62 protein-coding genes (1 of these 62 only partly in view) are annotated in these 56580 nt (G+C 43.7%); 50 read left to right on the top strand and 12 right to left on the bottom strand.

The window, feature by feature from the left end:
• Positions 1-181: 181 nt before the first annotated feature.
• Both A3C46_06640 and A3C46_06645 read right to left on the bottom strand, forming a co-directional pair.
• Positions 182-859 carry a hypothetical protein gene (locus A3C46_06640; protein OGQ22230.1) on the bottom strand — a complete coding sequence of 226 codons (678 nt, stop codon included), beginning with the start codon at positions 857-859 and terminating at the stop codon, positions 182-184.
• Positions 831-1157 (bottom strand): hypothetical protein, encoded by a 327-nt coding sequence (locus tag A3C46_06645; GenBank protein ID OGQ22231.1) that lies wholly within the window; start codon positions 1155-1157, stop codon positions 831-833. The genes A3C46_06640 and A3C46_06645 overlap by 29 nt, the downstream gene beginning before the upstream one ends.
• A 178-nt stretch (positions 1158-1335) precedes the next feature.
• On the opposite strand from A3C46_06645, the gene A3C46_06650 reads away from it, so the two are divergent.
• The 3 genes from A3C46_06650 to A3C46_06660 all read left to right on the top strand — a co-directional run bounded on the left by A3C46_06650 (position 1336) and on the right by A3C46_06660 (position 3499).
• Positions 1336-2835, top strand: a complete 1500-nt coding sequence (locus A3C46_06650; protein ID OGQ22232.1) for a hypothetical protein — start codon at positions 1336-1338, stop codon at positions 2833-2835.
• 72 nt (positions 2836-2907) lie between these two features.
• Entirely contained in the window at positions 2908-3108 is a 201-nt protein-coding gene (locus A3C46_06655) for a hypothetical protein (GenBank protein OGQ22233.1), read from the top strand.
• Positions 3101-3499, top strand: coding sequence for a hypothetical protein (locus A3C46_06660; GenBank protein ID OGQ22234.1), 399 nt, complete (start codon positions 3101-3103; stop codon positions 3497-3499). The genes A3C46_06655 and A3C46_06660 overlap by 8 nt, the downstream gene beginning before the upstream one ends.
• A 205-nt stretch (positions 3500-3704) precedes the next feature.
• Here A3C46_06660 and A3C46_06665 read toward each other — a convergent pair whose 3' ends face one another.
• A complete protein-coding gene (locus A3C46_06665) occupies positions 3705-4280 on the bottom strand; it encodes a 16S rRNA (guanine(966)-N(2))-methyltransferase RsmD (GenBank protein OGQ22300.1) in 576 nt (191 codons plus the stop codon).
• A 247-nt stretch (positions 4281-4527) separates the two neighbouring features.
• Here A3C46_06665 and A3C46_06670 point away from each other — a divergent pair, with 247 nt between their 5' ends.
• The 10 genes from A3C46_06670 (at position 4528) to A3C46_06715 (ending at position 14640) form a co-directional block, all read left to right on the top strand.
• Positions 4528-5334, top strand: coding sequence for a hypothetical protein (locus A3C46_06670; protein ID OGQ22235.1), 807 nt, complete (start codon positions 4528-4530; stop codon positions 5332-5334).
• Positions 5335-5336: 2 nt separating this feature from the next.
• Positions 5337-6092, top strand: coding sequence for a hypothetical protein (locus A3C46_06675; GenBank protein OGQ22236.1), 756 nt, complete (start codon positions 5337-5339; stop codon positions 6090-6092).
• Between the two features lies 1 nt (position 6093).
• The gene (locus tag A3C46_06680) at positions 6094-7776 is read left to right on the top strand and encodes a hypothetical protein (protein OGQ22237.1); all 1683 of its coding nucleotides are present in this window, start codon (positions 6094-6096) and stop codon (positions 7774-7776) included.
• Entirely contained in the window at positions 7773-8495 is a 723-nt protein-coding gene (locus tag A3C46_06685; protein ID OGQ22238.1) for a hypothetical protein, read from the top strand. The genes A3C46_06680 and A3C46_06685 overlap by 4 nt, the downstream gene beginning before the upstream one ends.
• Before the next feature lie 109 nt (positions 8496-8604).
• Positions 8605-10188 (top strand): hypothetical protein, encoded by a 1584-nt coding sequence (locus tag A3C46_06690; GenBank protein ID OGQ22239.1) that lies wholly within the window; start codon positions 8605-8607, stop codon positions 10186-10188.
• Positions 10189-10190: 2 nt separating this feature from the next.
• Positions 10191-11201 carry a diguanylate cyclase gene (locus A3C46_06695; protein ID OGQ22302.1) on the top strand — a complete coding sequence of 337 codons (1011 nt, stop codon included), beginning with the start codon at positions 10191-10193 and terminating at the stop codon, positions 11199-11201.
• A 26-nt stretch (positions 11202-11227) separates the two neighbouring features.
• Positions 11228-12007, top strand: a complete 780-nt coding sequence (locus A3C46_06700) for a peptide ABC transporter permease (protein OGQ22301.1) — start codon at positions 11228-11230, stop codon at positions 12005-12007.
• Between the two features lie 6 nt (positions 12008-12013).
• Positions 12014-12991 (top strand): peptide ABC transporter ATP-binding protein, encoded by a 978-nt coding sequence (locus tag A3C46_06705; protein OGQ22240.1) that lies wholly within the window; start codon positions 12014-12016, stop codon positions 12989-12991.
• A gap of 150 nt (positions 12992-13141) precedes the next feature.
• Complete coding sequence (locus A3C46_06710; GenBank protein OGQ22241.1) at positions 13142-14140, top strand: hypothetical protein; 999 nt, start codon at positions 13142-13144, stop codon at positions 14138-14140.
• Positions 14137-14640, top strand: coding sequence for a hypothetical protein (locus A3C46_06715; GenBank protein ID OGQ22242.1), 504 nt, complete (start codon positions 14137-14139; stop codon positions 14638-14640). Before A3C46_06710 ends, A3C46_06715 begins: the two co-directional genes overlap by 4 nt.
• On the opposite strand, the gene A3C46_06720 is transcribed toward A3C46_06715, so the two are convergent.
• Positions 14637-14894, bottom strand: a complete 258-nt coding sequence (locus A3C46_06720; GenBank protein OGQ22243.1) for a hypothetical protein — start codon at positions 14892-14894, stop codon at positions 14637-14639. The two genes, A3C46_06715 and A3C46_06720, sit on opposite strands and share 4 nt — an antisense overlap.
• Positions 14895-14896: 2 nt before the next feature.
• Between A3C46_06720 and A3C46_06725 the strand changes: the two genes are divergently transcribed.
• From A3C46_06725 to A3C46_06735, 3 genes are all read left to right on the top strand, one after another.
• Positions 14897-16543 carry a hypothetical protein gene (locus A3C46_06725; protein ID OGQ22244.1) on the top strand — a complete coding sequence of 549 codons (1647 nt, stop codon included), beginning with the start codon at positions 14897-14899 and terminating at the stop codon, positions 16541-16543.
• An 87-nt stretch (positions 16544-16630) separates the two neighbouring features.
• The gene (locus A3C46_06730; protein ID OGQ22245.1) at positions 16631-17419 is read left to right on the top strand and encodes a prolipoprotein diacylglyceryl transferase; all 789 of its coding nucleotides are present in this window, start codon (positions 16631-16633) and stop codon (positions 17417-17419) included.
• Positions 17416-17952 (top strand): hypothetical protein, encoded by a 537-nt coding sequence (locus A3C46_06735; protein ID OGQ22246.1) that lies wholly within the window; start codon positions 17416-17418, stop codon positions 17950-17952. Before A3C46_06730 ends, A3C46_06735 begins: the two co-directional genes overlap by 4 nt.
• On the opposite strand, the gene A3C46_06740 is transcribed toward A3C46_06735, so the two are convergent.
• On the bottom strand, positions 17949-21083 hold the full coding sequence (locus A3C46_06740; GenBank protein ID OGQ22247.1) for an isoleucine--tRNA ligase: 3135 nt from the start codon (positions 21081-21083) through the stop codon (positions 17949-17951). The genes A3C46_06735 and A3C46_06740 overlap by 4 nt on opposite strands.
• Positions 21084-21298: 215 nt before the next feature.
• Between A3C46_06740 and A3C46_06745 the strand changes: the two genes are divergently transcribed.
• From A3C46_06745 to A3C46_06760, 4 genes are all read left to right on the top strand, one after another.
• Entirely contained in the window at positions 21299-21823 is a 525-nt protein-coding gene (locus A3C46_06745) for a signal peptidase II (protein OGQ22303.1), read from the top strand.
• A 186-nt stretch (positions 21824-22009) separates the two neighbouring features.
• Positions 22010-22789 carry a hypothetical protein gene (locus A3C46_06750; protein ID OGQ22248.1) on the top strand — a complete coding sequence of 260 codons (780 nt, stop codon included), beginning with the start codon at positions 22010-22012 and terminating at the stop codon, positions 22787-22789.
• Positions 22786-23442 carry a hypothetical protein gene (locus tag A3C46_06755; GenBank protein ID OGQ22249.1) on the top strand — a complete coding sequence of 219 codons (657 nt, stop codon included), beginning with the start codon at positions 22786-22788 and terminating at the stop codon, positions 23440-23442. Before A3C46_06750 ends, A3C46_06755 begins: the two co-directional genes overlap by 4 nt.
• A gap of 262 nt (positions 23443-23704) precedes the next feature.
• The gene (locus tag A3C46_06760) at positions 23705-24043 is read left to right on the top strand and encodes a hypothetical protein (protein OGQ22250.1); all 339 of its coding nucleotides are present in this window, start codon (positions 23705-23707) and stop codon (positions 24041-24043) included.
• A 56-nt stretch (positions 24044-24099) separates the two neighbouring features.
• On the opposite strand, the gene A3C46_06765 is transcribed toward A3C46_06760, so the two are convergent.
• Together A3C46_06765 and A3C46_06770 are read right to left on the bottom strand one after the other, a co-directional pair.
• Positions 24100-25386 (bottom strand): hypothetical protein, encoded by a 1287-nt coding sequence (locus A3C46_06765; protein OGQ22251.1) that lies wholly within the window; start codon positions 25384-25386, stop codon positions 24100-24102.
• A gap of 137 nt (positions 25387-25523) precedes the next feature.
• Complete coding sequence (locus A3C46_06770) at positions 25524-26111, bottom strand: repressor LexA (GenBank protein ID OGQ22252.1); 588 nt, start codon at positions 26109-26111, stop codon at positions 25524-25526.
• Between the two features lie 48 nt (positions 26112-26159).
• Here A3C46_06770 and A3C46_06775 point away from each other — a divergent pair, with 48 nt between their 5' ends.
• Positions 26160-27335 carry a hypothetical protein gene (locus tag A3C46_06775; protein ID OGQ22253.1) on the top strand — a complete coding sequence of 392 codons (1176 nt, stop codon included), beginning with the start codon at positions 26160-26162 and terminating at the stop codon, positions 27333-27335.
• 28 nt (positions 27336-27363) lie between these two features.
• On the opposite strand, the gene A3C46_06780 is transcribed toward A3C46_06775, so the two are convergent.
• From A3C46_06780 to A3C46_06790, 3 genes are all read right to left on the bottom strand, one after another.
• The gene (locus tag A3C46_06780) at positions 27364-28509 is read right to left on the bottom strand and encodes a hypothetical protein (protein ID OGQ22254.1); all 1146 of its coding nucleotides are present in this window, start codon (positions 28507-28509) and stop codon (positions 27364-27366) included.
• 77 nt (positions 28510-28586) lie between these two features.
• On the bottom strand, positions 28587-29681 hold the full coding sequence (locus A3C46_06785; GenBank protein ID OGQ22255.1) for a redox-regulated ATPase YchF: 1095 nt from the start codon (positions 29679-29681) through the stop codon (positions 28587-28589).
• Between the two features lies 1 nt (position 29682).
• Positions 29683-30390 carry a hypothetical protein gene (locus A3C46_06790; GenBank protein ID OGQ22304.1) on the bottom strand — a complete coding sequence of 236 codons (708 nt, stop codon included), beginning with the start codon at positions 30388-30390 and terminating at the stop codon, positions 29683-29685.
• A gap of 277 nt (positions 30391-30667) precedes the next feature.
• On the opposite strand from A3C46_06790, the gene A3C46_06795 reads away from it, so the two are divergent.
• From A3C46_06795 to A3C46_06885, 19 genes are all read left to right on the top strand, one after another.
• Positions 30668-30880 carry a hypothetical protein gene (locus A3C46_06795; GenBank protein ID OGQ22256.1) on the top strand — a complete coding sequence of 71 codons (213 nt, stop codon included), beginning with the start codon at positions 30668-30670 and terminating at the stop codon, positions 30878-30880.
• A gap of 19 nt (positions 30881-30899) precedes the next feature.
• Positions 30900-31121, top strand: coding sequence for a hypothetical protein (locus tag A3C46_06800; protein OGQ22257.1), 222 nt, complete (start codon positions 30900-30902; stop codon positions 31119-31121).
• A 10-nt stretch (positions 31122-31131) separates the two neighbouring features.
• The gene (locus A3C46_06805; GenBank protein OGQ22258.1) at positions 31132-31389 is read left to right on the top strand and encodes a hypothetical protein; all 258 of its coding nucleotides are present in this window, start codon (positions 31132-31134) and stop codon (positions 31387-31389) included.
• Positions 31390-31402: 13 nt separating this feature from the next.
• Positions 31403-31612: a hypothetical protein gene (locus A3C46_06810; protein OGQ22259.1), complete on the top strand. Its 210-nt coding sequence runs from the start codon at positions 31403-31405 to the stop codon at positions 31610-31612.
• An 8-nt stretch (positions 31613-31620) separates the two neighbouring features.
• A complete protein-coding gene (locus A3C46_06815) occupies positions 31621-31818 on the top strand; it encodes a hypothetical protein (GenBank protein ID OGQ22260.1) in 198 nt (65 codons plus the stop codon).
• Positions 31819-31863: 45 nt separating this feature from the next.
• Positions 31864-33363, top strand: coding sequence for a ribonuclease G (locus A3C46_06820; GenBank protein OGQ22261.1), 1500 nt, complete (start codon positions 31864-31866; stop codon positions 33361-33363).
• 150 nt (positions 33364-33513) lie between these two features.
• Entirely contained in the window at positions 33514-33825 is a 312-nt protein-coding gene (locus A3C46_06825; protein OGQ22262.1) for a 50S ribosomal protein L21, read from the top strand.
• A 3-nt stretch (positions 33826-33828) separates the two neighbouring features.
• Positions 33829-34089: a 50S ribosomal protein L27 gene (locus tag A3C46_06830; GenBank protein OGQ22263.1), complete on the top strand. Its 261-nt coding sequence runs from the start codon at positions 33829-33831 to the stop codon at positions 34087-34089.
• 72 nt (positions 34090-34161) lie between these two features.
• The gene (locus A3C46_06835) at positions 34162-35190 is read left to right on the top strand and encodes a GTPase ObgE (protein OGQ22264.1); all 1029 of its coding nucleotides are present in this window, start codon (positions 34162-34164) and stop codon (positions 35188-35190) included.
• A 29-nt stretch (positions 35191-35219) separates the two neighbouring features.
• Positions 35220-35588, top strand: coding sequence for a ribosome silencing factor (locus A3C46_06840; GenBank protein ID OGQ22265.1), 369 nt, complete (start codon positions 35220-35222; stop codon positions 35586-35588).
• Positions 35585-37120, top strand: a complete 1536-nt coding sequence (locus tag A3C46_06845) for a phosphoglycerate mutase (2,3-diphosphoglycerate-independent) (GenBank protein OGQ22266.1) — start codon at positions 35585-35587, stop codon at positions 37118-37120. The genes A3C46_06840 and A3C46_06845 overlap by 4 nt, the downstream gene beginning before the upstream one ends.
• Entirely contained in the window at positions 37117-37785 is a 669-nt protein-coding gene (locus tag A3C46_06850) for a hypothetical protein (protein OGQ22267.1), read from the top strand. Before A3C46_06845 ends, A3C46_06850 begins: the two co-directional genes overlap by 4 nt.
• 168 nt (positions 37786-37953) lie before the next feature.
• Positions 37954-38751, top strand: a complete 798-nt coding sequence (locus tag A3C46_06855; GenBank protein OGQ22268.1) for an inositol monophosphatase — start codon at positions 37954-37956, stop codon at positions 38749-38751.
• The gene (locus A3C46_06860; protein OGQ22269.1) at positions 38735-39409 is read left to right on the top strand and encodes a hypothetical protein; all 675 of its coding nucleotides are present in this window, start codon (positions 38735-38737) and stop codon (positions 39407-39409) included. Before A3C46_06855 ends, A3C46_06860 begins: the two co-directional genes overlap by 17 nt.
• Positions 39381-40169 carry a hypothetical protein gene (locus A3C46_06865; GenBank protein OGQ22270.1) on the top strand — a complete coding sequence of 263 codons (789 nt, stop codon included), beginning with the start codon at positions 39381-39383 and terminating at the stop codon, positions 40167-40169. The genes A3C46_06860 and A3C46_06865 overlap by 29 nt, the downstream gene beginning before the upstream one ends.
• A complete protein-coding gene (locus tag A3C46_06870; protein ID OGQ22271.1) occupies positions 40166-41644 on the top strand; it encodes a hypothetical protein in 1479 nt (492 codons plus the stop codon). The genes A3C46_06865 and A3C46_06870 overlap by 4 nt, the downstream gene beginning before the upstream one ends.
• Before the next feature lie 57 nt (positions 41645-41701).
• Entirely contained in the window at positions 41702-42088 is a 387-nt protein-coding gene (locus A3C46_06875) for a hypothetical protein (protein ID OGQ22272.1), read from the top strand.
• On the top strand, positions 42064-42402 hold the full coding sequence (locus A3C46_06880; GenBank protein OGQ22273.1) for a hypothetical protein: 339 nt from the start codon (positions 42064-42066) through the stop codon (positions 42400-42402). Before A3C46_06875 ends, A3C46_06880 begins: the two co-directional genes overlap by 25 nt.
• Before the next feature lie 41 nt (positions 42403-42443).
• Complete coding sequence (locus A3C46_06885; protein ID OGQ22274.1) at positions 42444-43004, top strand: hypothetical protein; 561 nt, start codon at positions 42444-42446, stop codon at positions 43002-43004.
• A 2-nt stretch (positions 43005-43006) separates the two neighbouring features.
• Here A3C46_06885 and A3C46_06890 read toward each other — a convergent pair whose 3' ends face one another.
• A complete protein-coding gene (locus A3C46_06890) occupies positions 43007-44269 on the bottom strand; it encodes a hypothetical protein (GenBank protein ID OGQ22275.1) in 1263 nt (420 codons plus the stop codon).
• A 72-nt stretch (positions 44270-44341) separates the two neighbouring features.
• On the bottom strand, positions 44342-44989 hold the full coding sequence (locus tag A3C46_06895) for a hypothetical protein (protein OGQ22276.1): 648 nt from the start codon (positions 44987-44989) through the stop codon (positions 44342-44344).
• Between the two features lie 297 nt (positions 44990-45286).
• On the opposite strand from A3C46_06895, the gene A3C46_06900 reads away from it, so the two are divergent.
• From A3C46_06900 to A3C46_06945, 10 genes are all read left to right on the top strand, one after another.
• Positions 45287-46099 (top strand): hypothetical protein, encoded by an 813-nt coding sequence (locus tag A3C46_06900; protein OGQ22277.1) that lies wholly within the window; start codon positions 45287-45289, stop codon positions 46097-46099.
• 135 nt (positions 46100-46234) lie between these two features.
• Positions 46235-46471 (top strand): hypothetical protein, encoded by a 237-nt coding sequence (locus A3C46_06905; protein OGQ22278.1) that lies wholly within the window; start codon positions 46235-46237, stop codon positions 46469-46471.
• Complete coding sequence (locus A3C46_06910) at positions 46461-46694, top strand: hypothetical protein (protein OGQ22279.1); 234 nt, start codon at positions 46461-46463, stop codon at positions 46692-46694. The genes A3C46_06905 and A3C46_06910 overlap by 11 nt, the downstream gene beginning before the upstream one ends.
• A gap of 176 nt (positions 46695-46870) precedes the next feature.
• Positions 46871-50773, top strand: a complete 3903-nt coding sequence (locus A3C46_06915; protein OGQ22280.1) for a hypothetical protein — start codon at positions 46871-46873, stop codon at positions 50771-50773.
• A 3-nt stretch (positions 50774-50776) separates the two neighbouring features.
• Positions 50777-51556, top strand: coding sequence for a hypothetical protein (locus tag A3C46_06920; protein OGQ22281.1), 780 nt, complete (start codon positions 50777-50779; stop codon positions 51554-51556).
• A 62-nt stretch (positions 51557-51618) separates the two neighbouring features.
• Positions 51619-52053: a nucleoside-diphosphate kinase gene (locus A3C46_06925; protein ID OGQ22282.1), complete on the top strand. Its 435-nt coding sequence runs from the start codon at positions 51619-51621 to the stop codon at positions 52051-52053.
• Positions 52054-52064: 11 nt separating this feature from the next.
• Positions 52065-53738 carry a hypothetical protein gene (locus tag A3C46_06930; GenBank protein OGQ22283.1) on the top strand — a complete coding sequence of 558 codons (1674 nt, stop codon included), beginning with the start codon at positions 52065-52067 and terminating at the stop codon, positions 53736-53738.
• Entirely contained in the window at positions 53735-54631 is an 897-nt protein-coding gene (locus tag A3C46_06935) for a hypothetical protein (protein ID OGQ22284.1), read from the top strand. The genes A3C46_06930 and A3C46_06935 overlap by 4 nt, the downstream gene beginning before the upstream one ends.
• The gene (locus tag A3C46_06940) at positions 54631-55416 is read left to right on the top strand and encodes a hypothetical protein (protein ID OGQ22285.1); all 786 of its coding nucleotides are present in this window, start codon (positions 54631-54633) and stop codon (positions 55414-55416) included. Before A3C46_06935 ends, A3C46_06940 begins: the two co-directional genes overlap by 1 nt.
• 106 nt (positions 55417-55522) lie before the next feature.
• On the top strand, positions 55523-56580 hold the 5' portion of the coding sequence (locus tag A3C46_06945) for a hypothetical protein (GenBank protein ID OGQ22286.1). Its footprint extends 562 nt past the window's final position; the window shows 1058 of its 1620 coding nt (coding positions 1-1058); its start codon is at positions 55523-55525; its stop codon lies beyond the right edge, outside the window.

Here is a 56580-nt window from a genome sequence, read left to right on the forward strand (position 1 = left end):
AGTGGCTCATGTCTTCCTTCTACATCACCACCACATTTTATCCAAGATAATCAATGCCACTCAAGGAAGTTTTTAGAGGTGCCCATAAGAAGAAGGGCTCCTAAAATATCCAAAATAAGTCCGAGTGAATTTATCCCTTCTGCCGTAATACATGTGTACATTTTTGTTTCTCCATTCTTTATTATTTCTCATATTTTAAATTTATATTTTCTCTTCCCAATTTTTTTAATGCATTCATGACACTTTGTTTTTCTTTTTTTGTAAGATTTCTAAAAGCTTCTTGCAGAGTTGTTTCTATCTTTTGTTCAACAAGTGCATCTAAAACCATAAGCGCCGATGTTTGATCCTTTTCTTTTTTCTCTTTTGTTTTTCGTTGTTCGAAAATGATCAATTTATGTAAACAATAGTCTGCAGGATGGGGAAGTTTGAGCGGAATGCCTGCAAGTTCAATGGTGATCGGTTGTCGCCAAAGCATCGCCAAATGACGAAGAGGTTGCGCGCTAAATTTGAGTTGGGGCAGAGGATAGGCTTTTGTCTTTGGCGGACCTATTTCTGGAATGAGAAATTCGAGGATAAGTTCATCGCTTTCGAGTTTCATCGAACCATCGCGATGAAATGAAATTTCAAAACCGAGATCAGCAAGAAGAGCTTCAAGATCGACGTCATGAGAAAAGCGGACTCTATTGGGGACTAAAAAATCAATATCACGTGTTTTGATCACAGCAAGGTATTCCGCATTTTTGAAAAAATCTTTATAGAATGCTGCGGCCCAACTTCCAATAATAAGGGTTTGATCGAGAATGCCAATTTTTGAAAGACATCGAAGGATTTCAATGACGAGCTTGTGTTGTTTTTCCACGTAATGCTTTCCTTAAAATCGAGAGTTGTTGCCGTATACTTTTCAATTTCTTTTGATAATTTTTACGCTGCATCATGAGTTGTTGGTAGTGTTCAATTTTTTTATCATCCATTTTTCCGAGATATTCTTGAACAATTTTTTCTCCATTGCGACGCGTGATATAACCATAACGATTGTCATTCTTTTTTCTGACAATAAAACAGCCTTTAGGAAGCTTTTGTAGGTCCTTCAGATATCTCTTCTCAAGCCGCAAAGCAGTTTTAAGCTCTTCTTTTAGGGTTGATATAAGAATGTTCATAAGTTTTACACTACAATCAGTTGTTTTTACAAAATGTAGTGTAACAATTGGTGTGATGTTGTCAAGAGTTTACACTACAAAATCGTTTTTTTGAATTTTGAGTGTAAAACTTCAAGATTTTTTCTTCAGAAGATTGACACAAGTAACTTTTCTCTCTTTTAGACGATAATCAACCTATATGGCACCTCGCATACCTGAATCGGGCATTCATATCGAATATCGTGGAGCAACGTATTACTCGAGCGCTCATTTTGATCTCGAATGGTTCGCTGAAATTGTAGAGCAGAAACCTGATGACAATCACTTCATCCTCGATGAAGGAGATATCGATCGCCTGCTCGATGTGAATTTTGGGAGGGTACTTTTAAGAGGGAGTAAAGCTTACGACGAAATAGGGATCGAAAAGGTAATGGATGTGGAAGACCTCTATCGGTCTCGAGTTTTCATACCCTCTCTCCCTGACGGGGAAAGGTTCTCTTCCTCGCTCGAAGCTTGGGGGGCAATGGTCTCGAGACTTCTTCCCAAAGTGATTGCTGAGATGGTGGAAGAACTTGGTCTCACCGATTTTGATCAGCGCGATATGGCGAGAAGTTTAGAAAGAGTGGAAATAGGAAGTGAAGAATGCCCGCCCGCGGCCGCGGCATGTGTTGTTTATTGGGGCAAAAGCAAAGAGGAAGGAGAGGGACGATCGAAGTCCACAAAAAGATATCTCCTGAACACAATCTACTTGGTCCCAGAAATACTGTTATGGAACACAGAAAACGAAATAAGGGGATATCTGAAACATGAAGTTACTCATCATCTTCTGAGATATGCACAATACTCTCGAGGAAACATTCATGCTTTAAAAGGTTCAACTTGGTACGATGAGGGATTGCCGAGTTTTTTTGAAAAAAAGTCGTATCCCTCATTTTATGACCCCCGTCTTTTCTTCTATAGTGGAGCTTTTGATGATTTAGATCCCGAAAGTCTTTTTATAGACAACAGTGTTTTTAAATATGAGCAAGCCGAATACGTTTTCCGTTTTATTGAGAAGAAGTGGGGGAAAGAGGGGTTGGAACGAGTTATCGCAGGGATCATCGAAAAAGATAATATTCATACAATTATCAGAGAAGCGCTTGGAATGCCGTGGGAGGAATTTCATGGACAGTGCAAAGAATATGTTGATGCGCGTATGCATGAACGCCTCAATACGAATCCTGAATTGGACCTCGGTATTCATATGCGCCTTAGGGATCTTCATGTTCCGGGGATTTCGATCAGCACCAGGCTCTCCACACCACTTGAAAAAACTTTAGGGATGAGCACTGCTCTTTTTCTCCGCTACGAAAAAAAGAAAGAAGAGGATCAAGTTGCGTCGAGCCACATCATCTTCGGCGGTGTGTCTCTAAACTCTCCCTATCTTTTCTGGTGGATAAACAGGGAATTTTCATTTGCTTCTCCGTTCACGTATCGAGGTTTTGACGTTTCAATTCTCTCCGCAAAGCTCTCTTTCAGTCCAACCATACTTTTGAGAAGAGAGGATCCGTCAGTTGATCTTACTCTCGGTGGAGGTTTGGATCTGTTTGAGATTTTTAAAGATTCGTGGCGAGGGAAGTTCGGCGTCGAATATAGGCGACAACTTCTGAGTGGCGAAGATGATTGGTACATCACAACCTCAGCCGGTTGGCAGTTTTGAAATCCACACACAATTTTTCTTTGACAGTGTACATAAAAAATAATATCTTTGTACATTATAAAGGGGGCTATTATGGCCAAAGCAAATTATGATCTTCCTGAAGAGAAACTGATGCAGGTAGTGGAGTATTCAGGCGCGCGCTCAAAACGAGAAGCCATTATTCTTGCGCTTGATGAATATCTGAAGAACAAACAACTTCAGAAGCTTGTGCAGCAATATGGGAAGCGCCCGCTCAGATGGACGAAGAAGACACTTCGAGCCTATCGTGGATAAAGTACTCATCGATACTTCAGTCTGGATCGATTTCTTTCGCGGTTCCTTGAGTACAACATTTCTTGCTCATTTCACCGAGACACTCACAGCTCAAAAAGGAGTCATTACCGATCTGATTCGTCATGAAATTTTGGTCGGAGCTCAAGATAAAAAACGTTTTCAGGATCTTCAAGAGCTTCTCTCCCCACTTACCTGTTACAGGATTCAAAGCGATGAACTTTTTCAGTTTGATGTCTTTGCTTGGGAGCTCCGAAAAAAAGGATTTAAAGGAAAGTATACAGATGCTTCTATCGCTTTTATCGCACACCGATATCATGTTCCTCTCATTACATTTGATCGCTATTTTCAGCTTGTCGAAAAATTTGGCCTGATTGAGCTAGTGAAATATTAGATTATGGAAAGTCTTTTAGGACTCATTAGACCTCTTGCGTAACCCTGGGTGACACTCGTTGTCATTGCGAGCCCGAAGGGCGTGGCAATCTCCTCTGTTTACTCGGGAGATCGCCACGCTTCGCTCGCGATGACATCCAAGTGTATCTCTTTGAAAACAAAAACTTTATAGGCTTGATTCTATTGAGGTTATGCAAGAAGTCTATTTAAGATTTTCTCTTTAAAAAACTGACATGCGTTTGACCATAGCGACGTTCATCCGTCAAGACGAGCGCTGCGAGTTCTTTGAGAGGTTCTTTTGGATGATGCTCTACAATCATCAGCGTTTTGTCATGAAGAAGCGATGTGGTGCCAAGAAGTTCAAGTGTTGGATTCACAAGGTTTTGCTCATACGGAGGATCGACAAAAATAAGATCAAATTCGTTTTTGTGAAAAAGTTTTCCTAAAAAACCTTTATTGTGTTCAAGCTTTTTCACGGCAGCATTGACCTTCATGGCAAGGACGGTTGCTTTTTCAGTCAAATGACAACGATGAAGATTTTTATGAATCGAAGCAACCGCAAGTTTTCCGTGTTCCACAAAAACACAATGCACAGAACCACGAGAAAGAGCTTCAATGCCAATTGACCCGGAACCCGCAAAAAGATCGAGCACTTTTGAGTCGGTGACATCAAAAAGAATATCGAAAATCGATTCTTTCACACGATCAAGCGCGGGCCGAGTCGCATCTGTTTTTGGAGCGACGAGCTTATGGCCTTTCGCTGTTCCGGCAATGACACGCATGTTCGTTTTATACATGATTTGACCTGAAAGATCGAGCCTGCTAAAGCAACATCACAAAATGAGAAAGAATGTTTGTGTTATTTTTACGAAAAAGGCCGTAGGAGGCGACCCTCGAGCGGCGTCTTCAGACGCTGGCAACGAAGCCTCAATACCCAGCAGGCTGAAGCGCATGGCAAAAATCCGGCGTGTGAGGATTTTTGCCGTAGTGAGAGGGCGCCTCCGAGAGACTTTTTCGAAGGAGATAATGATGAAAAAAAATAATATTTTTGCTCTTAGTACTCTCTTTTTTTTATTGAGCACACCTGCATTTGCCAAAAAGACGACATACATTGTGACCAATCAGAGATTTGATTACGTAAAACTAGGTGAAATCTCGTTGCGGGAAGCAGAAACTCGCGGTGTGAGTCATCCTGTGGAAGTTGATGAAGAAAAAATTCGAAAAGCGCTCGCCTCGTTAAAATTTTCTCGAGAAAGTTTCTGGAAAAAAAGTAATACTTTTGATCGAAAACTCTTTAGCGATGAAGCAGTCAATTTTCTTAGCCTTCATCTTCCCAAAGCATTTCGACAAGCGAAGACAACAGAAGAGGTTGTCTTCTCTTATCTCGATAAAGATCCCATTGTGATTCTTCGCAATGATCGTTTAACGATCGCTTCGGTGTGGGTTCATGGAAATGAACTCCATCTTCAGTTTAAGAAGTTATTTGCGAAAGTTTCAGGGGATACGGATAAACGAGGGAATGAAGTGCGTGCAGCCGCAAAAGCAAAGGGCCTTCGTATCGCTCTTCAGATTCAACCTGGACAGCGTCTCTCCCAAAACGACGAGAAAGAAGTTATTTTGGACTTAAACCACGACTTCTCCTCCAATGCATCCTTTGCTGAAGAAGACAACGCAGATGAAAAGACAACCAAAACACCAAGAGCTGAAAAAGCAAGCACTGATAAGACGTTCAATACCAAACAACGCTTGGAGCAAATAGAGCAACTTCGAAAAGATAAATTCATTTCTCAAAAAGAATATGACGAGAAACGAAAAGAAATTTTAAAAGATCTGTGATCATGAGCAAAGAACGGTTGGATCAGCTTTTAGTAAAACTCGGTTTTGCCTCAAACGAAAAAGAAGCGTCCGCTCTTTTAATGACAGGCGATGTGCTTGTGGATGATGTCCCTGTCACCTCGCCTGGGAAGTACGTCTTATCGCACGCAGTCATTCGTCTCCGACATGAAAAAATTCCTTACGTCAGTCGTGGCGGAATCAAATTGGCGCATGCTCTCAATCATTTTCACATTGAGGTAGAAGGAAAAATAGCTCTCGATGTGGGAGCTTCCACAGGAGGATTTACCGATTGTTTACTGCAGCATGGTGCAAAAAAAGTTTATGCTCTTGATGTCGGATATGGCCAGCTCGATATGAAGCTGCGCCGAGATGAGCGTGTGGTGGTGTTCGACCGAACCCATATTCGCGATCTGAAAAAAGAGCAGCTCCGTGAAGCCATTGATCTGATGGTGGTCGATCTTTCATTTACCTCAACAGCAGCGCTTCTCAAGCTCATGCATCGATGGGCGAATACGAAAACCTTGCTTCTGGTGTTAGTGAAACCTCAGTTTGAAGGAGCGGCTGAGACCATAGAAGAGGGGGGAATTGTGCTCGATCCCAAGGCTCATGAGAAAGCAATACAAAAAGTTATCAACGCTGGTGAAAAGGTTGGATGGGAAACGGTGGGAATGACGCCTTCTCCCATTACCGGAACGCACGGCAACCGAGAATTTTTAGTTCTTTTCCGATCATCAGTTGCTGTTTTTTCCTTCAAATGATATGCCTCCCTCAGTTAAATTCCTCACCTTTTCATTTTTTGGAGGTTTTTTGAATCGTCGTTTTTTCTTTCTCTCTTTCTTTTCTCTTCTTTTTATTTTGCCGAGCTGTGCATCAAAGAAAAAAGTGGATGTTGCCATCACTGCTCCCCAAAAAAAGATAAAACATGACGATCTTTTATTCCGATTTATGGAAGCGAGTCTCGAAGGACTTGAAGGTCGTTCGGCGGAAGCGCTGAAAACACTCACTCAACTCGTGGAAGAGCATCCGGAAAGTTCTTTTTTCCATTTTCAAAAAGCACGCGTTCAAGTTTTGCTCGGCGAACTCGATCAAGCTGTGGTGTCATGTCAAAAAGCATTCGAACTCAGTCCAAAAGATATTGAAATACAGATTTTTTTGGCTCGCCTTCTCGCGGAACAGGAAAAATATCAAGAAGCAGCCGCGCTTTTTGAAAAAGTATTACGCGTTGATCCGGAACGAGAACCGGTTTATACGCTTTTAGCCAAACAATATCTCCAGTTGAAAGAATTTACGAATGCTGTTTCCGTGATGGGACGCCTTCTTGAAGTGAATCCCGATGCTGTTGCTGCCTATCTTTTTTTAGGTTCGCTGTATCAGAATTATCTTCATCATGTTCCCAAAGCAATTCAGATGTATGAAGCAACTCTCGACATCGATCCGGAAAATCTTTCTGCGCTGGGTGCGCTTGCGCAAATCTCTATCGATCAGAAGAAACTTCAAAAGGCTCTCCCTTATTTTTTAGAAATTGAACGAAAAGTTCCCGATGACGTGTCGATCGCTCTCCGTATTGCTTTGATTTATTATGAACTCGGACAATATCCCAAAGCGATTGAACGTTTTCAGAAAATCACGGAACAAAATCCAGAAGCAGAAAAAGTTCGTTATTATTTAGGTGTTCTTTATGAGAGCATTGAAGAATTTGAAAAAGCGATCGAAGAATTTGAAAAAATACCTCCACATGTTGCTTCTTATCGAGATGCGATTCTTCATGTGGCCTCTATCTTGCGTTCTCGTGACGAAATGGCGCGTGCGATAAAAACGCTTGAAGAGGCGTTAAAGAAAAATAAGAATATTCTCGAATTTTATGAATTCCTGGCATCACTGTATGAAGAACAAGGTGAGATTGGAACTGCCATTGAAATTTTAAATCAAGGGATCAAAGTTTTTCCACGCGAAGAGCGTTTTTTAATGATGCAAGGTTTGCTGTATGAAAAGAAACAAGATCGCAAGCGCGCGTTACAGGCAATGGAGAAAGTTCTCAAAATAGATCCTCAAAACGCTACGGCTTTAAATTATATCGGCTATTCCTATGCTGAAGAAGGGGTTCGCCTGGATGAAGCCAAGGAAATGATTGAACGTGCCCTGACCTCTCGTCCCGGAGACGCCTATATAATAGATAGTCTCGGTTGGGTGCATTTTCGACGTCGAGAATATGACAAGGCCTTGAAACTCCTCAAGAAAGCCGAAAAAATGGCCTCTTCTGAGCCGACTATTTTTTATCATCTCGGAGAGGTCTATTCAGCGCTCAACGAACGTGCTCTTGCCAAGCGTTATTTCAAACGAGCTCTCGAAGCGTGGAATAAAAAAACACAACCAGATAAAAAAGAAATTGAGGAGATCCAACGTCGTCTTCAAGAGATTGAGGGGAAAAAGAATCCATCGTGAAAACGAAGTTTTGTTTTGCCATAACGATTGTTTCTTTCTTGTTCGCTTGTCAGGGAAAACAACCTCCTTCGGCATCGCTTCGTCTTTTCTCTGCACATGAGACCGTTTTTTCTCGCATGCTTCATCAAAGATTTCTGGCGGAACAATCAACTCGAAGTGTCGTTCGAGGTTTGGCTGAAATGACATGGCGCGATTCACATGGTACTCGCACTTCTGATGTCGCTCTTCATCTTCAACTTCCTCACGATCTTACAGCAGAAGCTTTTGATGCTCTTGCGGATGTGTGGGCGAAAATCCGAACCGACGGGAAGAAATTTTTTTTTGAGGTGCTGACAGATCGTGGGAAAAGACGCGGAAAAACAACAGAGCGACATCTGGCGAAATTTTTTTCTTTTGAATGGGAAACCGAAGAGTTCGTGGCAGCGCTTGCGGGAACGCTCCCTTTTTTAACTTCAGATATTTTTCTTGAAGAAAATCGTTCTCTCTTTCATTTTCAGCAGAGACCTTTCACGTTTCGAATTGATCAAAAGGGGAGAGTGCTTTCGTATCGTCGTGGAGATGAATCAGGCACAAAGACTCTTTATGAAGTTCATTTTTCTGACTATCGATTGCATGGGAAAACTTTTTTCCCTTATCGTGTTGTGATCAAACTCCAAGAGAGAGAGTTGTCTCTTCGTTATCGTGAGGTGAAGTTCAATGAAGATGAGAAGTCATTTTAAAACATTTCGTTGTTGCGGGTCCTGTCACCTCCGCCGTTCCACCTCCCCGCTGGCGCGGGGCGCCCCTGGGATCCAGCGTCGGCGACACCCGGACTATGTGGATTTTAAAATGACTTCTAAAATTTTTTTCACGCTGCTGTTTCTGTTATTAACAAGTTGCACCTATCGACTGGAGCGGGATGCTCGTGAATTGGTGATGCATCTTGCCGCAGAGCCTGCAACGCTCAATCTTCTCACGTATTCGGATCATTATGGTGCTCAAGTTTTAGGCAATATCTATGAACGTTTGATCGACGTGGATGCAAAAACGCTTACGTTTACTCCAAAACTTGCGACGCATTGGGAAATTTCAGCAGACGGCAAAACGATTACCTTTTTTCTCCGTGAGAATATTCGTTGGCACGACGGATTTCCTTTTACGGCAGACGATGTGATATTTACATTTGAGCGTATTCTCGATCCCGCAGTGGATGCTCCACGCCTTCGTCAGCAATATCTCGATGTCGAAAAGTTGGAGAAGATTAACGACTATACTATTCAGTTTCATTATAAACGTCCCTATTTTGGCGCTTTTTTTACGGCAGGAGCACTTCCTGTTCTTCCGAAGCATGTTTTTAAAGCTGGCGAAAATTTTAATGCACATGAAATTGGGCGTAGTCCCATAGGAACAGGGCCTTATCGTTTTGTGTCGTGGGAGAAAGGACGATCACTGCGTCTTGTGCGTCACGAGGAATATTGGGATCATAAACCACAAATCAAAGGAATCGTTTTTAATATTATTCCCAATGGCACCGTTGCATTTCAATTCTTGAAAAAGGGAGGACTCGATCTTTTTGAACTCTCTCCGATGCAATGGGAAAAGCAGAGCTCGAGTCATTCTTTTCAAGAGCGTTTTCGTAAGTATCACTATTTCCCTCCTAATTTTTCTTTTATTGCATGGAATATGAGGCGGCCTCTTTTTGCGGATAAACGTGTGAGGCAAGCGATGACCATGCTTCTCGATCGTTCTTCCATTATCGAGAAACAACTTGGTGGCTTAGGGAAGATAGTGACCGGAAGTGCCTATCCTCTCAGCAAAGATTACGATACTTCGATTGAACCTCTTCCATATAACCCTGAAAGGGCAATAGCTCTTTTGCGCGAAGCGGGATTTGATGATCACGATGGAGATGGACTGCTCGATCGAGAGGGAGTTGTTTTTGAATTTACCTATCTCTATCCAAATAACTCGAACTTTGGGAAAAAAATTGGATTGCTTCTGCAACGGCAGCTGCAAAATGTCGGCATTCGAATGCATCTCGAACAATTAGAATGGGCGACACTTCTTTCTCGTATGCAAAAGCGTGACTTCGATGCATTATCGCTCTCATGGATTCCTCCACTTCAGGCCGATCCGTTTCAACTTTGGCATTCTTCACAAGCAGATCGAGGTTCCAATATTTCGGGATTTCGACATGCAGAAGTGGATCGTCTCTTGGAAGAGGGAAGAACTCTTTTTGATGAAGACGAGAGAGCCAAAAGATATCAAAAGGTGCATCGTTTGCTTTATGAGGAACAACCCGTGCTTTTTTTATTTCAGATGCCGACGCTTGCTGCTGTCAGTAAGAGATTTGAAAATGTTCAAGCATATCCTTTAGGGCTGAAGCCTCGAGAGTGGACAATTGAGAGTACCGCAATGCTGAAAGCATGGTGATGATGAAACAATATGTGCTCAAACGTTTTTTTCTTCTTCTTCCCACGTTTTTGGGGATTACCGGTTTGACCTTTTTCATGCTTCAGCTTGCGCCAGGAGATCCAGCTGCATTAAAAGCACAATCTTTCACAGAGCTTCTTGCTGACCCACAACAAACGGAAGCAGTTGTGACCGAAACACAAAAACTTTATGGTTTGGAGAAACCTCTCTCTCTCCAATATCTGTTATGGCTCAAACGTATTGTGCTCTTTGATTTTGGTGAATCCTATCGTGATCATCGACCGGTGATGGCAAAAATTGCCGAAGCGCTTCCGATCACACTTCTTTTAAATGCTCTGACCCTTCTCGTTATCTTTGTGATTGCGTTTCCACTTGGCGCTTATAATGCGCTAAAACCCAACTCTTTTCATGATCGGGTTTCCGCTCTCTTTCTATTTCTTCTCTATTCGCTTCCAAGTTTTTGGTTTGCGCTTTTACTGATCGTCCTTTTTGCGGGAGGAGATTATCTCAATCTTTTTCCGCTTATCGGGATTTTTTCTGACGGAGCAGAGAGACTCCCTTGGTATGGACGTATTGGGAATCTCTTGTGGCATCTCATCCTCCCGGTCATCGTATTAAGTGTGGCGAATATCGCTTTTCTTTCGCGATTTGTTCGCGCTTCTTTAGTCGAGGTGATGAAAAAAGAATACATCCGAACTGCTTATGCAAAAGGGCTCTCGCCCTTTCAGGTCATGGTGAAACATGCATTCAAAAATGCGCTTCTTCCCTTGGTCACGTTGTTTGGGAGTCTTCTTCCCGCTCTTTTGAGTGGAAGCGTGATTGTGGAACAGATTTTTTCGATTCCCGGAATGGGCCGTCTCAGTTTTGAATCGGTTTTAGCTCGTGATTATCCCGTTATCATGGGGATTACCGTGATGACCGCAACGCTCATGCTCATCAGTTATTTTGTGACCGATATTGTCTATGGATTTTTAGATCCTCGTCTTCGTCTGCATGAAAGGAGAGGATTGTGAAAGTCTCTGTGATCATTCTTCTTCTGATGACTCTCACGGCTCTTGCAGCCCCTTTTTTAGCCAATGATCGCTCTTTTTCATCGTTGCTTTCTCCTCCGATTCCTTACCATCCCAATTCAACCGATAGCGACGCCATCTTGACCCCTCCGAATCGTTCTCATCTTCTCGGGACCGACGACATTGGTCGCGATGTCCTGGCACAGCTCATTTGGGGAACACGCATCTCTCTTTCGGTGGGGCTTGTCGCGATGTCTATTGCACTGACTCTCGGCATTTTTCTCGGAGGAATCGCCGGTTACTTTGGAGGAATATGGGATCTTCTGATTTCCCGTTTGATCGAGATTTTTTCTTGTTTTCCGACGTTTTTTTTCATCTTAGCACTTCTCTCCTTTGTCGGTCCTTCACTTTTGAATCTCATGATCGTGATTGGCGGGACCAGTTGGCCAGGCATTGCGCGGCTTGTGCGAGCTGAATTTTTCCGTTTGCGGGAAGAAGAGTTTGTGAAAGCAGCTTCTGCGCTTGGAGCGGGATCTTTTCGTATTCTTTTTCGTCATCTGCTTCCAAATATTGTTCGACCTCTTGTGGTCATTGCGAGTTTTGGAATTGCCGCTGCTATTTTGGGTGAAGCTTCACTCTCTTTTTTGGGGTTTGGTGTTCGTCCTGAAGATCCGAGTTGGGGATCGCTCCTTGCAAGTGGAGAAGCGTATTGGGATGTTGCGTGGTGGTTGACTTTGGCTCCAGGCTCTGCGATTTTTTTAACGGTGACGGCATTTAACCTTCTTGGCGAAAGTTTTCGCAATCGATAGGATTCCATGTCTTTATTAGAAGTGAAACATCTCGAGACACATTTTTATCACGAAAAATCGGTGATCAAGGCTGTCGATGGCGTCTCACTTTATTTAGCCAAAGGGGAAGCTGTCGGTATTGTCGGCGAAAGTGGTTGTGGAAAAAGTGTTTTTGCCCACTCTCTTTTGCGGTTAATCCCTTCTTCTCATGGCCGCATTGTGGGAGGAGCGATTATGTATCATCTTCCTCATCAACCAAATCCGATCGATTTGATGAAACTTCCGGAAGAAAAGATGCGTTCGTTGCGGGGAAAAAGAATGGCCATGATTTTTCAAGAGCCGATGACATCGCTCAATCCACTCTCTACGATTGGAGATCAAATTGCAGAGGCGATCGCTCTTCATGAAGGCGGGAGTCGTGCGGTGATTCGCGATCGTACGCTTGAAATGTTACAGCTTGTGGGGATTCCCGTTCCAGAGAAACGGATTGATGCTTTTCCGCATGAACTCTCGGGTGGAATGCGTCAGCGAGCCATGATTGCGATGGCGCTTTCGTGTAAGCCTGACATTCTGATTGCAGATGAACCGACCACAGCGCTTGATGTGACGATTCAAGCTCAAATTTTGGAACTTCTCGCAAAGCTTCGTGAACAATTGGGAATGGCGCTGCTTCTGATTACGCATGACTTAGGAGTTGTGGCTGAAGTCGCGCATCGCGTGATGGTGATGTATGCGGGAAAATGTGTTGAAGAAGGGACGGTGCAAGAAATTTTTCATCACCCAAAACATCCCTATACACAGGCGCTTCTTCGAGCTCTCCCTTCTTTTGGAAAAAGAGGAGGAAAGCTTCCCACGATTCCAGGAGCTGTCCCTTCGCTCGCACATTTGCCTGAGGGATGTGCGTTTCAAGATCGCTGCCCCAAAGTACAAGAGCGATGTCGAAAAGGTGCGGTTCCTGATGATCCGTCTCATGTCGGAAGACTGGTGAGATGCTATTATGCATAAAGCTTATTTTCAAAAGTATTTATTGTCTGCGGGTCCTGCCGCCTGCGGCATTCCGGAAGTTTTGCTGATACGCAATAACTTCCGAAATAGCCTCCGGCGTCACCCGCAGTTAATTATCTCTTTTGAAATAAATTTTATGAAAAGGATTTTATGTCAGACATTTTAGTTGAACTGAAAGATGTCGTGAAACATTTTCCGGTGAAGCGCGGATTTTTTGAGCGACATGCTGCTCATGTTCATGCGGTGAATGGCGTCTCTTTGCGCATACGAAAAGGCGAGACCCTTGGCCTTGTCGGGGAGAGTGGTTGTGGGAAATCGACGCTTGGGCTTCTGCTGTTACGTCTTTTAAAACTCGATAGCGGACAGATTTTTTTTGAAGGAGAGGAAATTACGCATCTTCCAGAATCGAAGATGCGACCTCTGCGTCGGCAAATTCAGGTCGTCTTTCAAGATCCGTATGCATCGCTCAATCCCAGAATGAAGGTCAGCGCTCTTCTTGAAGAACCGCTGATCATTCATCGAGTCGGAAATAAAAAAGAGCGTTTAGATCGCGTTGATGAATTACTTTCTCTGGTCGGTCTCTCTTCTGACGCCAAAGAAAAATATCCTCACGAGTTTTCGGGAGGTCAGCGTCAACGGGTCTGTATCGCGCGAGCGCTCGCACTCAAACCGAAATTAATCATTGCCGATGAACCTGTCTCAGCGCTTGATGTTTCTATTCGAGGACAAATTGTAAATCTGTTGATGGAGCTTCAAGAGAAACTCGGTCTTTCGTTGCTACTTATTTCTCATGATTTGACGGTGGTGCAGCACATGAGTCATCGCATTGCGGTGATGTATTTAGGAAAAATGATGGAACTTTTTCCTTCTGATCAGATGTCCATGGTTCGTCATCCCTATACGCAAGCATTAATATCGGCGATTCCGATTCCAGAGCCGGGAGCCAAGAAAAAGAGACTTGTGCTTGCAGGAGATGTCCCATCTCCCATTTCACCCCCGTCTGGCTGCCCTTTTCATCCGCGTTGTCCTTATGCGGAACATCAATGCAAAGTGAATGTCCCTGCATTGCTCCTCAAAAACAGAGAAACATTGGCTGCATGTCATCTTTATGACACTATCCCTCTTTTGAAGATGGGAGGAGAAGTATGAAAAAAATTCTGATCTGGTTTTTTATTTCCTTTTTTCTTTTGTCCGCAGGCCAGGTTGAAGCAAAAAAACAACCAAAAACAGTGCGCGCAGAGGGAGGGACTTCGATTGAAGGTTTTGGTTTTGCGATTGATGCCAGTTATGAGAAAAAACTCGATAAGCTCATCCCGGGTTATCGCATTTTAAATGTCGCTATCGTGAATAATTCTTTTCAGATTCTTTTCATGAATCCTGATAAAGATCGATGGTCTCTCAAAACAAAAGCAGGGAAAAAATTTGGAACGATCGTCAATTTATCCAAAGAAGATCCTAAAGCATGGGAACAAATTCCAAAGAGGGTGAAAAATCATCTTTCTTATCCCCTGGCTATTCCTATTGGCGCTCATCTTGCCTTTGATCTGTTTGTTCCGGAAAAAGTCCCTCTTGAAAAGATGCGTGAACTGGAAGTCGTCATGGAGTCTCTAGGAACGACCTTCCGAATAGAAGTATCCCCCTCTTCTTAAATTCTCTCTCTGAAATTTCTTATTGCGAGAAAGAACACCGACCTTAGCTCTAGAAGCCTTTTTCTCCTTTTTCTCAAAATGAAAAATTTTTCTCCCACTTTTTTGGGTGAAAACAGACCCTTTGGGTCTATTCTGGGTAATAAAAAACACATATATAAATATTTGATTTTATTTATTTTTATCTGAAAACGTAAAATAAAACACATGGCATGTTCCTTGCTCTTTTGATGCTCAAGTAGCGCAAAAGGGAGCATGCATGAGGGGGACGTGGAAAACATATCTGATGGCTTCGTTGGGAATAATACTTCTCAGCGCAGGTTGCGGAGGGGCGGGAAGCCCTTCTGCAAGTGTCAGTGGTTCTGGAAGATCTGGCGGTTCAGCGATCGGCATTCAAGGGGGAGTCGGTATCAGTAATTCCGTGAAATCTCCTTCTGAAATGAATGTCGGAGATCTCATGGGAATCGAATTCCAAGGTGCTGACGAAATGAATATTGATTTTGAAGGGGCAGATCCAGATGCTGAATATATCCTTATTGTGGGATCTGCAAATGCTGGAGGATTTGGAACCGCAATGCAGGTCACCAATGATATCAATAGTCTTCTTCCAAATCTTGCGTATGACGAAGAAAATGTGGATCAAGGAAATCTTTTATTTAAATCAGCTTCGTTGAATTCAAATGATGTGACCGAGAACTTTCATAATCAGCTTCGTGAAGCAGAGCTTGACGTTGCTGAAGAAGATTTCTCTTTTTCAAAAGCCTCAATGACCTCGAAGGGAGTTTCGAAATCAGTCGCGCTTGGAGAGGTTGATACCTTCCAAGTACTTTCGAGCATTAGTTCTGTTTCCAGTTTTGTCGACGTTGATTCTCGACTTGAATGTTTAGGTGAGCGCATTGCGGTGTATGTGGATACTCGAGTTTCAGATGATGTTTTGAGTGCTCAAGATATTGAAAAATTATGTGCCATGTATGATCGAGCGGCAGGGATCGAAGATGAAATTTTAGGCGCATCCCCTGATGTGGATGGAGATGGAGTGGTTCATGCTCATATTACCTATGCGGTCAATAGTCTTGGCGCACATGCTGGAGGCATTGTGACGGGATATTTCTGGGCGGGCCACCGTGATCGTGAAGTGGTGCATCTTGTAGCCCCAGATCCAAACGGAAGTTATGGCCCTGCCGTGTCAAAAGAGATGGCGCTGAATAATTTTCTCCCCGCTGTTTTTCCTCATGAACTTCAACATCTCAAAAATTATTATCAACGTGTGGGTGTCCAAGGAGTATCGCCAGATGAAGCGTGGAAGAATGAAGGTTTGTCACACTTATTCGAAGATGTGGTCGGTTGGAACATGGAAAACTATTCTCGATATGATCTTGCACTTTCAAGTCCTTCATCCACGAAAGTCGTTGCGGGAAGTTCGCCGAATCTTTTGGAGCGAGGCGCTTCCTATCTTTTCTTGCGCTTCCTGTATGAACAATCGGAAAACCCAAATGAATTTTTACGCAATATGGTTCGGTCGGAGTTAAGTGGAGTGGAAGCGGTGCAAGAAGCATTTGATGGCCCAGATGATTTTAATCAATTTTCTGAATTTTTTGGACGTTGGACAGTGGCAGTCGCGATGACCAATCGCGGGGTGACGGCTGATAGTCGTTATACCTATAAGGCACGGACCTTGAACGCAGAAACACAAACATGGCAGGGAGTCTGTCTCATTTGCGAACCGGATGATGGACGAGGGACGGTGCTCGAAGGTGTTTATATGTCTGAATACGATGGATTCAATGCGACGAATATTAAAGCTTCCGCTGCAAAATATTATCAAGTGAGCGAGGCTCCTTCTGAAATTACACTCAAAGGAACTCATGATGGTGGGAACTTCGGTGTTTTAATTCGCACGAAGTAGATATTTTCTGAAAATGCTTCACCCTTCGACAGGCTCAGGGTGAGCGGAAGGGTTTACTTTTCTTTCTTCATTTCATATACAAATCCAATGCATCCGGTCTTGTTTGAAATTCCTTTTTTTGGCGGCATTCCTGTTTTCTCGTATGGTGTCCTTGTGGCTACCGGATTTCTCGTTGGAAGTTTTTGGGTAAAGCGAGAAGCCATGCGTGTTGGCATCAGCCCTGAAAGGGCGATGGATCTTCTTTTTTATATTATCATTGCAGCTCTCGTCGGTTCGCGTGTGCTTCATATTTTGGTCTCTGATCTCGATCGTGTTCTTGAAAATCCGCTTCTTCTTTTTAAAGTGTGGGAAGGGGGTCTTGTTTTCTATGGTGGTCTCATTGGCGCACTGCTCGTTTCCATCTGGTATGTTCGCAAATATCGACTTCCTTGGCTTATTTACTTCGATGTCTTCGCTCCTGCCATTCCACTTGGACACGCCATCGGGCGTCTTGGATGTTTGATGGCCGGATGCTGTTATGGGAAAGTGGTTCAAGGAAATCCCTGGTATGCTCTCGTTTTTCCCGAGACGGGAAGATCATTTGCACCAGCAGGAATTCCTCTCTATCCAACGCAATTGATGGAATCTGCAGCAGAGCTTCTCGTCTTTGTGATTTTATTTTTTCTACGGCGGCGTAAAAAATTTAATGGTCAACTCATGGCCACCTATTTAATGCTCTACGCTGTTGTCCGTTCGACGATTGAGTTTTTTCGTGGCGACATTGAGCGAGGTTTTATTATTGATCCTTGGCTTTCCACATCGCAGGGCATTGGTATCGTGATGTTTTTAGCGGGACTCTCAATGTATCTCTGGCAATGGAGAAAGAAGGCTGCATGAAGAAAAGAATTCTCAACCCCGTGAAGATCTCAACGAGATTCTTCACTTCGTTCAGAATGACAAACTTAGTGCTTATTGTAACTTCGATGTTTTTCTCTTCCTGTTCAAAACCGATGGCGGAAGCGAAAGTGCTTCCTCGAGTTCAATATTTAGCGCAGAATTTTGATGCTGCTGTAGCGGATATCACCAAAATTCTTCCCGACATTCTTCAAAAAAGAAAGTATGCGGTAGCAGAAGAAAAAAAGACGGAAGGTGTTTTGCTTACGACGTGGAAACCAACCACGTCGGATTCTCATTATATTCGTATTTTCGGGCGTAAAGATTTGAGTCCGAACGGTGGCTATTATCAACTTGAAATTCATACGTTCACCGAAGGCGATTACACGCGCGTCCGCGTGGCCAGTCGCATGAAGTCGCTTGCGATCAATCTTCGATCCTCTGGAATCGAAGAGCGCCGCATTCTCGAGGACATCTCCGATGTGCTTCGCAAGCAAGAACCGACGATTACAAATCTTGGGATTGAGAACGATTAATGAGGATGTGTTTTTAACGCAATCGTCAGTTTCATTTCATCAATCTCACATTCTTCGATCGCATTTCCTTGTGGATGAGATGTCTGTTTGCATTTGATCGCTAAGGTTTGGTCTTGAATGTAGTCGAGATTTTTTGTGATCGCTTCCAACAGTTCTTCTTCTGCTGCATATTCAACAACGATGCGATCATCGAGTTTGAGATCTGCTTTTTTACGTAATCGCTGAATACGGTTCACCACTTCTCGTGCCAGGCCGTCGAGCATTTGATCTTTTTCAACGGTCGTGTCGAGTTCGATGGTAATGAACGCATCTGAAATCAAATTCTCATGCCCCGGTTTTGCATTTCGATAAATCGTTACATCTTCTCGCGAAAGGCTTTCGCTTTCGACGATGAGTAGCTCTCCTTTTTCTAATGAAGCAATATCGTGAGTGGAGAGTTGTTGAATGGCTTTACTGACTGCGCCAAATTTCTTTCCCAGTCGCGGTCCAAGAGTTGCGCCATTCGCTTTTGCGGTCAGCTCAACATAGCTTGCTTCATCGGTGACAAAGAGAAGATGACGAACGTTGAGTTCTTCTTTGAGATAACTTTCAAGAGGTTTTAAATCTTCTAAGATTTTTTTGTCACGATGAATAAGTGAGAGCTGTTTTAAAGGTATTTTAATTTTAATATTTTTCTGTTCGCGCAAGTTTCGTCCCATTACGAGAATGCGGGCCATCAGTGCTACGGAGCGCTCAAGATTTGGAATAATGAGACTTTTGTCAGCAACCGGGTAATCTTGAAGGTGAACGCTTTCCTCCGAGGGATTCGTGCGTAAATTTTGAAACATTGTTTCGGATAAAAACGGAGCAAAGGGTGCCATAGTTTTCGTCATGCTCAATAAAACCGTATAAAGGGTTTGATACGCCTGTTCTTTATCTTCCGATGTTCCTTCGGACCAAAAACGTTTTCGATTGAGGCGAATATAAATGTTTGTGAGGTTTTCGATGAAATCGAGAAGCTGCGGAACCACACTATAAAGATGATATTCTTTCATCTCGACTTCAACGTGGTTGAGAAGTGTTTGCAAACGAGAGAGAATCCATTGATCCAACAGTGCTGACGCGCTTTTCTGGGTGGTTCCAGGTTTCCACTGATCGATGGTCGCGTAACTGATGAAGAAGGTATACGCGTTCCACCACTTCAGTAACACTCGACGAACAATTTCTTTCACGCCAGCTTCCGAAAATCGCAACTCTTCAGCTCGGACCGCAGGCGAGTTGATTAAATACAGACGAAGAGCATCAGCTCCGTAAGCGTTGATCACTGTTTCCGGGTCGGGATAATTTTTCAGGCGCTTGCTCATTTTTTTCCCATCTTCAGCAAGGACGAGTCCGTTGACGACAACATGTTGAAAAGGAGCGGTATCAAAAAGCGCAGTTCCTAAGACTGAGAGCGTATAAAACCAACCACGCGTTTGATCGAGCCCTTCAGCGATAAAATCTGCAGGAAAGGTTTTTTCAAATGTTTCCTTATGTTCAAATGGATAATGATATTGTGCGAAGGGCATGGCACCGGATTCAAACCAACAGTCAAATACCTGCGGTATTCGCTTAAGAACTCCACGGTTTTCTGTGTTAGGAATTTCAATGTCATCAAGCGATTCTCGATGAAGGTCAGTGACTTTTTTTCCACTTAATTTTTCAAGTTCGGCGATACTCCCAATACAGATCATTTCGCCCGTCTCATCATTGCGCCAGACCGGGAGAGGATTCCCCCAATAGCGATTGCGGGAAATATTCCAATCACGCGCGTTTTCGAGCCAATTTCCAAAACGACCATCGCGTAAATTTTCCGGAACCCAGTGGGTTTTTTGGTTATTTTGAATGAGTCGCTCTTTGATGGCCTCAACCTTCAGAAACCACGAAGAGACAGCCCGATAAATAAGCGGAGTGTCTGAACGCCAACAGAAAGGATAACTGTGAGTGATGGTGTCGTGGCGAAAAAGTTTTCCGTGATGTTTTAACCACGCAATAATTTCTTTATCTGCTTCTTTGACATGCTTTCCCGAAAAGTCTTTCACTTCATCAGTAAATTTTCCGTCGTCATCAACTGGAAGAACAATTTCAATGCCATGTTTCTTTGCCAGTTGAAAATCATCTTCGCCAAATGCAGGCGCAATATGGACAATACTCGTTCCCTCTTCTTCCGTAACAAATTCACCAGCGAGAACCCGAAAGGCACCGACATTTTTTCGCGATGCAAAATAAGAGAAGAGAGGTTCATATGTTTTTCCGACGAGTTCTTTTCCAAGAAAAGTGTTGACGATTTCAACGTCAGCATCTTTTTTGAAAAGAGCATGAAAAGCTTTGGCTCCAAGAATCAGGCTAACGCCTGTCTTCTGATGTTTTACTTTGACATACTCAAGTTCAGGGTTGACCGCGAGTGCGAGGTTGCTGGGAAGCGTCCACGGTGTTGTCGTCCAGACAAGAAAAAAAGTATTGGGTTCTCCATCAAGCGCAAACATGACCGTGATCGCCGGATCCTGAACATCTTTATAGTTGAGACCTGCTTCAAAGTTGGAAAGTGGCGTGGCAACTGCCGTTGAATAGGGCATGACACGAAATCCTTCGTAGATGAGTTTTTTCTCCCAAAGCTGTTTGAATCCCCACCAGACCGATTCCATAAAGTGACGATCCATGGTTTTATAGTCATTTTTGAAATCGACCCATCGACCGATACGACTGATGGTCCGTTCCCATTCAGCGGTATAACGAAGCACAATACTTCGACATGCTTCGTTATATTTTTTGATTCCCATAGCTTCCACATCCGCGCGACCGCGAATGCCGAGGTCTTTATCGATTTCATGTTCGACGGGGAGCCCGTGACAATCCCAGCCAAAGCGGCGTTCAATACGATATCCTTTCATCGTCCAATAACGAGGGATAATGTCTTTCAAAACACTTGCGAGCAGATGTCCATAGTGGGGGAGACCTGTGGCAAAGGGAGGGCCGTCGTAAAAGCTGAAGGATTTTTCTTTGGCGCGTTGCTCAATACTTTTTTGAAAAATATTCTGCTTTTTCCAAAACGCGAGAATTTCTTCCTCTTGCTTTGGAAAATCAATCTGCGGTTGTACTTTTTCAAATGTCATGAGATTATCTCTTCGTTATTTATTGATATGTCGAAAAAGGCCGCAGGAGGCGTTTGTCGAGCGGCGTCTGCAGGCACTGCGGACAGCAGCCATCATCCTCGCAGTGCCAAAGAGCAGGCGGCAAGATGGCGATTGAATCGAGCCGCCGTAGTGAGACAACGCCTCCGAGAGACTTTTTCGATTCTTTACAAATAGAAGGCGAGAAGTCAAAGCTGATGACACTATCCCGCAAATATAAGTTTCTTTTTTTGATAACGCCGATTGTCCTTTTTTTGGATCAACTGACCAAATGGCTTGTAGTCAAAGAGATACCCTATAGTTCCCGTATTCCGATCATTCCAGGCTATTTTGATCTCGTTCATTTTCGCAATCGAGGCGCTGCGTTTGGTATGCTTTCTGAACTTCCTGATCACATTCGTCCTTTCTTTTTTTATGGTATTGCTGTCGTTGCGGTCATTGTTTTGTTCTTTTATTTTCGATCGCTCAAGGGAGAGGAAAAGTTGATGCCTATAACGCTTTCACTGATTTTGGGTGGAATTTTTGGAAATATTCTCGATCGACTTCGTTACGGCGATGTCGTCGATTTTCTCTCCTTTCATTTTCAAGAGAAAATAATTCGAGGCGTCTATCTTGAATGGCCGGCATTTAATGTAGCTGATAGCGCAATTACGGTGGCGATGATGTTGTTAATTGTGTCAACGCTCAAAACAAAAGGGAGTCATGATCGGCAAAAAAGTTGAGGTGTCGATTCACAGCCTCATAGAACCTATTCGATTATGGGAGAGGCGGCACCAAAAAAGCTGCTGATGCCACAATGTGACATACGGAGCTACGCGACAGAGCTTGACGAAGTACTGCCCGACGACCATGTTCACACTTTCATGAGGCGAGAAGCGATGCCCCAACTTTTTTATGAGGTCTTTTGAATGAAACCATTTATCTTTCATTACGCTGACATTTATATTCCTTCTTTCTTTTTTATGACCATGATCGGCTCACTTGCCGCTGCGTTTTATGCTTCATGGTTTGCAAAACATCATGATGGCGATCCAGTCATCATGCTCGATTTTGGCATCATTGGAATTATTGCAGGTGTTTTAGGTGCGAGAATTTTTCATATTCTTATCGAGAATCCAAAATATTACTTCGAAGATCCGATTCGTGTATTTTATTTTTGGCAGGGTGGGTTTGTTTCACTTGGAGCGTTCGTTTTTTCGGCTCTTACCTGGATTCTTTATTTGCATGTCCGAAAGTTTCCTGTTCTGAAACATTTCGATCACATTACTCTTTCGGTTCCAATTATTATTTTTTTTGTCAGACTTGGATGTCTTTTGGCCGGTTGCTGTTATGGAAAGCCGACCGATTTTTTTCTTCATTTGATTTTTACCGACCCCTCTTCTGCTGCAGGGAAGCTGCATTCCGGTGAAGCACTTCATGCGACGCAAGTCTATTTTATGCTGAATGCTGTTGTCATGTTTATCGTGCTGCATCTTACCTATCGATATCGGCGTTTTCAGGGTCAGGTTTTGACCACATTTCTCATCTATTATGGAATCACAAGGTTTTTGATCGAATTTTTGCGTGGTGATGCTGATCGAGGAGTTTATTTCGATGGAATGATTTCGACCGGTCAGATTGTGATGGTGATTTCATTTGGGGTGGGGATCTTTTTGTGGAAATACTTGAAGAAACGGTTCCCTGTATGAAATTATTTCTTGAAGTCATCAGTGTGACCATTTTTTTAACGGTTACTTCGCATCTTCTTTATGCTTTTCGTTCTGTCCCCTGGATCAATGAATATCTTTCGATCATCGTGGCGCTTCTTCTTCTCTATGTCCCGGTTCTTCTCATGTGGCGAAAAGGAAGAAAGATTACGTTTTTTGATGAAGGGTGGAAAGCTTACACCCGTTCGCTCAAAATTTTTCTCATAAGCCTCTTTATTGTCTTCCCTCCATTTTTGATCGCTGCTCATTTTTGGTATGAAATCGTGTTTCACCTGAAAGGATTTTCGTTTCCCCCATATCCCAATATGCTCAACATTCTCTTTTTTCAGGTTCTTTTAGTTGCGCTTCCGGAAGAATTTTTCTTTCGGGGATATATGCAGACAACCTTCAACGAGATCTTTAAATCTCGTTGGAGGATTTTAGGGGTGAATCTTGGGTGGAGTTGGATTTTAACCGCCGCTCTCTTTGCACTTGCTCATTCGATTGTGGTGGTTCAGTGGTGGCATTTTGCCATCTTCTTTCCAGCGCTGCTTTTTGGGTATCTTCGTGAGCGAACTGGTTCCATTACTGTCCCCATTCTTTTCCACGCTGCATCAAATATAATTCTCGATTTTTTTTCAAGAGGTTATAGGTAGTTTATCAAGTATTATTTCAATGTGTCATCGCGAGCCCAAAGGGTGTGGCGATCTCCTTTTTGTCATCCCCGAATGTTTTTGTCGGGGATCCAGAGCTAGATTCCCGCCTTCGCGGGAATGACAATCGAGATTGCTTCGTCGCTCATGCTCCTCGCAATGACCGCAGAAGTTTTGAGATAGCTTTCTTGCCATTTTCCGCTTGATTTCAGCTTATGAGAGGTATAGAAAAATTGAAAATCAAACACTAACCCAAGGAGGTGTTATGGCAAGAAATATGGATCACCAAAACGAACCGCAACAGCACGACGACAGTATGAAGAAAAAGTTTTTGTTTGCTATCGCCTTCGCAGTACTCCTTGGTGTTTACATTGCTCCTATCAGCCGTGACAATGCTCCTCTTGCATGGGACACAGGTCCTATCTTGAACAATGATGCTCCAGTAGTTGCTCATGACTACGGCCCAATTCTTGAGCCCTATGCTCCCGTTGTTGCAAAGAGCTGCGCTGTTCCAAGCGATGGTCAAGATAACTGGGGATATACAAGAACATGGCAAGATCCAGTTGACCGTGAGCAAGATGTAGTGACCGGCGTTTATATTTAACTCTTAAAAATTTTCATTTGAAAAAAAAGCGCATCACACGATGCGCTTTTTTATTTCTAATGCACCATCGGAATCTTCAAGCGCTGTCGAGCGCTTTCTCCTTTAAAGAGATTTTGTTTTCGATATGCGGCTTCTCCTTGCCTTCCTGAATGCTGATCTCCAAGGCGCAGTCCATCAGCCAGAAACACTGCGTGTTTTCCATATTTTTCTGCGAGTTGATCTACAGCATGAAATGCATTGGCAGCATTGATTGCTTGTTGCGGATTTTCAAAAAGTCCAAATTGTGTCGGCAGTGGATCAGTCAGATGCGAAAGCACAACTCCTGTGGCGCGGTAGGATGTTTTCGGCTGAAAGAGCTTATCAAAAAGGGAGATGAGTGCTGCTCCGAGTTCAGTCGGTGCAGAAGAAGCTCGCTGCAATTTCATCTCACATGCGCTCGATTCAAAACCTTGCGAGCGAAGGCTTAAGATGAGTTGCTTTGCGGCGAGACCATATCGCCGTGCCTTAATGCACGCTGACTCCAAGTTTCGAAGCGCTCGCGCTTTGACATATTCTCGATCGCTCGATGCCGGAGTAAAAGTTTTCATCTTGCTAATTGAGAGTGGGCTGCGTCCCATTTCCGGGTTCACGTTCCAAACGCTTTCACCTCGAAGTTCCATCCAGATGTCATGCCCCACTTTTCCTAAAAGATTTTCTACCCAATCGAGAGGTCGATGGACAAAATTCAGAGCTGTTCGAAGTCCATGTTTTTCCAGAAGGGCAGTGGTGTTCGGACCAAATCCCCACACTTCATGCAGTGGTGTTTTTTCAAGAAGAAGATGAATATGGCGACCTTTGACAGCAGTAAGCCCACAGGGCTTTCGAAATTTTGAACAAAGTTTTGCTAAACTTTTGCTTAAAGAAATTCCGATGGAAACAGTCATGCCTAACTCGTTTTCAATTTCTTGTTGGAGTGCAGTTGCTATTTCTTTGTAACCTTTGTGATGGAGTCGTCGTGTGCCGGTGAGATCGATGAAACCTTCGTCGATTGACGATTCTTCAACAAGAGGTGAGTAACGCCGCATGATTGTAAACATTCGTTTCGAAAAAATGCTGTAAAGTTCGTAGTCAGAAGGGAGAAGAATGAGCTGCGGGCAAAGACGTGTGGCTTCTGAGAGAGAAACTCCCCGCTGAATGCCAAGCGCTTTTGCTTCATAGGAGGCAGCAGCTACGATGCCGCGCTCAGCGCCGGTAATGACCGGTTTCCCTTTGAGCTCCGGTCGAACCGCTTGCTCGACTGAAACAAAGAATGCGTCACCATCGACATGAGCAATGGCTTGTGGCCAGGATTTTAAAGTAAACATATTTTCCTCCTTAGAATATCTTTTCAAAGAATGTCATCGCGAGCCCGTAGGGCGTGGCGATCTCCTGAATAGCACTGTCTGTAGGAGATTGCTTCGTCGCTGATGCTCCTCGCAATGACTACAACGTTTTATAGTTCCTAATATTTCCTTATTACCGCTTTCACAATGCCACCCAGTTTCAACTCCATTCGTGGCCGCAAGACTGGATATTTTGGATTTGCGGGAATAAGTTCCACGCTTGTTCCCCGTTTTTGAAAATATTTCAGTGTCCATTCGTTATCAATGTGGGCAAGAATGATGTCACCACTTCGTGCCGGTTTTCCTCGTTCGATGATGACGAGATCGCCTTCAAGAATTCCAGCATCGACCATCGAGTCGCCATTTACTTTGAGAAGAAAAGAAGCTTCGGGTTTGTCGATGAGAAATTCATCGAGCGAAAGAGTATCAATGAGTTCTTCTTCGGCAGGAGAGGGGAAACCGGCTTGGACGAAACCTGCGAGGGGGATACCAAGCCGGTCTCCCTTTGGAATGAGTCTCCCACTTTTATCTTTTTCAAGATAACCTTCAGTGATCAATTTTTGAGCAAAGCGAAAAGCAGCGTTTTTGGATTGATATCCAAAGAGACGCGTCATTTCGCCGTAACTCGGGAGCCTTCGATTGGCTCGATAAAATCGTCGTAAAATGTCGATGTGATAAGGATCTACTACTTTTGGCGCAATGGTCATACCTCCTCCTGGCGATGATGAAAAGAAGATGCGTGAACGATCGTTCACTTGTCAAAACATTTTCGAAAATTTCTTGAAATATTTTCCAAAAACCTGTCAATTGCGCACCTTATGACAACAACCGTCATCATTGGTGGGGGAATTGTTGGGCTCAATATTGCGCTTGCGCTTCATGACGCCAAAAAAGGGGGCGAGATTTATCTCATTGAGGGTGAAGAGTTTTACGGGCATCACACGAGTGGTCGTAATAGCGAAGTGGTTCATGCTGGTCTTGCCTATCCACCAAACTCCTTAAAAATGAAACTTTGTGTTGAGGGAAATCGTCTCACCAAAGAATTGGCTCATCGTTTGAATGTTCCCATTCGCAAAGATGGAAAATGGGTGCTTGCGACAAACATCGAAGAAGCTGAAGGTCTTCACAAGCTTGCAACAACTGCAAAAGAGGGGGGATCGGTTGGACTTGAGTTTCGTGATCCCCAGGAAGCAGTTAATGCTGTCCCAGAACTGAAACTTCCGTATGCTGCGACGTTTTCACCTTCAACCGCGATGATTGATGCTGCTTCTTATGTCAAAGCCCTTGACCGCTATCTTTCGAGTCAAGCCGGAGTTGCTCTGATCAATCCGTGTAAGGTTACAGGGGTGAATGTTGCAGCATCAACCTTAGACACTGATCGTGGCGAAATGCCTTTTGATGTTCTCATTAATAGTGCAGGACTTTTTGCAGATGAAATTTATCACATGAGCGGTGGAAAACGAAAATTTGAAATTCGTCCTTTCAAAGGAGAATATTATCGTTGGAAAAATGGGACATTACAGTCGGTCATTTATCCGGTTCCAGGTCGTTTTGTGAAAAAAGAAGCAAGTACTGATGGTGTTATGGTTTCAAGTCTTGGGATTCATGCGCATCGTAATGTCGGAGGAGATCTTCTCCTTGGACCTTCGCAAGTGAAGATCGATCCTAAAGCAAAAACCGATTATTCGTTTGTTTCTCCGCCAGAGGATTTCATTAAGGCGATGATTCCATTTGTCAAAAAACCTCCGACAGCCAATGATCTTGAAATGGCGTATGCTGGCAATCGTCCAAAACTCTATGAAGAGGGAAAACCTCTTGGCGATTTTATGATCGAACGCGAAGGAAATATCATTCATCTTCTCGGAATCGAATCTCCTGGCCTCACCGCTGCTCCTGCGATTGGAAAATATATTGTGCGGATGATGAGTTAACTTTCTTTTGTTGTATTGTTTTTTGATCTCAACAAATGTCACCAGACCAAAGCATTTGGAGGAACTCTTTTAAGGGATAAATGCTGACATCGTCGTATTGTGCTCGTCTTTCGCCGAGATAGACTCCGATACATTTTACTTTTGATTTCCCGACCTCCTGTTTCATGCGATGGAGTCCCTTTTGAAAATCTTTTTTCCATATTGAAGCCGACTTGCATTCGATTGCAACATATCCACGATCTGTTTCAAAAAAGAAATCGACTTCAACATCGTCATGACTTCGCCAAAAAGTGAGGGGATAATTGAGTCCCGAATATGAAAAATAGGAGACAAGCTCATGATGAAGCAGAGTTTCGAGAAGCGCACCGATTTCTTCCGGCAAGGGGGGATAAGGGAGTCGTCCCGAAAGAGATCGTGCAACCCCTGAATCGAAAAAATAAAACTTGGGATGTGCAATTTGTTTGGTCGCTCGCTTGAGTTTCCAGGCTTGAAGCCAAGAACCGATGAGAGTATCGACTAAAATTTCAAAAAAACCTTGCACTGTTTGCCTTGCAACTCCGGCATCGCGAGCAATATCGCTCACATTGGTCACTTGTCCATTCTGTCGTGCAGCCACTTCGAGAAAGCGGGCGAAACTTCCAATATTTCGGGTGAGAGCTTCCTCCTTGATCTCTTCCTTCAGATAAACTTCTGCATAAGAAGTTAAATAACTCTTTGGATCTTCTGCCGTGAGAGCAGTCGGAAGCATTCCATGTTCGATGGCGTGTGAAGGCTTAAAATCAAAATCAATTTCTTTTGAGGTCAGAGGAAAAAAATGAACCAGTCGTGCACGTCCAGCCAAAAGATTGGTTCCCGCTCTTTTCAATTTTCTTGCGCTTGATCCACAGAGAATAAAACGGAGCTTCTTCTCCTCCATGAGCCGATGAACTTCATTGAGAAGCTCCGGCACCTTTTGCACTTCATCGATAACGACCCATGAATCGGGAGATAAATGTTCAAGTTCGTGAAAGAGAAGGCTCGGATCTCTGGAAAGACGAAGTGCCTCTGATGTCGTAAGAAGGTTATACGTTGGCTCATGTGGGAAATGTTTGCGAATCCACGTCGATTTTCCCGTCCCTCGTGGCCCTAACAGGAGAATCGAAGTCTTGGGAGTTGTCAAAATGCGTTGAAACATCGACGGCAATTATGCCGGAAATATGCCGGAAGTAAAGCCATTTTTTAGATGTCATCCCTGCAGGGGATGTTAGGGGCTTAAACATTAAACCGAAAATGCATGATGTCGCCGTCCTGGACAATGTATTCAGCCCCTTCAATGCGAAGGCGGCCCGCTTCTTTGACTTTGGCTTCACTCCCATATTTCATCAGATCATCATACGAGAAAACTTCGGCTCGAATAAATCCTCGCTCAAAGTCAGAGTGAATCGCTCCTGCTGCTTGTGGAGCGGTTGATCCTTTTGGAATCGTCCAGGCGCGACACTCTTTTTTCCCAGCAGTAAAAAATGTCGTGAGATCTAAAAGTTTATAACCAGCGCGAATCAAGCGATGAAGTCCTGGTTCTGTGAGTCCCATCTCTGCAAGAAAATCTTTTTTCTCTTCATCCGAAAGTTCTGCTAGTTCGCTTTCAATGGAAGCGCTAATAAGCACTGCTTCCGCGCGATCGCTTTTTGCATAATCAATCACGCGTTTCATTTTTTCTGAAGGATGAGCAACATCGTTTTCATTCACATTGAGAACATAGAGAACGGGTTTTGCGGTGAGGAGATTGAGCTCGGCAAGGAGTGGACGTTCTTTTTCGTCAAGTGGTGTATGTCGTGCAGCTTTTCCTTGTTCTAAATGATTTTTTATTTTTTCAAGTGTTGAAAGTGAAGCTTGTGCTTCTTTATTTCCAATTTTTGCGAGCGACGCTGTTTTTTCAAAACGCTTGGCAAGACTTTCGAGGTCAGCAAGAATCAGTTCTGTCGTGATCACTTCAATATCGCGAATGGGATCAACACTTTCATATTGATGAACAACACTTGTCTCTTCAAAACAACGAACCACATGCGCAATCGCATCAACGCTTCGAATATTTCCTAAAAATTGATTGCCAAGACCTTCACCTTTATGGGCTCCAGCGACAAGCCCTGCAATATCGACAAATTCGACGGTTGTGGGAACAGTGCTTTTTGGTTCAAGGATTTTGCAGATATCGTCAAGACGTTTATCAGGAACAAAGGCAATCGCATTATGGGCGTCGATGGTGCAAAAAGGATAGTTTGCCGCAGGAACGCCTGCTTTTGTCATCGCGTTAAAAAGAGTCGACTTCCCGACGTTTGGGAGTCCAACAATTCCACAGTTAAATCCCATATTATTCTCGAGCTCGAAGAATGAGATAAGCAAGGTTGAGGAGCGCTGTTGCAGCGGCAGCGACATACGTGAGAGCAGCAGCATTCAAAACAGCAGCAACCCCTTTTTGCTCTGTGGGTTGAATAATTCCCGATTGAAGCAGAAATTCCTTTGCGCGACGACTTGCATCAAGCTCCACAGGGACCGTGATGAGTTGAAAGACAACCGCAATTCCAAAAAGAAGAATTCCAATTTTAACGAGTGAAAGGGCGTTCATCACAAAACCGATGAGAATCAAAAAATAGGAAATGTTACTTCCAAATGCTGCGACTGGCGTGATGAGGTTTCGAAACTTGAGAGGCGCGTAGCCTTGCGCATGTTGAATCGCATGGCCTACTTCATGAGCGGCGATAGCCTGAGCTGCAATTGAACTTCCCGTATACACATGCGGCGAGAGATGAACAGATTTCGTGCGCGGATCGTAATGATCGCTCAAATCTCCTCCATCACCTCCCATGCCGAAGCGTGCGCGGCGAGTGACGGGTCCTACATGAGCATGAATCTCTGCAGCATGCAGCATTCGCTGGGCCACTTCGGCACCTGTCAAACCACTTTCAGATGATACTTTGCGATAACGGGCAAATGCCCCTTTCACTTTCGCTGTGGCCCAAAGAGAAAGAACAAGCGAGAAGAACATGACAAATAAATAAAGCGGATCCATGTAAAACATTGTTCCTCCTTTTTTGAAACGAAGAAGATATAAGATTGAGGTCGATGTTTGTCCAGGTCGAAACTTTTTTGTCATTTGTGTGATTTTTTTGTTGCATGAAGGTGAAGAATGTAGATTATGCTTACGGAATGGCAGAACGCTTGAAGCGTCGTAAGTGGTCTTTACATATCAGGAAATTCAAAGCCCGGAGAGGTCTTACAACCCTCCGGGCTTTTTCGTTTTTTCGTTAGCAACTTATTTTACTCGTTCGCGATACGAGTATTGAGAGGAGAAATATATGACTCGGCAAATCTGTGACAGACCAGTTTCGTGGAGTTCAGATATTGTTATAACAAAAACATTAACGCCTGTTGAAGTGCAAAAACTCTGTAGCAAAACAAAAACAATCCAGAACAGTGAATTTAACTTGATCGACCCTCAACAACAGCAACTATTAATCAAATGTGGGGTAAGGGTTGTTGTGCCTTCTGCAGGCGGAGATTGGAGCTAGAATCAAAAAGGAGGAACGTATGAACCTTGATGTGAAACCAGTTTGTGATCGTATTCCAGAGGATGGGCATGGATGCGAAGCCCCATCTCCTCCTCAGCCTGATCCCGATGCACCAAAAGGTCCTCCTCCTTCACCACCGCCAGATGATTTTGGAAATCCAACAAATACGTATTCATTGATTGATCATGCAGCAAAAGAAAGAGTTCGGCATTTAGGAATTATGAACACTTCACTTTCATAAAGGAGGGTTTATGTTGGCAGCAGGAAAAGGACCTATATGTTATTATTTTACTGGCCCAGATGGTCGATATAATCCTTATTATGTTGCAGGACCACTTCCTCAAAATACAGCAGTGAAAGCGCCAAAACCAGAAGCTTCACCACCTCCAGTTCGAAAAGCAGGAACACCAGCACAAAAAAGAGATGACGTTGTTATTGTTGATGCAGAGAGCACAAAATGTGCGCGTCGTATGGGACTTAACATTTGGTGTCATTTGCCACCATTATAAAAAGGAGAGAAAAATGGCTCGTTATCATTCAGCAGATGTTGGATTCCCAGCTTGTGTAAGAGGTGACAGATCTCCGTATGTTCGACAAGAACCGCGCTCTGAAGAACCTGTGAAGAAAAAGGAGAAAGCAGAAGCAGCTCCTTCTGTACCAACACCACGAACGTGGAATGTCGCTGATGCTCAACAGTATAGACGAATAACAGGTCTTCCATTAACACGTTAGGAGGATTTATGGCGCGTGGTGTCGAAGGTTGTGCAACGCTTGTGTGGATGAATCGTTCGGGAACAATGACGCAAGAAATCCGGGAACAAAAACCTGCTCACGTGCAAACAGGAGCCAAAGCTCCTGATTCACCTCAGCCGGCAACAACGGGGTATCAAACTGTCGACCCTGGAACCCCACGTTACGTCAAACCCCGTCATTATTAAGCTGTTTGCTTTCCGTAAGCTCACTTGCTAAAGCAAAAAAATCCTATGGCAAATGAGCTTATTCTCAATGTCACCTTAAGTGAAACCCGGGTTGCTCGTCTCGAAAACGGAGTTGTCTCTGAGCTTTTCATCGAGCGCATGCGTGACGAAGGGGTTGTCGGCAATATCTACAAGGGAAAAGTTGTTCGTGTCCTTCCTGGTATGCAAGCTGCATTTGTCGATATCGGCCTTGATCGCACTGCTTTTCTTCATGCATCTGATGTCGTCGAAGATCTCTCTTATGATGAGGACGATGATGAGGCTTCTGGAAAACAGGAACGGCGCAAACCGCGAAAGGGGATTGATCGAGAGATCGAAAAGCTTTTGAAAGAAGGGGATGAAATCCTCGTTCAAGTCGAAAAAGAGGCAATGGGGACCAAAGGGGCGCGTATTACCTCGCATATTTCCCTTCCGGGCCGATTTCTTGTTTATATGCCTACGGTTCGTCATATCGGGGCATCTCGTCGTATTTCGGATATTTCCGAACGCATTCGGCTCAAAAATCTTATTCGTAAACTTCATAAAGGTTCAGGGGGATTTATTGTCCGAACAGTTTCTGAAGGAGTGACCGAAAAAGAAATTCAAGCTGACATCGATTACCTCACGACACTCTGGAAAGAGATCGAGCAAAAAGTGGCAAAAGCAAAAGAGAAAGAACTCATTCAAGCAGAGCTCGGCGTGCTTGAACGTGTTGTTCGAGATTCTTTCACCCCAGATTTAACACGGTTGGTCGTAGATGCACCGAAAGCCTATGAGCAGATCGAAGGCTTTGTGAGCACCTACATGCCTGAAGGAAAGAAGGCGTTGGAACTTTATAAAGGGAGTGAACCCATTTTCGACGCCTTCGGAATCGAGGTCGAAATTACGCGTGCGCTCGGTCAGAAAGTGTGGCTGAAAAGCGGGGGATACATCATCATCGAACAAACCGAAGCGCTCACCGCAATTGACGTCAATACCGGACGCTTTGTAGGGCGACGGGATGTGGAAGATACGATTCTCAAAACCAATCTCGAAGCGGTCAAAGAAATTGTCTATCAACTGAAACTTCGCAATATCGGTGGCATTATTATTCTCGATTTTATCGACATGGAACGAATTCAAAATCGCACTAAAGTTTATAATGCTCTCAAAGAAGCGCTGAAAGCAGACCGAGCGCGTACCACTTTAACGAAGATATCCGAACTTGGCCTTGTAGAGATGACGCGGAAACGGACGCGCGACGATTTGCGACGCCAGCTTACCAATGCATGTCCGGAATGCGATGGGAAAGGGTATCTTAAAAGTGCGACGACTGTCTGCTACGAAATCTTTCGTGAAATTCTCCGCGAAGTTGCACATTTAGAGGGGAAGCACGTCATTGTGACCTGTCATTCAAATGTGGCGAATGTTCTTTATGATGAAGAGAGGCAGCATTTAGAAGAGATCGAAAAGCAGATCAAACGTCGCATCAGCATTAAAAACATTCCAGAGTACCATTTAGAGCAATTTGAAGTTGCAGCGAAGTAAGTGCCGTGCACTTATTTGAAAAAAAAACGCATTATATTGCAGTTTTATTCATATTAAGTGCACGGCACTTAAATAAATGAATATCAGCTTGACGAAGCCTTGTGGGCTGGGCTAAGCGTACCCCTCTTTTATCATTCTAAGGAGTAACTCGTGTACGCAATTGTCAGAACAGGTGGAAAGCAATATCGTGTCAGCAAAGGGGAGCGTTTCTTTGTCGAGAAACTCGAAGGAGATGTCGGTTCCGTGGTGACGCTTGACGATATTCTTCTTATTGGCGGTAAAGGGGATGTCAAACTCGGAACACCGACAATTGCAGGAGCAGCGATCAGTGCAAAGATCGTGGATCAAGGTCGCGATAAGAAAGTGATTGTTTTTAAGAAAAAACGTCGCAAGGGATATTCAAAGAAACAGGGACATCGTCAACCTTACACTCAGCTCGAAGTGACTGAGGTCAAGGGATAAACTATGGCACATAAAAAATCACAAGGTGCTGCAAAAAACGGTCGCGATAGTCAGGGCCAACGCCGTGGTGTGAAACGTTTTGCTGGCCAATTTGTCAAAGCTGGAAATATTCTTGTTCGTCAATGTGGTACAAAAGTGCATGCAGGAAGAAATGTCGGTGAAGGAAAAGATTGGACCCTTTTTGCAAAGATCGATGGAATTGTTTCGTTTGAATGGGGCCGTCATGATCGCAAATTTGTCAGTGTCCTTCCTGCTGCTGCATAAATCACAAAGCAATGAGCTGATAAAAGGCTCTCTGAAAAGAGGGCCTTTTTTATTCGAGGAAAATGTTTTCTTATGAAATTTATTGATGAAGCCATAATTGAAGTCAAAGCGGGTGACGGTGGAGATGGATGCGCTAGTTTCCGACGGGAAAAATTTGTGCCTCGTGGTGGTCCGGATGGAGGGAATGGAGCTCACGGTGGCGATATAATTATTCGCGCCGATGAAGGACTGACGACGTTAATGGATGTTCGTTATCGTCGACGTTTCGAGGCAGAACGGGGTGGGCACGGGAAGGGTTCCCAGATGCATGGTCGAAGTGGAAAAGATCTCGTTCTTCGTTTGCCAGTTGGAACGGTTATCTCTGATGCTGACACGGAAGAAATCCTGATGGATCTTGATCATCCAAAGCAAGAGTGGATTGCGGCCAAAGGAGGAAAGGGAGGATGGGGAAATCTCCATTACGTGAGTTCTACTCATCAAGCTCCCCGAAAAACAGAAAAAGGGGTCAAAGGAGAAGAGAAACGCTTACGACTTGAACTCAAACTTCTTGCAGATGTGGGACTTGTCGGACTTCCAAATGCGGGAAAATCGACCCTCATTGCTGCGATTTCAAATGTTCGCCCGAAAATCGCCGACTATCCTTTTACCACGAAAGTTCCAAACTTAGGTGTTGTCGAATATGCTCCTGAAGCGAGTTTTGTGGTTGCTGATATGCCAGGTCTCATCGAAGGAGCAAGTGAAGGATCGGGAATGGGTTTTCAGTTTTTGCGTCATATTGAGCGGACACGCGTTCTAGTGCATCTTCTGGATCCGGTGGATCCAGCACATCTTGATCCTCTCGAAAATTATCGGATGATTCGGGAAGAACTTCGTGCTCATGGAACAGGATTAGAGCAACGAAAAGAGATCATCTGTTTGACCAAAATGGATATCACCGAAGCGCGCGAAAAAGCGGAAGAGGTAAAAGAAGAACTTGAAAGAGCGTCGCAAAATCAAGTCCTGCTTATTTCTGCAGCGAGTCGAAAAGGTTTGCAGCCCCTTTTGACCGCGATGATGCAAGCAGTAACAGCAGAAAGAGAAAAGTTGTCGAACAAGGGATAAAAGAGTAGGATAACAACCAGGAGGCAATTTTGAGAGGAGAACGGCTGGCGAAAAAAATAGCGCTGATTGCCAACGAAAAAAAAGCGCACGATATTCTTGTCCTCGATCTTCGAGGTCTTACCAGTTTTACTGATTATTTTGTTATCTGCAGCGGTATGTCGGATCGTCAAGTAGAAGCCATCGTCAATGCTATTTCCACGGAACTCAAAGAGAGAGGGTGTCCTCCGCTCGGTAAAGAGGGGGAAGAGTCGGGTCATTGGGTCCTTGTCGATTATGGTGACGTGGTGGCTCATGTCTTTCATTATGAGGAACGTGAGTTCTATCATCTTGAGCGGCTTTGGGTGGATGCGAAAAGAGTTGAGGTGGAAGAGATTTCTGCGATAGAAAAAGCTTCATGATGCGACCGCGACCTGTTGTGTTGATGATCCTCGATGGCTGGGGTTCTCGAAAAGAAAAAGAAGGAAACGCCATCCTTCTTGCGAAGACCCCTCATTGGAATTCTCTTTGGGAAAAATATCCTCATACCTTTCTCACGACCTCTGGTGAATCAGTCGGCCTTCCACCAAATACCATTGGCAACTCAGAAGTAGGTCATCTCAATATCGGAGCTGGTCGTATTGTCCAACAAGATTTAGCGCGCATCAATCACACGATTCGCGACAAAAGTTTTTTTAAAAATGAAATATTTCTTGCTGCGATGAGAGAAGTAAAAGAAAAGCGCGGAGCGCTCCATTTGATGGGACTTTGCTCAGATGTTGGTGTTCATGCTCATCTCGACCATCTCGACGCCCTCCTGCAACTTGCAAAGAACGAAGGACTTCAAAACGTGGTCATCCATGCCATTACTGATGGCCGCGATTCTTCTCCCACTTCTGGAAAAGGATATCTTGAACGTGTTGAGAAATCATGTCGCGAGATCGGAGTTGGGCGCATTGCAACAGTTTCTGGTCGCTACTATGCCATGGATCGTGACAAGCGCTGGGATCGAACCGAGAAGACATGGAAGGCTGTCGCCCTATCTCATGGTGAACACGCGGTTTCCAGCATCGAGGCTATGAATGTTGCTTATTCTCAAAAAATCACGGATGAATTTATTCTTCCAACCGTGATCGGAGAAACTTGTCCCATCAAGGATGGTGACGCAGTCACCTTTTTTAATTTTCGTTCGGATCGTGCACGACAGATCACACGTGCGCTTGCGCTCAAAGATTTTCAGGAATTTCCGCGACTTTATGTTCCTCGGTTATCTCAATTTGTCTGCATGACCGAATATGACGAGACCTTTGGTCTTCCGATTGCATTCCCCCAGGAACACTTACATGGCATTTTAGGAGAAGCGATTTCAGAAGCTCATTTCAAACAACTTCGCATTGCAGAGACCGAAAAATATGCACATGTGACTTTCTTTTTTAACGGAGGAAGGGAGAAAGCATTTCCGGGTGAAGATCGCTGCTTGATTCCGAGTCCACGCGATGTGCCGACGTATGATTTGAAACCCGAGATGAATGCTGTAGAAGTGACAACGAAACTCCTCATGCATCTTGATCAGCGCGCGTATGATGTCATCATTCTTAACTTTGCCAATCCTGATATGATCGGCCACACCGGAAATCTTACAGCCGCCATCAAAGCAGTGGAGACAGTCGACAGTGCTCTGGGAAAAATTGTGCCACGTGTTTTGGATCAGGGAGGAGTTCTTCTCATTACTTCTGACCATGGTAATTGCGAGCAAATGATTGATGACAAGGGAGGAGTGCATACAGCACATACGTTATTTCCAGTTCCATTTCTGTATGTGGCTTCGGATACATCGAAGGTTCAACTTCGAGAACAGGGAATCCTTGCCGATATTGCTCCTACGGTCCTCGAACTTTTAGAGGTTCAAAAACCTCTTCAGATGACAGGAACTTCGCTCTTTCCAACAAAATGAAAAAATTTTTCTCTCATGTTTCCTCGTCACTTCTCACATTTTTTTATCCTTCTCGATGTCCTTTGTGTGAAGCGTGGTCGCTTCATCATGATAAAGTATGTGAGACATGTGTCTCTTCTCTTCATCCTCTCCCTGCTGCATTTACTGCGCCCATATTGCATCGTGTCTGGTTTCAAGAAGCAAGGAGCGCTGTGGCGTATGAAGGGAAGTTAATCGATGCGATCTGGAATTTTAAATATCATGAACGATTTGATCTTCTTCCTTTCTTTACGCACCTTCTTTTCAAAAGTTTTCCCGAAAAAACGTATGATCTGATGCTCCCTGTTCCGTTACATCAAAAGAAACTTGCGAAAAGAGGCTTTAATCAGGCGGGAATGCTTGTGCAGTCGCTTTCTGCACGGATAGGCGTTCCGCATGATCTTTTTCTTCTCGAGCGAAGACGTGCAACAGAGACGCAAGTGAGAAAAGAGGTGAAAGAGAGAGAAGAAAATGTTCGCGATGCATTTGCGATTAAACTTTCTCAGAAAGAAAAACTTTCTCAAAAAAATGTTTTGTTGATTGATGATGTCATCACTACAGGCGCAACCGTCAATGAATGTGCAAAAGCGCTTATCAAAGGAGGGGTTCAATCGGTCGATGTCTTGACGATTGCACGACCATTATGAAAGCGTTTTTCAAAACAGATCAAGATTCGGGTGACGCCGGAGCGTGTTCCGGGAGGTCTCCGTCTTTAGCGGAGGGCCGGAACACCGCAGGCGGCAGGACCCGTATCCAATGAGCAAACGTTTTTAAAAACGCTTTTCGTAGTGATACGAGAATGCTATCTTTCAATCATGCACACTGACCCTCAAAAAGCGCTTCACTATGCCGTAAAACTCGCGAAGAAAGCGGGGAAGATTCAAATGAAGCGTTTGGGCGAGAAGCATCATATCGAATATAAAGGTGAGATCAATATTGTCACTGAAGTTGATCATGCTTGTGAAGAGCTGATTGTGAATGGCCTTAAGAAAGCGTTTCCTCATCACGATATTCTTGCAGAGGAGGGGAGAGGTGGTGGTTCTTCCTCAGAATATCGCTGGATTGTGGATCCTCTTGATGGAACCGTGAACTATGCTCACGGTTTTCTCGCTTTCTGTGTCTCCATTGCGCTTGAGATCAGAGGTGAGCTTGTGGTCGGCGTTATTTATGATCCCACTCGCGATGAATGTTTTACGGCGATCAAGGGAAAAGGAGCCTATCTCAATAAAAAGCGAATACAGGTCTCCCCTGTTTCCAAGCTGCGACAGGCTCTTTTAGCCACAGGCTTTGCCTATAATATCTATGAAAAAGAGGTCATGGATAATTTCAATCATTTTCAAAATTTTATCAAAACAGCACAAGCGGTTCGACGCCCCGGCTCCGCTGCTCTTGATCTGGCCTGGGTTGCAAGTGGAAGGCTCGATGGCTTTTGGGAATTCTTTTTGAAACCGTGGGATATGGCTGCTGGGGTGCTCATCGTTCGCGAAGCGGGTGGAACTGTCACTTCGTTTGACGGTAGCGCTTTTGACCTGTATGGTACTCGAATTCTCGCTTCAAACGGATTCATTCATGATGACATGAGAGGAATTCTCAGCGGTGATCGATCCCAATAAAAAAGAAAATGCTCCTGTGCAGTCAAGCGATGTGTGCCGACGTGCATTTGAGCTGATGCATGAGAAGCGATACGATGAAGCGGAAAAATTGCTGGTCGGAAACATGGCGAAAACCGATGATGAAAGCGCGATTGCGCTGTATCATTCGGTCTTAGGTGTGCTTTTCAAACTTCAAGGAGAATATAAAACAGCGTGGAAACATTATGAGCGTGCTGAGAAATTGCTTCCCTTAGATCCAGCACTGAAAATCATCTCTGCCCGTCTTTTGCTGGAACAATTTGCTCAGTACGATCAAGCGATTAAAAAAGCAAAAAAGGTCTTCGACCTGATTCCGAATAATCCGGTGTTTGCTCACCAAGCGCATACAACGCTTGGTCTTGCGTATTTAAAAAAAGGGGAGAAGAAAAAAGCAATTGCATCGTTACAAACTTCTGTGGGTGAAGGTTTTTATGGATTTGTCAGTGCGAAAAATATCGATTTTTCTCTTGTCGAAGCGCTGTTGAGAAAAAATATGGCTCAGAAAGAGTGTGTCTCTTTTTTTGAAAAAGCGCTTCGCTTTGCGACAAAAAATGCAGAGACAAAATATGTCGAACTTTTTCAAAAGATGATGAATGTCTTTGAACGGGACTATGGACAAACAACAGATTCCACTGATTGATACTCATGCGCATCTTACCTTTGATCAATTTCAAGGAGAGGAAGAGGCTGCTTTAACTCGAGCTTGGGATGCGGGCCTTCAGGCGATTGTGCTCATTGGGGCTGGTCGCGGAATCGAAGGAAATCGACGTGCACTGGAATTTTCCAAAACCGATTCGCGACTTTTCGTTGCGGTGGGAGTTCATCCCAACGATGTCGAGGGAATGACCGACGAATGGCTTCAAGAGATACGTTTAGCGGCTCAAGAAAAAAAAGTGGTTGCGATTGGCGAAATTGGACTCGATTATTTTCGTCAGCATGCTGCAAAAGAGAAGCAATTTTTTTGGTTTGAACGTCACATTGATCTCGCAAAAGAAGCGAATCTTCCGATCATTATTCATAATCGCGACGCTTCTGATGACACACTGCGTGTGCTTCAATATGTAAAGCCCCCTTCGAAATGCGGCGTGTTCCATGCATTTCCTGGAGATATCGCTTTTGCTCAGAAAGTTCTCGATTTGGGATTTTTTATTTCCATCACGGGTGTGGTCACGTTTAAGAACGCGCCGACTCTTCGTGATATGGTCAAGTATGTGCCGCTCGATCGCATCATGATCGAAACCGATTGTCCCTATCTTGCTCCGGAACCGCATCGCGGTCTTCGCAACGAACCTTCTTATATTCCTTTGATTGCAGAGAAGATTGCTGAAGTGAAAGGAATTTCAGTTGAAGAAGTCGCTCGTGTCACCACAGAAAATGCGAAGAATTTATTGAGCATATGAAAAAGCTTATTTTATCATTGCCTCTTCTCTTCTCTTTTTCTCTTGCACATGCTCAGCTTCATACATGTCCTTATCTTCAGAATCCATCTCCTGATGGAATGAGTATTCTGTGGTTTTCGAAAGATGCGAATCCAGGAACTCTTAAATTTTGGAGAGAAAACGAGTCAGTACAAGAGGTGGTTTCAAAACCAGTCTTAGCATCAGCATTGCTCTATTCAGAATATGAAGTCAGAAAATATTTTTCAGGAAAGCAGCCTTCGCTTCCTTACCGTCATCATGTACGGCTTACCGATTTACAACCAGATGGGCTTTATCATTATCGTGTCGAACAGGGAAAAGATGTCTTGCAGGCAACATTTCGCACTTCCCCTCTCTCAAACAGAAAAATTCGTTTTATTGTCTATGCAGATAGTGAAACAGAACCTGAATCCACTGGTATCGCTCGTTTATGGACCGATCCTTCAGGAATCAATACAGACCGTCGCTACCCTATTGATCAAACAAGAGGGTATGCTCAAAATCTTTCTGTTATGTTCCGCTCTCGTCCTGATTTTATTCTTATTGCAGGAGATCTCGTTGAAACAGGTGGCGAACAGCGTGACTGGGATGAGTTTTGGAAACATAATTGTAATCCTGAATCTTCTCGCAGTCTCGCAAGTCATATTCCGATTTTACCCGCACTTGGAAATCATGAATATTATTACGGAGAACCCCATGGGTATAGTACGCTGGGATCAAAAATGAGCATTGCGAAATATCTTACCTATTTTGAAGTTCCAAACAATCAAACTCAAGACACAAAGGATCAAGGTCATTATTATCGATTTGATTACGGTCCAGCGTCCTTTATAGTCCTCGATTCCTTTCACAATCAGCTCTACCCTTATGGTCCAGACTTTAGACCTGGTTCTCAACAGTATGAATGGTTACAAAAAGAACTCAAAGATGCTCAAGCAAATAGCGAGTTTACTTTTGTCATTTTTCACCACGCTCCCTATACTTCTGGTGTTCACGGACTTTCTTTAGGGAAGGATGCGGAACGTGAAGACACGCTTTCGAGTCGTGAGTTACAAGTGCTGACTCCCTTATTTCTTTCTTACGGCGTTGATGCTGTTTTTGGAGGCCATGATGAGATGTATGAACGTTCTGAAATAAGTGGTTTTGAAGTGATGAATAAACAGAAGCTTCCTCATACCATTCATTTTTATGATATTGGAATTGGAGGAGATGGATTGCGCGGTCCTCATCGTCACGTTCATAATCCCTATCGAAAATTTCTTGCTCACATCGATTCACCTGAAAAATGGAGAGGAACAAAATTACTGAAAGGTGGAAAACACTATGGTCACTTGCAGATTGACATTCATCCCAAACAAGATGGTTATTGGAAGGCAATCTTGACTCCTGTTTACGTACTTCCACGACCAAAACCAAAGCGATTTATTTATACCGATATCGTTACAATTCAAAAATGAGGCGGAAAAATTACTTGCTGCACTTTTATACGTCATCTAATATTTTAAAAGTGTCCTATGAAAAAAAAGACAGAAACATGGTTTAGTATGGCTCAAAGTGATCTCGATTTTGCGCGAGATATTGTGCAAAAAGGAGAGCGTCATTTCTATGCTGTGCAATTCTGTCATCAAGCAATTGAAAAAATTTTAAAAGCAATCATTCAAGAAAAAACTGAAGAAATTCCAAAACACACTCATAATTTTAAAACCTTATGCCAACAAGCAGATCTTGAAGTGCCAGAGCACATTCAGCAGTTTCTTGCGAGACTTGCTCCGCATTATATTGCTTCACGCTATCCGGAAGATATGAAAAATCTCGCAAAACAGTATCATCACGATTATGTGAGAGCTCTCTTGAAAGAGACTGAGGAGGTATTTTCATGGTTCAAACAGAAACTCAGCTGAGAAGTATAGTTGAAGAATACGTAAAGCTACTTCAAAGAGAGGGTATTACAGTGGAAAAAGTCTATCTTTATGGATCCTATGCACGTGGATCAGCTCATGCTGATAGCGATATTGATCTTGTTATCATTTCAAAAGATTTTGATGGTTACGATTCCTTAGAACTTCTCGAAATGTTGTCTCAGGTTGCATGGAAGTGTGATGCTCCTCTTGAAGTACTCGGATATACTCCCGAAGAGATTCGTAAAAATGAAGGAAAAAGTATTTTTTGGGATGAGATTCGTTCGACCGGCCGTATTTTATATGAAGCGGCCTGATTCGGTCGCACTGTCGTCGCGCATTCTATATGGAGGAAACCATGAAATGGTTTTTTATTTTCACCTTGGTTTTGGTTATTAGTGCTTGTGGTGGGCAGGTCACCAACACTCCCGGTCCCGATAAAAATGTGACCGGCGCTGGGAATCCTTGTCTTCCAGGCCAAACGTGTACGCTGATCAGTTCCTTCCATGTAGGAGTCACACATCCTGGATGGCAGCAGGGTCAGTCCCCGACTGCATTAGAGCAGCCTTCTCCAGACCCCAATGCTGAGCATCAGGAGACGCAAGTCATCTTTTTTGAAACTGAAGATCCAAATGATGCGACAAATGTTTTTATGAAATTTACCAAACTTTCTTCTCCGCCCTCATCATTAGAAGAACATCTGAAAGCTTTATTTCCAGAGAGAACTTTCTCTCCTTACAAGACTTCTCAACTTTTAGGATTTCTGTATGATGATCCTTCATCAGGCTTTCAAGGAGAAGACCGGCGTCTCTACTACTTTCTTAAGGCCGATATTTTTGTCGAAATCACCGCACATGTTTTTCCGACCGGCGAAGAAGCAGTCAAAACTTTGCTCGACAATATCCGATTTGGAAATTGAAGTTAGCGATTTTGCTCTTGCTGCATTCTCAATACTTTGGTGAGAGGAATAAAAGAACCGCCAACAAGATTGAGAACCATTAAGCGAAGCCGGCTTTCTAAAGACATAAGACCTATGCCTATTTGAAATGAACCATCGCTTAATTGGAGGGGAATAGCGTCTTCCATTCCACTGATGATAATGTTTCTCGTTGTTGGATCATAGGTAATGCTGAGCGAATTTGAAAGGAGGCTTAATTTTTGCTGATCGGTTTCACTTAAACTCGCTAACAAATCCTCTTTGGAAATTTGAACTTCCAAGGAACTAAAATTGTTATTTTCGTCATAATGAAAAAGGGGAACAACAGCTTCCTTGATATTTGGAAGCCATACTTCATCTTCAACGCTTAAGACATCGCCAGCGTATGAATAGTTAATTCCAGCATCTCTTAAAAGCCGTATCATTTCTTGAGCAGTAAGGAGCTCAGAGAGATATTTATTCTGCTCACGTGCTCTTGCCAGGGCTTCATGAAAACTTTGAGGGACCAGAGTATCAACATTTATGAGAGAAGCTTTATCATCGATTGTCGGTGTCGAAGTACGAGCAAACTTCTGAGATGGGCATTCCTTTTGAGTTCTGATTTCCAACGAAGGGCCTCCAAGCGCAAGAATATTACCAAATCGAAAGGCAAAATGGCCATCTTGATATGGCATGTTAGGGAAAACTTCTCTCCACGCACTTTCATCAAGAGAAAACGAAACGCCTTTTCGCGAAGGATAGGTTTTGCCATTTGAAAGGGAAATTTCTCCTAAAGGATTTTCAGAACAAAAAAGAATGTGCATTGTTGGTTTGGAAGTGAAACCGCCCACATTATTTCTTTTAAAGACCGGACCGACTTCAGGGTTTTCAGGTTGAACAATTCCATATCGAATACGTGCGAGGCCGCGTATCACATTGTTGTCAGCATCTGAATAGAGTGAGGCATTGTTTTTTGGACCAGCTGTTCGCGACTGCTGATCTTGTAAGCGCACTTCTATTTTTTGAATGAGCAAAGAAATCAGGGCTTCGGGATCTTTGCAGCTATTGGGCTGATAAGCTGCGACTTCATCCAAGATGAATGAAAAAGTTTCATCATTTGCAGCGATACCAAATTGATGTCGGATCTGATCCAACTCATGAGCAATTTTTTCTGCCTGAGCATGAGTTCCTGCAGAACCATAATTTAAAACTTGGCTAAGAGCAGTAAAGAGCGACTCCAGTGATGATGTGTTTCGTATTGTGGTCATCTTTATATCCTTTTTGTAATCAGCTCAGGTTTCTTATTAAATTGCGTATTCTTCTCAAATTTCCGACACGCCCTAGTCGGACAGAGGAATCGTACAAAGTCCGACGCCATTCTCTTTCTTACAAAAAGCACCTTCATTACAGTCTTTGTCTGCTTCGCAAAAATGTCCCTCTCCAATTGGTAATACAAGACAGGATTGACGACACATCCCGGGTATTTTGGATGGTATGGGCTTTCCTTCGGCATCAACGGTGCCAATGACCATTTCACAAAAATAACCTTCTGCGCATTCTTCGTCTGATTGACAAAAGTCATCGTGATGAATGGGAATGCAGATACCTGGTTTCAAGCTTAGTTTTTCTTGAAAGGCGATATCTCTATATTCACAAATATAACCTTTCTTGCACTCATCGTCAGAAACACAAAAATCGTCATGACGAGGTTCTTCACCTGGACAATATTGCAGACAAGAATGGGGCTGAGTTAAAGCTCCTGTGCCATCAGGGCATTCTCTGTATTCCATGGTACAAACAAAGTGCTCGCATTGGTTGTTCTCACTACAAAATTGATCCTCTTCGCATTCAGAGTTGAGCGTACATTGTTTTGCTTCTTTATCCAGATCGATATCAGGATCGACTTGGACATCTTCTCCAACGTTGCATCCCATGGAGATCATAAATGCGAACATCATAACGATTTGTTTTGCGTGAAGTTTTTTCATTGTCTGCTCCTTTGTTTTTTGATCATGCTAACAAAAGTATCGACCGAAGAGTATTCCGAGTTGCTAGAATAGGATAAATTTCGTATTCTTATTGAATACGACTTTAAAAATTTAATGAATAATTACAATTAGTTATAGAATATATATTTAAAAATGAAACTTTTGAGTATACTATCGGAATACAAAAAAATATTGTCATTCCCGCGAAAGCGGGAATCTCAGGAGATCCCTGCTTTCGCAGGGATGACATGCAAAACTGGATATCCTTTACTTCGTTCAGGATGACATCGAGGTTTTATGCCGGATATTTTTCAGTACCACGATTATCGTCTCTATTTAAAGGATGTGTATGAAGAGCAGAAGGTTCGGAATACACATTATTCTTTTCGTTTTATGGCAAAGCGAGCTGGGTTTTCTTCTCCAAACTTTCTTCAGCTCATTATGCAAGGGAAGCGAAATTTAAGTCACGAAAGTATTCTGAAAATTTCTCGCTTTCTGAAGCTCAATAAAGCCGAAGCTGAATTTTTTGAAAATTTGGTCCATTTCAATCAGAGTCGTACCGACGAAGAGCGCAATACGTATTATGCTCGACTCTCAGCGCAAAAACAGTATTTGGCGATTCGGAAGATTGAGAAGGTTCATTATGAATATTTTTCTCAGTGGTATCATGCTGCCATTCGTGAACTGGTGTTGCTTTCTGAATTTCAAGAAGATCCTGCGTGGATTGCGCAACAACTTCATCCTCTGAGTCCTCAAGAGGCCGCAACATCGCTCACTTTATTGCAGGAGTTAGGATTTATTGTTCGAGATAAATCTGGGAAGTTGACACAACAAGACCGATTCATTGATAGCGGTGATGACATTCTCTCTTTGGCTGTTGCCAATTATCATCGAGCGATGATTACCAAAGCTTTGGAGTCGATTGAAGGGACGTCTCCTGAGAGAAGAGAGATCAATGCGCTGACCTTTGCCGTTTCAAAAAAACGTATCCCAGAAATGAAAACCATGATTCAAGAATTTAGAAAGAAGATGGGCTCTCTGCTTGCGGAAGAAAAAAATACCGACGAAGTGTATCAGTTAAACATTCAGTTTTTTAATCTTACAAAATAAAGTGAATCCGTCGTCGCTCCCCAGAATTATGGGGAGCGACGACGTGATAAACAAAAAAGGCGCGTTCCTTAGTGTGGTCGCGCCGTTTTTGATTTTCCAAATTTTAAAAAAATATTAGCAAACCCATGTCTTCAATTGCTTACCTGGCTTGAAACGCGGAACGCGACGTGCCTTGATGTTGATAACAGCGCCGGTCTGCGGATTACGACCAGTTCGCGCTTTTCGACGGGAGACGTAGAACGTTCCAAAACCCGTGAGTGTAATCTTGTCGTTTTTACGCAAACATTTGGCGACATTATTCGTCACAGCGTTCAGAGCTTTCTCGGCCTGAGCCTTCGAAATCTTGCAATCCTTCGAGATTGTGTTGATTAATTCTGCTTTTGTCATTGAAGTCACCCCCTTTCAGATTGGATTTCAAAAAACAGTCTTTGTGCAATGCTTGGGTGATGCGTATTTCCTGTTTTTGATTTCTGCAATCTATGTGATGATATTTTTATTGTCAAACAAAATGGTGGCGCAAAAGATGATTTTGTCGTCACTTGCCACGATCTCATCATGGCAAATCACGTTGACTTTTAAAGTTGCATCTCGATAATGCCAAATCAACTGATGAGAACTTATTTCAAAATGTTTGCTGTTCGCGGGTCCTGTCACCAGCGCCGTTCCACCTCCCCGCTGACGCGGGGCACCCCTGGGATCCGGACGCTGATGCCACCCACAATCATCACCAATTTTGAAATAAGTTCTCTATGCTTTTAAGGAGTCACCATCATGGCCAGCCATTCTGCAGAAGTAATTCCAATTAATATCGAAGAGGAAATGAAAGGTTCGTACCTTGACTACGCCATGAGCGTGATCATTGGTCGGGCCCTTCCTGATGTGCGCGACGGTCTGAAGCCAGTCCATCGCCGCATTCTTTATGCGATGTTTCGTGAAGGTCTCCTTTCCAATAAAAAATTTAGTAAATGCGCCGGTGTGGTCGGTGAAGTGCTGAAAAAATACCATCCGCATGGTGATACTGCTGTCTACGATACCCTCGTTCGCATGGCTCAAGATTGGAATTTGCGTTATCCCTTAATCGATGGACAGGGGAATTTCGGTTGTTTTACGGGAGATACGCGTGTCCGATTAGCTGATGGAAGTTCAAAATCTTTTGAGGAGTTGGTAAGAGATGAAGCTGAAGGGATATCTCATTTTACCTATACCATCGGTAATAATGGAGCCATTGCTATGGTCCCAATTCAAGCTCCGCGCTTAACCAAAATAAACACTCCGATCGTCTGCGTGACACTCGACAACGGAGAAAAAATTCGTTGTACACCGGATCATCGTTTTTTACTTCGTGACAACACCTATCGAGAAGCTCGTGATTTGAAGCCAAACGATGCGTTAATGCCATTCTACAGCAGACCCTATAGTGGAAGCGATGCGAACTTGAACGAATACGAAGAAGTCTATAATCCATCTCATCATCAATGGATTTTTGCACATCGTTTAGCCGATGCGTACAACCTCAAGGCAGGTATTTATTTCAGAAACGCAGGTCGTGTTCGTCACCACAAAGATTTTCATAAATGGAATAACGATCCTCGCAATATCATCAGGATGTCATGGGCAGACCACCGTCGCCTGCATATGAAATATCTCAAGAAACTTTGGGAGGATCCACAATTCCGAAACAAAATGACGAAAGTCTTAGCAAAATTGTGGAAAGATCCGAAGTTCAGAGAGAAAACAATTGCTGCAATTGGGAACGAAAATCGGCGCCGATGGAAAGATCCAGCGTTTCAGTCGAAACAACAGAAAGCAAAGGAAGAACTGTGGAAGAACCCAGAATTTCGAGAACGAATCTTAAAAGCAGCGATGCAAAAAAACGTCCTCCTTTATGGAACCGAGAAACAGAAAGAGGTTATCACACAAGCTCAAAGAGAATGGCTCAAAGCAATGTGGCAAGATCCTAACTATATTGCGACACAACGAGATCGCATGAAGGAGATTTCCAAGGCTCTCTGGGCAAGTCCCGCGCATCGCAAAAGAATGCAGGATCTCTCTCGTCGTCGAATGCGAACGCCAGAGATGAAGAAAATGACAAGCCAATGGTCTAAAACTCAATGGCAGGACGTCCAATATAGAAAGGCACGTTCAACACAAAGTGTTCTTCAATGGAAAGATCCAAACTATTGCGAAAAATTTGAAGGTCACTTTTCATCAAACGGTCACGTGACCACGCGTGCGCGTTTTTTTTCGATTTGTATTGAAGCCATGGAATCTCCAAAAGGACTCAATGCTGAGAGTTATGAGCGAGTTCGGTCTTCAAAGAAAGCTCGCGGTGTGGTGAGATTTGAGCAAGGATTTGAACGTTACTGTAACGAGGACTGGGAGATTCTTCAGGAGGCTTGTGGCATCCGAAAAGAGCAGTGCGTTCAGACAGGTCGGTCCGCATATCTTAATCATAAGGTTGTTGTGGTGGAACCTGCGGGACGAGCAGATGTTTATGATTTAACGGTAGATGAGACGCATAATTTTGCACTCGATGCCGGTGTTTTTGTGCACAACTCGATAGACGGTGACTCTGCGGCGGCCTATCGTTATACAGAGGCGAGGCTCCGCGCTATAGCTGAAGAGCTTTTGGCAGACATTGATAAAGAGACGGTCGATTTTTCTCCTAATTTTGATGGTACCACTGAAGAACCTACTGTTCTTCCGAGCAAAATTCCAAACCTGCTCATGAACGGCTCGGACGGCATTGCCGTCGGTATGGCCACGAAGATTCCACCGCATAATTTAGGTGAAATTATCGATGGTTGTCTGGCGGTCATTCAGAATCCGAATGTGACGACCAAAGAGCTCAACAAGTTAATTCCAGGACCCGACTTCCCGACCGGAGGTTTTATTCATGGTCGTGAAGGGATTCGATCGGCGTATGATACCGGTCGTGGCATGGTGCGCATGCGCGCGCGTGCCGTGATTGAATCGATGGCCAAGGGAGACCGTGAATGCATCGTGGTGACGGAAATTCCGTTTCAAGTGAATAAAGCAAAGCTCGTGGAACGCATTGCGGAACTTGTGCGTGATGGAAAGATTGAAGGGATCAGCGATCTTCGCGATGAATCCGATCGCGATGGCATGCGCATTGTCATCGAACTCAAACGAGGAACCGTTGCTGCTGTTGTGCTTAATCAGCTCTACACGCACACGGCTATGCAGAGTTCATTCGGTGTGATCATGCTCTCGATCGTGAACGGTCAGCCAAAAGTGCTGAACCTTCGTGAGATGCTGACCTATTTTGTCGATCACCGTAAAGAAGTCGTGATTCGTCGCACAGCGTATGAACTTCGAAAAGCAGAAGAGCGCGCCCATATTTTAGCGGGCCTTAAAATTGCCGTTGAAAATATTGATGAGGTGATTGCTCTTATCAAGAAATCGAAAGAACCAGCCATTGCCAAAGTTGCTCTTATCAAAGCTTTTCAACTGAGTGAGATTCAAGCGCAAGCGGTGTTGGAGATGCGTTTACAGCGACTGACCGGTCTTGAACGCGAGAAAATCATCGCCGAATATAATGAAATGCAAGCGCTTATGAAGAAACTCAAAGAGATTTTGGGAAGTGAAAAATTAGTGATGAGCATTATCTCTGAAGAGCTTACTGAAACGAAGAAAAAATTTGGAGATGAACGCAGAACCGTGATTCAAGATAAAGTTGAAGATCTTTCGGTGGAAGATCTGATTCAAGAAGAAGAGATGGTGGTTACCGTTTCGCATCACGGTTACATTAAACGAAATCCGATCTCTCTCTATCGTGCGCAGCGTCGGGGTGGAAAGGGAAAGAAGGGGATGACCACACGAGAAGAGGATTTTGTCGAAGAACTTTTTGTGGCTTCAACCCATAATTCTGTTCTTATTTTTTCTTCTTCCGGAAAAGTTTATTGGTTGAAAGTTCATCAAATTCCTCAAGTAGGACGAGTTGCCCGTGGTCAGTCCATTACGAATCTCGTGAATATGTCAGGCGGCGAGCGTATTGCCGCTATCCTTCCAGTTCGAGCATTTGAAGAAGGGCAGCATATCATTATGGCAACCAAAAAGGGCGTGATTAAAAAGACCGATCTGATGGCTTATTCCAATCCACGCGCCGGTGGAATTATCGCGTGTACGATTGATGAGGGAGATGAGCTCATTACGTGTCATTTAACAGATGGTTCCCAGGAAATTTTCCTTGCGACGAAAAATGGCCAAGCGATTCGTTTCCCTGAAGCCGATGTTCGGCCCATGGGAAGAAGCGCTCGTGGCGTACGCGGTATTACCTTAAAGAAAAAAGATGAAGTGATTGGCATGGAAGTTCTCTCTTCAAAGGCAACAATGCTCACGGTTGCAGAAAGAGGATACGGCAAACGAAGTGAGATTAACGATTATCGCGTGCAATCGCGCGGTGGTTCAGGAATTATTAATCTCAAAGTGACTGATCGTACGGGACTTGTCATCGGTGTGAAGCAGGTGACAGAGAATGATGATATTATGCTTGTGACTGATGGCGGAAAAGTGATTCGCAGTCGTTGTAAAGAGATTTCCGTGATCGGACGTGCAACACAGGGAGTGCGACTCATCAACGTTGATCAAAATGAAAAAGTGGTTTCTGTGGCAACGCTCGCAGAAGACGATGAAGATGAGGCATCAGAATAAGAGATGAAGTATTTTCTTTTCTGCTTCTTTCTTTTTTCATGTCAAAGTAAAAGTATCGAACGTCATATCAAAGAAGCAGAGCTTTCTGTCGCTTCTGGAGATTTTGAAAAAGCGGCATCTCGCTACCACAATCTTGCTCAAGATTATGAGGAGCATCCTGAATCTGTGGCTTGGCTCATGCAATCAGCCGAACTTTTAGAGCTTCGTCTTCATGATGAAGAAGCTCTGAAGCGTTATCAACAAGTGGTCGAAAAAAATCCTTTGGGGAATTTTGGGAAAGAGGCGAGAAAACGACGCGCAGCTCTTTTCGAACGTCTTGGGCTTATTCAAGAATATCTCGAAGAATATACTCAACTTCTGAAATATTATGGAAGCGATGCTGAAGCGCCGCTCTATCGGCTTCGTATTGCGGAAGGTTTTATCATGGCGGATCAATATGAACAAGCGCGGTTAGAGTTGAAAACAATACTTTTTGATCCTGATTTTCCAAAAAATCTTCTGGAACAAGCATTTTTTGATTTAGGAGAAACTTTTTATCTGCAAGATCGATATCATGAAGCACAAAATATTTATGAAGAATTTTTAAGACGCTATCCGCTTTCAACACTTTCTGGAGAAGTTTATCTCAAACTTTCACATACCCTCGAAGTGCAAGGGTATCTCGGGGATGCCTATCGTGTTCTGCTTCTTGCTCGCGATCTCTATCCTGACCCAGCGGTGATCGAAGAACGTCTCAAACGCTTGGCCAAGCGTGCTCGCATCACGCCCTTAGGGAAGGATTAATCCTCGACAAAGGAAAAAAGATCCGCTACGACAAAAAAAAATCTTGAACAAAGGAGATGTCCATGAAGGCCGAACGTACGTTAGCCATGATTAAGCCAGATGCAGTCGAAAAGGGAGTTATTGCCGAAATTATAAAGCGCATCGAAGATGCGAATCTCAAAATTGTCGGTTTGAAAATGCATCATCTTTCGAAACAACGTGTAGAAGGATTTTATGCTGTTCATAAAACCAAACCTTTTTTTAATGCATTAACCACGTATATGGCGTCTGGTCCTTCTATCGCTCTTGTTCTCGAAGGTGAGAAAGCGATTTCCACATGGCGAACTGTCATGGGAGCTACAAATCCAGAAGAAGCTCAAGAAGGGACCATTCGTGGTGATTTCGGAACCAATATTGAACGCAATGCAGTTCACGGTTCTGATGCTTCCGATACCGCAACGTTTGAAATTTCTTATTTCTTTGATGACAGTGATCTTGTTGAATACGAATGGGTTTAGGGTTGGTGAGTATGTCTGAGCAAGAGGCTCATAAACTTCTCGACTCGTATCTTGCTTTATTTCTTCCTCTCGAAGAGGAGATGAGTCAGAAATGGTATGCCTATGCCGTTTCAGGGGATAAAGAACTTTCACAGCAAACCACCGAAGCTGAATTTCAGTTACGAAAACTCCACAGCGATAAAAAATATTTTTCAGAGTTTCGTCAGTTCTATGAAGGAAGAACCAATATAAGAGAGCGCAAGCTCCGACGAGAAATAGAGCTGGCATATTTGCGATATCTCCCCAATCAGGTTGATCCCACAAAACTCGAAAAGCTCACAATACTTGAAGGACGTTTGCGGGAACTTGCGAATGATTATCGTCCCACCGTTGAAGGAAAGAGACTTGGGCCTGACGAAGTTTCGCGCATTCTGGTTGAAAACACCGATTCTCTTTATCTTGAAAAAGTGTGGAAAGAACAGACTCGTGTGGGTGAAGTTCTCGAAGAAGATTATCGTCAAGTGGTTTCACTTCGCAACGAAATTGCTCGAGATCTCGGGTTTTCAAATTTTATTGAACTTTCTGCCGTCGCGACTGAACTTGATTTGAAACAGATCAATCGTTTTTATGATGATCTTGAAAAAAAGACGACGCAGCCATTCCAAAAGTTAAAAACGAAATTTCTCGATCCAAAATTAGCAAAGCGATATAACATAAAAACTAATGAGCTTTTCCCGTGGCACTATCAAAATCAATATTTTCAGGATGTTCCTTCTGCTGTCTTTGAAAAATTACATCTTGATGATGTGTATAAAGGAAAAGATTCTCATGTGGTCGTGGCAAAGACGTCCGATTTTTTTGCAAGTATGGGAATCGATGTTGCTTCGATCATCAAGCGTTCAAGCCTTTTTCCCAAAGAGGGGAAAAATCCACACGCTTTTGCAACGATGCTCAAGCGCGAACCTGGTTCCTCAGTGCTTTTAATGAATCTCCCGCATCCTCCAAAATCTCCAAGCGCTCGCGATGTAGCAGTTTTATTTCATGAACTCGCGCATGACATTCATTATGAAGCAGTGCTTCAGAATAAAAAACTGCCGGTTTCCTTAAAGGAACTCCCACTTCTGACAGAAGCGAATTCCATTCTTTTTGAGAGTCAAACACGCACTCCTGAATGGCTGATGAGTTTTGGGGTGAGTCGGAAAGAAGCGAATGAGATCATACAGCAAGTGAAACTTCGTCAATATGTAGAAGAACTGGTATTTCTTCGTTTTGCGTGTGTCATGCATGCTTTTGAAGCACGTTTTTATGCAGATCCTTCGCAGGATATCGGATATCTCTGGTGGGAATGTAAAGAGAGATACCAGTTCCTGAAACGCCCACAGGGCTGGAAAAATCCAGATGCGCTTGCAAAATATCATATTCCCAATGTTCCACCGCTTTATTATCCCTATTATGCGATTGGACATATTGCGAATGCAGAATTTGCGGAACTCTTTTCTCGTCGTATTGATCAAGATCCGCAAACGGCAAGTTACTATCATCAAAAAGAACTCGGAACGTGGCTCATGACCGATTTTTTAGCGCAAGGTCAATTGTATCGTTGGGATGAATATCTCGAGAAAACAACAGGGCATTCTCTTTCGCTTGATGCGTGGGAGCGATGTTATCTTCAGTCTCATGTGGAAGAGCAACTATTTCCTTTATGATCGATGCTTTTGAAAAAGAGAGATTGCTTGCGCGGAGTAAGCGAGAGATTTTTTTTGAATATGCAGTGATCACCTTTGGCAGTGTGATCTTTGCTCTTGCAGTCGTTCTTTTTCTTCTTCCCTATCAAGTGGCACCAGGTGGCGTCACGGGTGCTGCAATTATCATTCATTTTCTGACTCATTTCCCGGTTGGCGTTACCATGTTCACCATCAACATGGTTATTTTTTTGCTGGGACTCAAAACGCTCGGAGTCGATTTTACGATGAAAAGTATTTATGCCTCCGCTGTTATTTCGTTTTGTACCGATCTTTTCCATGAAGTGTGGCATCTTCAGATGCCGATTCGCGATGCGGTGTTAGCTCCTGTTTTTGGGGGAGTTGTTTTAGGTGTCGGGCTTGGACTTATCATTCGCATGGGAGGGGGGACCTCCGGTTCGAATACGCTTGCTCGTGTTATTTCTCGTTATACTAATCTCAAACAAGGCGCTGCGATTTTTGTGATCAACAGTGGAGTCATTGCCGCTGCGGGAATTATTTTTAAAAGCGCTGATCTTGCGCTCTATGGCTATGTTGCCGTGTACACCTCTTCTCTTGTCATCGATTTTATTGTTGAAGGATTTGAATATGCGCGCGGTGCTTACATCATTTCATCACGCAATATCGAAATCGCTGACATGATTGTCTATGAAATGGGGAGAGGAGTGACAACACTGAGTGGCCGAGGTTTTTATACGCAAGAAGATCGTGGCGTTCTTTTTACGGTCATGCCTCGTAAAGAGATTCATGATCTCATTACCATTGTAAAGCGCATCGATCCGAAAGCGTTTGTGATTATTATGCCTGTCCATGAAGTGCTTGGCGAAGGTTTCAAAATGCGCCGCCAAAGAGTCTAATGTCCATGCACGTTGTCAAAAAAAGAGGGGAAGGCCCTCCATGCTTTTTGCTGCATGGTGGTCCTGGATTTGACTCCTCTTACTTTGATCCTTTTTTGCAACCTCTTGAAAAAAGCCTGCGGCTTTTCTTTTTGGAGCATGATCGGGATGCTCCGGAATATACACTTGAAAATATTGTGAATGGCATTGAAAAACTTCGACGAGAGAGTGGGCATGAAAAAATATTACTTCTGGGTCATTCTGCAGGAGGACTTTTCAGCCTTTCCTATGCGATACATTTTCCTCACAATGTAATGGGACTTATTCTCGAGTCCACAGCAGCTGATAAAAGTTTTGTCAAAGAGAGCGAACAAGCGATCAAAGCATATCCCGATGCTCTTGCTGGTCTTCAGGAATATATTGCGAGTGATCGGACGGACGAAGATTATAAAAAAATGTCACTTCGTTATATTCCCTTTTCCGTGATGCCAGAGGCACAGAAATCGGCATTAGTGGTGTTTGACAACATACATTATAATGCTCGCCTTTTTGAAGAGACGAAGAAGAAGATATTGCCATACTTTTCTGCGCGAGAGCATTTACCAAAACTTACAATGCCAACCCTTGTCATCACCGGAAAACATGATCGAGTTGTTGCTCCATCATATTCACAAGAGCTTGCCGAAAAAATGCCAAACGCTGAATTTGTCATGCTCGAAAACAGTGGCCACTTCCCACATCTCGAAGAGCCAAAGAAATTTTGTGAGGTTGTAGAAGATTGGATGAACCGATATTGGCCATCTTAACTCTTGCTCCATCTGGTGTGTCCGCGCACTGGTGTGTCCGCGACTTTACTTGTTTCCTCAAAAATATTACGATGACAACCGGTGATTCTGAAAAGGAGATTTATTTATGGGTTCAAAATCCATTTTTCGATTTGCCTTTTTTATTTTTGTCTTCCTTTTCTCTTTTTCCGAAGTTTTTGCCCAAACTGCGTTTCCTTGTCCTCTGACACCTTTTGCGGGCAATGGCGGCGTGGGAAATACTGGCGATGGAGGAGCGGCAACAGCGGCGTCGCTCTCAAGGCCAGTTGAATTCACGTTCGATTCTGCAGGGAATGCCTACATTATCAGTGAGCATAAGGTGCGAAAAGTTGATCGCAATGGAAATATTTCAACCTTTGCAGGGACTGGAGTTTTCGGATTCTTTGGAGACGGAGGAGCGGCAACGCAGGCACAGCTCGATGAGCCGGTAGATATCGCGACCGACCTTCAGGGAAATGTTTATATTGCAGATAGTAAAAATGGCCGGATTCGCAAAGTCGATCTGAATGGTATCATCACCACTGTTGCAGGGAATGGGAACCAAGGGGTTGAACCACAAAATGGACTTTTAGCCACTTCCATCAAGCTCGGGGTGACTTTGCAAAACTATCAGAATCGCATGTCTGGGCTTACAGCAATCACATTGGACCGACAAGGCAACCTCTATGTCGCACTTGGAGACAATGAAACTTGCCGCATTGAAAGGTCCCAAAATATTATCAAAGTAGATACCAGTGGCCACATTACATTAATACCACTTCCTGACGATTGCCCATTCCGACTCAAAACCGACAACAATGGAAATCTCTATTATCTCGGTGAAACATCGCGCCTCGGTCACGCGTTACGCGACAGAATTTATAAAATTGATACGAACGGAAATGTTACGGTTGTGGCAGGAACTGGTATACGAGGTTCATCTGGGGACGGTGGTCTCGCAACGAGCGCCCAAATTTCGATTGATACGCGCTTTCTCTCGGGCTTGAATGGATTGGCACTCGATCTCCATGGAAATCTCTATTTTATTGAGCCGGGACCGCTCGCAGCGCGACAGAACAAACTGAGAAAAATTGATCAAGCAGGAATTATTCGTTCTTATCTCATCACAAACGATGCAGCCGGTTACCCCATTAGTCTTTCAGATAT

It is taken from the genome of Deltaproteobacteria bacterium RIFCSPHIGHO2_02_FULL_44_16, assembly GCA_001798185.1.
GTDB lineage: Bacteria > UBA10199 > UBA10199 > 2-02-FULL-44-16 > 2-02-FULL-44-16 > 2-02-FULL-44-16.

Bases quoted from the DNA above. Each gene is read 5' to 3' on its own strand.
- A3C46_06645 (OGQ22231.1), bottom strand. From the start codon at position 1,157: ATGAACATTCTTATATCAACCCTAAAAGAAGAGCTTAAAACTGCTTTG.
- A3C46_06650 (OGQ22232.1), top strand. From the start codon at position 1,336: ATGGCACCTCGCATACCTGAATCGGGCATTCATATCGAATATCGTGGA.
- A3C46_06655 (OGQ22233.1), top strand. From the start codon at position 2,908: ATGGCCAAAGCAAATTATGATCTTCCTGAAGAGAAACTGATGCAGGTA.
- A3C46_06665 (OGQ22300.1), bottom strand. From the start codon at position 4,280: ATGCGTGTCATTGCCGGAACAGCGAAAGGCCATAAGCTCGTCGCTCCA.
- A3C46_06670 (OGQ22235.1), top strand. From the start codon at position 4,528: ATGAAAAAAAATAATATTTTTGCTCTTAGTACTCTCTTTTTTTTATTG.
- A3C46_06675 (OGQ22236.1), top strand. From the start codon at position 5,337: ATGAGCAAAGAACGGTTGGATCAGCTTTTAGTAAAACTCGGTTTTGCC.
- A3C46_06680 (OGQ22237.1), top strand. From the start codon at position 6,094: ATGCCTCCCTCAGTTAAATTCCTCACCTTTTCATTTTTTGGAGGTTTT.
- A3C46_06690 (OGQ22239.1), top strand. From the start codon at position 8,605: ATGACTTCTAAAATTTTTTTCACGCTGCTGTTTCTGTTATTAACAAGT.
- A3C46_06695 (OGQ22302.1), top strand. From the start codon at position 10,191: ATGAAACAATATGTGCTCAAACGTTTTTTTCTTCTTCTTCCCACGTTT.
- A3C46_06700 (OGQ22301.1), top strand. From the start codon at position 11,228: ATGACTCTCACGGCTCTTGCAGCCCCTTTTTTAGCCAATGATCGCTCT.
- A3C46_06705 (OGQ22240.1), top strand. From the start codon at position 12,014: ATGTCTTTATTAGAAGTGAAACATCTCGAGACACATTTTTATCACGAA.
- A3C46_06710 (OGQ22241.1), top strand. From the start codon at position 13,142: ATGTCAGACATTTTAGTTGAACTGAAAGATGTCGTGAAACATTTTCCG.
- A3C46_06715 (OGQ22242.1), top strand. From the start codon at position 14,137: ATGAAAAAAATTCTGATCTGGTTTTTTATTTCCTTTTTTCTTTTGTCC.
- A3C46_06720 (OGQ22243.1), bottom strand. From the start codon at position 14,894: ATGCTCCCTTTTGCGCTACTTGAGCATCAAAAGAGCAAGGAACATGCC.
- A3C46_06725 (OGQ22244.1), top strand. From the start codon at position 14,897: ATGAGGGGGACGTGGAAAACATATCTGATGGCTTCGTTGGGAATAATA.
- A3C46_06730 (OGQ22245.1), top strand. From the start codon at position 16,631: ATGCATCCGGTCTTGTTTGAAATTCCTTTTTTTGGCGGCATTCCTGTT.
- A3C46_06735 (OGQ22246.1), top strand. From the start codon at position 17,416: ATGAAGAAAAGAATTCTCAACCCCGTGAAGATCTCAACGAGATTCTTC.
- A3C46_06740 (OGQ22247.1), bottom strand. From the start codon at position 21,083: ATGACATTTGAAAAAGTACAACCGCAGATTGATTTTCCAAAGCAAGAG.
- A3C46_06745 (OGQ22303.1), top strand. From the start codon at position 21,299: ATGACACTATCCCGCAAATATAAGTTTCTTTTTTTGATAACGCCGATT.
- A3C46_06750 (OGQ22248.1), top strand. From the start codon at position 22,010: ATGAAACCATTTATCTTTCATTACGCTGACATTTATATTCCTTCTTTC.
- A3C46_06755 (OGQ22249.1), top strand. From the start codon at position 22,786: ATGAAATTATTTCTTGAAGTCATCAGTGTGACCATTTTTTTAACGGTT.
- A3C46_06760 (OGQ22250.1), top strand. From the start codon at position 23,705: ATGGCAAGAAATATGGATCACCAAAACGAACCGCAACAGCACGACGAC.
- A3C46_06765 (OGQ22251.1), bottom strand. From the start codon at position 25,386: ATGTTTACTTTAAAATCCTGGCCACAAGCCATTGCTCATGTCGATGGT.
- A3C46_06770 (OGQ22252.1), bottom strand. From the start codon at position 26,111: ATGACCATTGCGCCAAAAGTAGTAGATCCTTATCACATCGACATTTTA.
- A3C46_06780 (OGQ22254.1), bottom strand. From the start codon at position 28,509: ATGTTTCAACGCATTTTGACAACTCCCAAGACTTCGATTCTCCTGTTA.
- A3C46_06785 (OGQ22255.1), bottom strand. From the start codon at position 29,681: ATGGGATTTAACTGTGGAATTGTTGGACTCCCAAACGTCGGGAAGTCG.
- A3C46_06790 (OGQ22304.1), bottom strand. From the start codon at position 30,390: ATGTTTTACATGGATCCGCTTTATTTATTTGTCATGTTCTTCTCGCTT.
- A3C46_06795 (OGQ22256.1), top strand. From the start codon at position 30,668: ATGACTCGGCAAATCTGTGACAGACCAGTTTCGTGGAGTTCAGATATT.
- A3C46_06800 (OGQ22257.1), top strand. From the start codon at position 30,900: ATGAACCTTGATGTGAAACCAGTTTGTGATCGTATTCCAGAGGATGGG.
- A3C46_06805 (OGQ22258.1), top strand. From the start codon at position 31,132: ATGTTGGCAGCAGGAAAAGGACCTATATGTTATTATTTTACTGGCCCA.
- A3C46_06810 (OGQ22259.1), top strand. From the start codon at position 31,403: ATGGCTCGTTATCATTCAGCAGATGTTGGATTCCCAGCTTGTGTAAGA.
- A3C46_06815 (OGQ22260.1), top strand. From the start codon at position 31,621: ATGGCGCGTGGTGTCGAAGGTTGTGCAACGCTTGTGTGGATGAATCGT.
- A3C46_06820 (OGQ22261.1), top strand. From the start codon at position 31,864: ATGGCAAATGAGCTTATTCTCAATGTCACCTTAAGTGAAACCCGGGTT.
- A3C46_06830 (OGQ22263.1), top strand. From the start codon at position 33,829: ATGGCACATAAAAAATCACAAGGTGCTGCAAAAAACGGTCGCGATAGT.
- A3C46_06835 (OGQ22264.1), top strand. From the start codon at position 34,162: ATGAAATTTATTGATGAAGCCATAATTGAAGTCAAAGCGGGTGACGGT.
- A3C46_06845 (OGQ22266.1), top strand. From the start codon at position 35,585: ATGATGCGACCGCGACCTGTTGTGTTGATGATCCTCGATGGCTGGGGT.
- A3C46_06850 (OGQ22267.1), top strand. From the start codon at position 37,117: ATGAAAAAATTTTTCTCTCATGTTTCCTCGTCACTTCTCACATTTTTT.
- A3C46_06855 (OGQ22268.1), top strand. From the start codon at position 37,954: ATGCACACTGACCCTCAAAAAGCGCTTCACTATGCCGTAAAACTCGCG.
- A3C46_06865 (OGQ22270.1), top strand. From the start codon at position 39,381: ATGGACAAACAACAGATTCCACTGATTGATACTCATGCGCATCTTACC.
- A3C46_06870 (OGQ22271.1), top strand. From the start codon at position 40,166: ATGAAAAAGCTTATTTTATCATTGCCTCTTCTCTTCTCTTTTTCTCTT.
- A3C46_06875 (OGQ22272.1), top strand. From the start codon at position 41,702: ATGAAAAAAAAGACAGAAACATGGTTTAGTATGGCTCAAAGTGATCTC.
- A3C46_06880 (OGQ22273.1), top strand. From the start codon at position 42,064: ATGGTTCAAACAGAAACTCAGCTGAGAAGTATAGTTGAAGAATACGTA.
- A3C46_06885 (OGQ22274.1), top strand. From the start codon at position 42,444: ATGAAATGGTTTTTTATTTTCACCTTGGTTTTGGTTATTAGTGCTTGT.
- A3C46_06890 (OGQ22275.1), bottom strand. From the start codon at position 44,269: ATGACCACAATACGAAACACATCATCACTGGAGTCGCTCTTTACTGCT.
- A3C46_06895 (OGQ22276.1), bottom strand. From the start codon at position 44,989: ATGAAAAAACTTCACGCAAAACAAATCGTTATGATGTTCGCATTTATG.
- A3C46_06900 (OGQ22277.1), top strand. From the start codon at position 45,287: ATGCCGGATATTTTTCAGTACCACGATTATCGTCTCTATTTAAAGGAT.
- A3C46_06915 (OGQ22280.1), top strand. From the start codon at position 46,871: ATGGCCAGCCATTCTGCAGAAGTAATTCCAATTAATATCGAAGAGGAA.
- A3C46_06920 (OGQ22281.1), top strand. From the start codon at position 50,777: ATGAAGTATTTTCTTTTCTGCTTCTTTCTTTTTTCATGTCAAAGTAAA.
- A3C46_06925 (OGQ22282.1), top strand. From the start codon at position 51,619: ATGAAGGCCGAACGTACGTTAGCCATGATTAAGCCAGATGCAGTCGAA.
- A3C46_06930 (OGQ22283.1), top strand. From the start codon at position 52,065: ATGTCTGAGCAAGAGGCTCATAAACTTCTCGACTCGTATCTTGCTTTA.
- A3C46_06935 (OGQ22284.1), top strand. From the start codon at position 53,735: ATGATCGATGCTTTTGAAAAAGAGAGATTGCTTGCGCGGAGTAAGCGA.
- A3C46_06940 (OGQ22285.1), top strand. From the start codon at position 54,631: ATGTCCATGCACGTTGTCAAAAAAAGAGGGGAAGGCCCTCCATGCTTT.